General features: G+C 57.1%; 49 protein-coding genes and 2 tRNA genes (2 of these 51 cut by a window edge). 38 read left to right on the forward strand and 13 right to left on the reverse strand.

Annotation, left to right across the window (positions count from 1 at the left end):
• Together aas and lplT are read left to right on the forward strand one after the other, a co-directional pair.
• Window positions 1-1,281 carry the 3' portion of a bifunctional acyl-ACP--phospholipid O-acyltransferase/long-chain-fatty-acid--ACP ligase gene (gene aas, locus ACWPW2_RS18685; RefSeq protein WP_054803759.1) on the forward strand. 879 nt of this gene lie to the left of the window's left edge, so only the last 1,281 of its 2,160 coding nucleotides appear in the window; the start codon falls outside the window, past its left edge; the stop codon is at window positions 1,279-1,281.
• Window positions 1,256-2,467 carry a lysophospholipid transporter LplT gene (gene lplT / locus ACWPW2_RS18690; RefSeq protein ID WP_279794289.1) on the forward strand — a complete coding sequence of 404 codons (1,212 nt, stop codon included), beginning with the start codon at window positions 1,256-1,258 and terminating at the stop codon, window positions 2,465-2,467. Before aas ends, lplT begins: the two co-directional genes overlap by 26 nt.
• A gap of 3 nt (window positions 2,468-2,470) precedes the next feature.
• Here lplT and ACWPW2_RS18695 read toward each other — a convergent pair whose 3' ends face one another.
• From ACWPW2_RS18695 to mutH, 3 genes are all read right to left on the reverse strand, one after another.
• Window positions 2,471-3,511, reverse strand: coding sequence for an NADP(H)-dependent aldo-keto reductase (locus ACWPW2_RS18695; RefSeq protein WP_023481132.1), 1,041 nt, complete (start codon window positions 3,509-3,511; stop codon window positions 2,471-2,473).
• Window positions 3,512-3,644: 133 nt separating this feature from the next.
• Window positions 3,645-3,863 carry a YgdI/YgdR family lipoprotein gene (locus ACWPW2_RS18700; RefSeq protein ID WP_454124652.1) on the reverse strand — a complete coding sequence of 73 codons (219 nt, stop codon included), beginning with the start codon at window positions 3,861-3,863 and terminating at the stop codon, window positions 3,645-3,647.
• Between the two features lie 201 nt (window positions 3,864-4,064).
• The gene (mutH, locus tag ACWPW2_RS18705) at window positions 4,065-4,757 is read right to left on the reverse strand and encodes a DNA mismatch repair endonuclease MutH (RefSeq protein ID WP_023481128.1); all 693 of its coding nucleotides are present in this window, start codon (window positions 4,755-4,757) and stop codon (window positions 4,065-4,067) included.
• 680 nt (window positions 4,758-5,437) lie between these two features.
• On the opposite strand from mutH, the gene rppH reads away from it, so the two are divergent.
• The 12 genes from rppH to recD all read left to right on the forward strand — a co-directional run bounded on the left by rppH (window position 5,438) and on the right by recD (window position 24,249).
• Window positions 5,438-5,968 carry an RNA pyrophosphohydrolase gene (gene rppH, locus ACWPW2_RS18710; protein WP_454124654.1) on the forward strand — a complete coding sequence of 177 codons (531 nt, stop codon included), beginning with the start codon at window positions 5,438-5,440 and terminating at the stop codon, window positions 5,966-5,968.
• 12 nt (window positions 5,969-5,980) lie between these two features.
• Window positions 5,981-8,227: a phosphoenolpyruvate--protein phosphotransferase gene (gene ptsP, locus ACWPW2_RS18715; RefSeq protein ID WP_023481129.1), complete on the forward strand. Its 2,247-nt coding sequence runs from the start codon at window positions 5,981-5,983 to the stop codon at window positions 8,225-8,227.
• A gap of 629 nt (window positions 8,228-8,856) precedes the next feature.
• A complete protein-coding gene (gene lgt, locus ACWPW2_RS18720) occupies window positions 8,857-9,732 on the forward strand; it encodes a prolipoprotein diacylglyceryl transferase (protein ID WP_042713403.1) in 876 nt (291 codons plus the stop codon).
• Window positions 9,733-9,738: 6 nt separating this feature from the next.
• The gene (thyA, locus tag ACWPW2_RS18725; protein WP_454124657.1) at window positions 9,739-10,533 is read left to right on the forward strand and encodes a thymidylate synthase; all 795 of its coding nucleotides are present in this window, start codon (window positions 9,739-9,741) and stop codon (window positions 10,531-10,533) included.
• Between the two features lie 184 nt (window positions 10,534-10,717).
• Window positions 10,718-11,179, forward strand: a complete 462-nt coding sequence (locus ACWPW2_RS18730; RefSeq protein ID WP_454124659.1) for a prepilin peptidase-dependent protein — start codon at window positions 10,718-10,720, stop codon at window positions 11,177-11,179.
• On the forward strand, window positions 11,173-11,736 hold the full coding sequence (locus tag ACWPW2_RS18735) for a prepilin peptidase-dependent protein (protein ID WP_312122397.1): 564 nt from the start codon (window positions 11,173-11,175) through the stop codon (window positions 11,734-11,736). The genes ACWPW2_RS18730 and ACWPW2_RS18735 overlap by 7 nt, the downstream gene beginning before the upstream one ends.
• Complete coding sequence (locus tag ACWPW2_RS18740) at window positions 11,733-12,140, forward strand: DUF2509 family protein (protein WP_312122400.1); 408 nt, start codon at window positions 11,733-11,735, stop codon at window positions 12,138-12,140. The genes ACWPW2_RS18735 and ACWPW2_RS18740 overlap by 4 nt, the downstream gene beginning before the upstream one ends.
• Window positions 12,125-12,448, forward strand: a complete 324-nt coding sequence (locus tag ACWPW2_RS18745; RefSeq protein ID WP_454124662.1) for a prepilin-type N-terminal cleavage/methylation domain-containing protein — start codon at window positions 12,125-12,127, stop codon at window positions 12,446-12,448. Before ACWPW2_RS18740 ends, ACWPW2_RS18745 begins: the two co-directional genes overlap by 16 nt.
• Window positions 12,449-12,460: 12 nt before the next feature.
• The gene (gene recC / locus ACWPW2_RS18750) at window positions 12,461-15,832 is read left to right on the forward strand and encodes an exodeoxyribonuclease V subunit gamma (protein ID WP_454124664.1); all 3,372 of its coding nucleotides are present in this window, start codon (window positions 12,461-12,463) and stop codon (window positions 15,830-15,832) included.
• Window positions 15,833-15,984: 152 nt separating this feature from the next.
• A complete protein-coding gene (ptrA, locus tag ACWPW2_RS18755; protein WP_454124666.1) occupies window positions 15,985-18,873 on the forward strand; it encodes a pitrilysin in 2,889 nt (962 codons plus the stop codon).
• Entirely contained in the window at window positions 18,866-22,414 is a 3,549-nt protein-coding gene (gene recB / locus ACWPW2_RS18760; protein ID WP_454124668.1) for an exodeoxyribonuclease V subunit beta, read from the forward strand. The genes ptrA and recB overlap by 8 nt, the downstream gene beginning before the upstream one ends.
• Entirely contained in the window at window positions 22,411-24,249 is a 1,839-nt protein-coding gene (gene recD, locus ACWPW2_RS18765; protein ID WP_454124670.1) for an exodeoxyribonuclease V subunit alpha, read from the forward strand. Before recB ends, recD begins: the two co-directional genes overlap by 4 nt.
• A gap of 27 nt (window positions 24,250-24,276) precedes the next feature.
• Here recD and argA read toward each other — a convergent pair whose 3' ends face one another.
• Complete coding sequence (gene argA / locus ACWPW2_RS18770; RefSeq protein WP_023481070.1) at window positions 24,277-25,608, reverse strand: amino-acid N-acetyltransferase; 1,332 nt, start codon at window positions 25,606-25,608, stop codon at window positions 24,277-24,279.
• A 224-nt stretch (window positions 25,609-25,832) separates the two neighbouring features.
• Here argA and amiC point away from each other — a divergent pair, with 224 nt between their 5' ends.
• The gene (gene amiC / locus ACWPW2_RS18775) at window positions 25,833-27,086 is read left to right on the forward strand and encodes an N-acetylmuramoyl-L-alanine amidase AmiC (protein WP_454124672.1); all 1,254 of its coding nucleotides are present in this window, start codon (window positions 25,833-25,835) and stop codon (window positions 27,084-27,086) included.
• Window positions 27,087-27,185: 99 nt separating this feature from the next.
• Here amiC and ACWPW2_RS18780 read toward each other — a convergent pair.
• Both ACWPW2_RS18780 and ACWPW2_RS18785 read right to left on the reverse strand, forming a co-directional pair.
• Window positions 27,186-27,262, reverse strand: a tRNA-Met gene (locus ACWPW2_RS18780).
• A 54-nt stretch (window positions 27,263-27,316) separates the two neighbouring features.
• A tRNA-Met gene (locus ACWPW2_RS18785) sits at window positions 27,317-27,393 on the reverse strand.
• 205 nt (window positions 27,394-27,598) lie between these two features.
• Between ACWPW2_RS18785 and mltA the strand changes: the two genes are divergently transcribed.
• Together mltA and tcdA are read left to right on the forward strand one after the other, a co-directional pair.
• Window positions 27,599-28,705, forward strand: coding sequence for a murein transglycosylase A (gene mltA, locus ACWPW2_RS18790; protein ID WP_034813802.1), 1,107 nt, complete (start codon window positions 27,599-27,601; stop codon window positions 28,703-28,705).
• A gap of 69 nt (window positions 28,706-28,774) precedes the next feature.
• Window positions 28,775-29,587 (forward strand): tRNA cyclic N6-threonylcarbamoyladenosine(37) synthase TcdA, encoded by an 813-nt coding sequence (gene tcdA / locus ACWPW2_RS18795; RefSeq protein ID WP_042713386.1) that lies wholly within the window; start codon window positions 28,775-28,777, stop codon window positions 29,585-29,587.
• Here tcdA and csdE read toward each other — a convergent pair.
• Both csdE and csdA read right to left on the reverse strand, forming a co-directional pair.
• Complete coding sequence (gene csdE / locus ACWPW2_RS18800; RefSeq protein ID WP_454124675.1) at window positions 29,572-30,021, reverse strand: cysteine desulfurase sulfur acceptor subunit CsdE; 450 nt, start codon at window positions 30,019-30,021, stop codon at window positions 29,572-29,574. The genes tcdA and csdE overlap by 16 nt on opposite strands.
• The gene (csdA, locus tag ACWPW2_RS18805; RefSeq protein WP_454124677.1) at window positions 30,021-31,226 is read right to left on the reverse strand and encodes a cysteine desulfurase CsdA; all 1,206 of its coding nucleotides are present in this window, start codon (window positions 31,224-31,226) and stop codon (window positions 30,021-30,023) included. The genes csdE and csdA overlap by 1 nt, the downstream gene beginning before the upstream one ends.
• 201 nt (window positions 31,227-31,427) lie before the next feature.
• Between csdA and ACWPW2_RS18810 the strand changes: the two genes are divergently transcribed.
• The 4 genes from ACWPW2_RS18810 to rlmM all read left to right on the forward strand — a co-directional run bounded on the left by ACWPW2_RS18810 (window position 31,428) and on the right by rlmM (window position 34,450).
• Window positions 31,428-31,655, forward strand: coding sequence for a YgdI/YgdR family lipoprotein (locus ACWPW2_RS18810; RefSeq protein ID WP_023481080.1), 228 nt, complete (start codon window positions 31,428-31,430; stop codon window positions 31,653-31,655).
• A gap of 351 nt (window positions 31,656-32,006) precedes the next feature.
• Entirely contained in the window at window positions 32,007-32,921 is a 915-nt protein-coding gene (gene gcvA, locus ACWPW2_RS18815; RefSeq protein ID WP_023481079.1) for a glycine cleavage system transcriptional regulator GcvA, read from the forward strand.
• Between the two features lie 40 nt (window positions 32,922-32,961).
• Entirely contained in the window at window positions 32,962-33,357 is a 396-nt protein-coding gene (locus tag ACWPW2_RS18820; RefSeq protein WP_023481135.1) for a DUF423 domain-containing protein, read from the forward strand.
• A complete protein-coding gene (gene rlmM, locus ACWPW2_RS18825; protein WP_454124680.1) occupies window positions 33,350-34,450 on the forward strand; it encodes a 23S rRNA (cytidine(2498)-2'-O)-methyltransferase RlmM in 1,101 nt (366 codons plus the stop codon). Before ACWPW2_RS18820 ends, rlmM begins: the two co-directional genes overlap by 8 nt.
• A gap of 90 nt (window positions 34,451-34,540) precedes the next feature.
• Here rlmM and ACWPW2_RS18830 read toward each other — a convergent pair whose 3' ends face one another.
• Complete coding sequence (locus ACWPW2_RS18830) at window positions 34,541-35,578, reverse strand: aminopeptidase (RefSeq protein WP_454124682.1); 1,038 nt, start codon at window positions 35,576-35,578, stop codon at window positions 34,541-34,543.
• Between the two features lie 245 nt (window positions 35,579-35,823).
• Here ACWPW2_RS18830 and cysG point away from each other — a divergent pair, with 245 nt between their 5' ends.
• The 13 genes from cysG (at window position 35,824) to rpoS (ending at window position 47,118) form a co-directional block, all read left to right on the forward strand.
• The gene (gene cysG, locus ACWPW2_RS18835; protein ID WP_454125278.1) at window positions 35,824-37,230 is read left to right on the forward strand and encodes a siroheme synthase CysG; all 1,407 of its coding nucleotides are present in this window, start codon (window positions 35,824-35,826) and stop codon (window positions 37,228-37,230) included.
• A gap of 9 nt (window positions 37,231-37,239) precedes the next feature.
• Window positions 37,240-38,148 carry a sulfate adenylyltransferase subunit CysD gene (gene cysD, locus ACWPW2_RS18840; protein WP_023481127.1) on the forward strand — a complete coding sequence of 303 codons (909 nt, stop codon included), beginning with the start codon at window positions 37,240-37,242 and terminating at the stop codon, window positions 38,146-38,148.
• A 9-nt stretch (window positions 38,149-38,157) separates the two neighbouring features.
• Entirely contained in the window at window positions 38,158-39,585 is a 1,428-nt protein-coding gene (gene cysN / locus ACWPW2_RS18845; RefSeq protein WP_454124684.1) for a sulfate adenylyltransferase subunit CysN, read from the forward strand.
• On the forward strand, window positions 39,585-40,190 hold the full coding sequence (gene cysC / locus ACWPW2_RS18850) for an adenylyl-sulfate kinase (RefSeq protein WP_279794304.1): 606 nt from the start codon (window positions 39,585-39,587) through the stop codon (window positions 40,188-40,190). The genes cysN and cysC overlap by 1 nt, the downstream gene beginning before the upstream one ends.
• 109 nt (window positions 40,191-40,299) lie before the next feature.
• Window positions 40,300-40,626 carry a DUF3561 family protein gene (locus ACWPW2_RS18855; RefSeq protein WP_023481103.1) on the forward strand — a complete coding sequence of 109 codons (327 nt, stop codon included), beginning with the start codon at window positions 40,300-40,302 and terminating at the stop codon, window positions 40,624-40,626.
• A 163-nt stretch (window positions 40,627-40,789) separates the two neighbouring features.
• A complete protein-coding gene (ftsB, locus tag ACWPW2_RS18860; protein WP_023481120.1) occupies window positions 40,790-41,128 on the forward strand; it encodes a cell division protein FtsB in 339 nt (112 codons plus the stop codon).
• An 18-nt stretch (window positions 41,129-41,146) separates the two neighbouring features.
• Complete coding sequence (gene ispD, locus ACWPW2_RS18865) at window positions 41,147-41,857, forward strand: 2-C-methyl-D-erythritol 4-phosphate cytidylyltransferase (RefSeq protein WP_454124687.1); 711 nt, start codon at window positions 41,147-41,149, stop codon at window positions 41,855-41,857.
• Window positions 41,857-42,336: a 2-C-methyl-D-erythritol 2,4-cyclodiphosphate synthase gene (ispF, locus tag ACWPW2_RS18870; RefSeq protein ID WP_023481125.1), complete on the forward strand. Its 480-nt coding sequence runs from the start codon at window positions 41,857-41,859 to the stop codon at window positions 42,334-42,336. The genes ispD and ispF overlap by 1 nt, the downstream gene beginning before the upstream one ends.
• Window positions 42,333-43,382 (forward strand): tRNA pseudouridine(13) synthase TruD, encoded by a 1,050-nt coding sequence (truD, locus tag ACWPW2_RS18875; protein WP_454124689.1) that lies wholly within the window; start codon window positions 42,333-42,335, stop codon window positions 43,380-43,382. Before ispF ends, truD begins: the two co-directional genes overlap by 4 nt.
• Window positions 43,363-44,124 (forward strand): 5'/3'-nucleotidase SurE, encoded by a 762-nt coding sequence (surE, locus tag ACWPW2_RS18880; protein ID WP_454124691.1) that lies wholly within the window; start codon window positions 43,363-43,365, stop codon window positions 44,122-44,124. Before truD ends, surE begins: the two co-directional genes overlap by 20 nt.
• Window positions 44,118-44,744, forward strand: coding sequence for a protein-L-isoaspartate(D-aspartate) O-methyltransferase (locus tag ACWPW2_RS18885; RefSeq protein WP_279794306.1), 627 nt, complete (start codon window positions 44,118-44,120; stop codon window positions 44,742-44,744). The genes surE and ACWPW2_RS18885 overlap by 7 nt, the downstream gene beginning before the upstream one ends.
• A 166-nt stretch (window positions 44,745-44,910) precedes the next feature.
• Entirely contained in the window at window positions 44,911-45,999 is a 1,089-nt protein-coding gene (gene nlpD / locus ACWPW2_RS18890) for a murein hydrolase activator NlpD (protein ID WP_454125280.1), read from the forward strand.
• A 126-nt stretch (window positions 46,000-46,125) separates the two neighbouring features.
• On the forward strand, window positions 46,126-47,118 hold the full coding sequence (gene rpoS, locus ACWPW2_RS18895) for an RNA polymerase sigma factor RpoS (RefSeq protein ID WP_023481104.1): 993 nt from the start codon (window positions 46,126-46,128) through the stop codon (window positions 47,116-47,118).
• A gap of 55 nt (window positions 47,119-47,173) precedes the next feature.
• Here the strand turns inward: rpoS and ACWPW2_RS18900 are convergent, their stop codons facing one another.
• Both ACWPW2_RS18900 and ACWPW2_RS18905 read right to left on the reverse strand, forming a co-directional pair.
• Window positions 47,174-47,554: a DUF4440 domain-containing protein gene (locus ACWPW2_RS18900; RefSeq protein ID WP_454124694.1), complete on the reverse strand. Its 381-nt coding sequence runs from the start codon at window positions 47,552-47,554 to the stop codon at window positions 47,174-47,176.
• Window positions 47,551-48,759 (reverse strand): MFS transporter, encoded by a 1,209-nt coding sequence (locus ACWPW2_RS18905; protein WP_454124696.1) that lies wholly within the window; start codon window positions 48,757-48,759, stop codon window positions 47,551-47,553. Before ACWPW2_RS18905 ends, ACWPW2_RS18900 begins: the two co-directional genes overlap by 4 nt.
• A gap of 108 nt (window positions 48,760-48,867) precedes the next feature.
• Here ACWPW2_RS18905 and ACWPW2_RS18910 point away from each other — a divergent pair, with 108 nt between their 5' ends.
• Window positions 48,868-49,773, forward strand: coding sequence for a LysR family transcriptional regulator (locus tag ACWPW2_RS18910; RefSeq protein ID WP_454124698.1), 906 nt, complete (start codon window positions 48,868-48,870; stop codon window positions 49,771-49,773).
• Between the two features lie 25 nt (window positions 49,774-49,798).
• Here the strand turns inward: ACWPW2_RS18910 and mutS are convergent, their stop codons facing one another.
• Both mutS and ACWPW2_RS18920 read right to left on the reverse strand, forming a co-directional pair.
• Entirely contained in the window at window positions 49,799-52,360 is a 2,562-nt protein-coding gene (gene mutS / locus ACWPW2_RS18915; protein WP_454124700.1) for a DNA mismatch repair protein MutS, read from the reverse strand.
• A gap of 439 nt (window positions 52,361-52,799) precedes the next feature.
• Complete coding sequence (locus ACWPW2_RS18920; RefSeq protein WP_454124702.1) at window positions 52,800-53,741, reverse strand: amidohydrolase family protein; 942 nt, start codon at window positions 53,739-53,741, stop codon at window positions 52,800-52,802.
• 135 nt (window positions 53,742-53,876) lie between these two features.
• On the opposite strand from ACWPW2_RS18920, the gene ACWPW2_RS18925 reads away from it, so the two are divergent.
• The 3 genes from ACWPW2_RS18925 to ACWPW2_RS18935 form a co-directional block, all read left to right on the forward strand.
• Entirely contained in the window at window positions 53,877-54,782 is a 906-nt protein-coding gene (locus tag ACWPW2_RS18925; protein ID WP_454124704.1) for a LysR substrate-binding domain-containing protein, read from the forward strand.
• A 635-nt stretch (window positions 54,783-55,417) separates the two neighbouring features.
• Window positions 55,418-56,956 carry a methyl-accepting chemotaxis protein gene (locus ACWPW2_RS18930; protein ID WP_454124706.1) on the forward strand — a complete coding sequence of 513 codons (1,539 nt, stop codon included), beginning with the start codon at window positions 55,418-55,420 and terminating at the stop codon, window positions 56,954-56,956.
• Window positions 56,957-57,399: 443 nt separating this feature from the next.
• Window positions 57,400-57,545: the 5' portion of a DUF7660 family protein gene (locus ACWPW2_RS18935; protein WP_454124708.1), read on the forward strand. 103 nt of this gene lie beyond the right edge of the window; only the first 146 of its 249 coding nucleotides appear in the window; it begins with the start codon at window positions 57,400-57,402; its stop codon lies off the right edge, out of view.

The raw sequence follows: 57,545 nt of genomic DNA on the forward strand, positions 1-57,545 counted from the left end.
ATGAGCAGCGCGATTACCGCGGCGCAAATCAAAACCATCTTCACCTCACGCACCTTTATGGATAAGGGCAAGCTGTGGCATCTGCCGGAGCAACTCACCCAGGTGCGCTGGGTCTATCTCGAAGATCTGAAAGGGGATGTCACCTTTGAAGATAAGCTGTGGATTTTCCGCCATCTGCTGATGCCGCACCGCGCGCAGGTGGAGCAGAAACCGGAAGATCCGGCGCTGGTCCTCTTTACCTCCGGCTCCGAGGGCAACCCGAAAGGGGTGGTGCACAGCCATAAGAGCCTGCTGGCGAACGTCGAGCAGATCCGCACCATTGCCGATTTCACCGCCAATGACCGCTTTATGTCGGCGTTGCCGCTTTTCCACTCCTTCGGCCTGACGGTTGGCCTGCTGACGCCGCTGTTTACCGGCGCGCAGGTCTTCCTCTACCCGAGCCCGCTGCATTACCGTATTGTGCCGGAGCTGGTCTATGACCGTAACTGCACGGTGCTGTTTGGCACATCGACCTTCCTTGGTCACTACGCCCGCTTCGCCAATCCGTATGATTTTTACCGCCTGCGCTACGTGGTCGCCGGGGCGGAGAAATTGCAGGAGAGCACCCGTCAGATCTGGCAGGACAAGTTTGGCCTGCGCATCCTTGAAGGCTACGGCGTGACCGAATGCGCGCCGGTGGTCTCCATTAACGTACCGATGGCGGCGAAACCGGGCACCGTCGGGCGCATCCTGCCTGGCATGGACGCGCGCTTAATGGCGGTGCCGGGCATTGAAGAGGGCGGCCGCCTGCAACTGAAAGGGCCAAACATCATGACCGGCTATCTGCGGGTGGAAAACCCCGGCGTGCTGGAAGCGCCAATGGCGGAAAACATCAATGGCGAGATGGAGCCGGGCTGGTATGACACCGGCGATATCGTGCGCTTCGACGAGCAGGGCTTTGTGCAGATCCAGGGCCGCGCGAAACGCTTCGCCAAGATTGCCGGCGAGATGATCTCACTGGAGATGGTGGAGCAGCTGGCGCAGGCCGTTTCGCCGGAGAAAATGCACGCCACCGTGGTGAAAAGCGACGCCAGCAAAGGCGAGGCGCTGGTGATGTTCACCACCGATAGCGAACTGACGCGCGACAAGCTGCAACAGCAGGCGCGTGCGCAGGGCGTACCGGAGCTGGCTGTCCCGCGTGATATCCGTTTCCTGAAACAGCTGCCGGTGCTGGGCAGCGGCAAGCCCGATTTCGTGACCCTGAAAGGAGTGGTGGATGAGGCAGAAACCGAACACGCATGAGTCAGTGAGCGCTAACTCTCCGCTTTTGTCGCGAGGAATGATGGCGGTGATTGCCGCCCAGTTTCTCTCGGCATTTGGCGACAACGCACTGCTCTTTGCCACGCTGGCGCTGCTGAAAGCGGAGTTTTACCCCGACTGGAGCCAGCCCGTTCTGCAAATGGTGTTTGTGGGCGCTTACATTCTTTTCGCACCGTTTGTCGGCCAGATAGCCGACAGCTTTGCCAAAGGGCGCGTGATGATGGTTGCCAACGCCCTGAAACTGCTGGGCGCGGCGAGTATCTGCGTGGGGGTTAACCCGTTTGTCGGTTACCTGCTGGTGGGCATTGGCGCAGCGGCCTACTCTCCGGCGAAGTATGGCATTCTCGGTGAGATCACCACCGGCGATAAGCTGGTGAAGGCGAATGGCCTGATGGAGTCGTCGACCATTGCCGCGATCCTGATCGGCTCGGTGGCGGGTGGTGTGCTGGCCGACTGGCATGTGCTGGCGGCGGTCGGCGTCTGTGCGCTGGTCTACGCCGGGGCGGTGGTTGCCAATCTGCTGATCCCGAAACTGCCTGCGGCGCGTCCCGGTCGCTCGTGGCGCTTTGGGCCGATGACCGCCAGCTTCTTCAGCGCCTGCAAAAGCCTGTGGCAGAACGGGGAGACCCGCTTCTCGCTGGTGGGTACCAGCCTCTTCTGGGGTGCGGGCGTGACGCTGCGTTTCCTGCTGGTGCTGTGGGTGCCGGTAGCGCTCGGCCTGACGGATAACGCCACGCCGACCTACCTCAACGCGATGGTTGCTGTCGGCATTGTGGTGGGGGCCGGGCTGGCGGCGAAGCTGGTAACACTTGAGAAGGTCTCCCGCTGTATGCCTGCCGGGGTGCTGATTGGTATCGCCGTGGTGATCTTCTCGCTACAACACGCTCTGCTGCCTGCTTATGGCGTGCTGATGCTGATTGGCGTGCTTGGCGGTTTCTTCGTGGTGCCGCTCAACGCGCTGTTGCAGGCGATTGGCAAGGAGTCCGTCGGTGCGGGCAACGCCATTGCCGTGCAGAACCTCGGTGAAAACACCGCCATGCTGCTGATGCTGGGGCTCTACTCACTGGCCATCAAAGTGGGCGTGCCGGTGGTGGGAACCGGTATCGGGTTTGGGGTGCTGTTTGCACTGGCGATTGCGGCGCTGTGGATCTGGCAGCGCCGCCGGTAACATTTACGGAGCGGGGTAGGTGTAGACCTGATGCACCGCCTCGATCTCCGCGATCACCTCATCGCTCAAATCCAGATGCAGGCTCTCAACGTTGGTTTTCAACTGCTCCATCGTCGTCGCGCCCAGCAGGGTGCTGGCGACGAAGGGCTGACGGCGCACGAAGGCCAGCGCCATCTGCGCCGGATCGAGATTGTGCCGTTTCGCAATATCGACATAGGCCGCTACCGCTTTTTGTGACTGCTCGCTGCTGTAACGGGTAAAACGGCTGAACAGCGTGTTGCGCGCGCCTGCCGGTTTCGCTCCGTTCAGGTATTTGCCGGTCAGCGTACCAAACGCCAGGCAGGAGTAGGCCAGCAGTTCAACGCCCTCATACTGGCTCACTTCCGCCAGACCTACTTCAAAGCTGCGGTTCAGCAAGCTGTAGGGGTTCTGGATCGTCACAATGCGCGGCAGTTCGTGCTTCTCCGCCAGTTGCAGGTAGCGCATCACGCCAAACGCTGTTTCGTTGGAGACGCCAATATAGCGAATTTTACCGGCGCGCTGGCACTCGGTTAGGGCTTCCAGCGTTTCCAGCAAGGTGATGACCGGCGCGCTTTCAACCCAGCTGTAGCCCAGCTTGCCAAAGCAGTTGGTCTGGCGCTGCGGCCAGTGAACCTGGTAGAGATCGAGATAATCGGTTTGCAGGCGCTTGAGGCTTTCATCAAGCGCGGCGCGGATATTTTTGCGATCGAGTGCCTGGTTGGGGCGGATGCCGCTATCGCTGTTGCGGCTCGGGCCGCTCACTTTCGAGGCGATAACCAGTTTTTCGCGGTTGTTGCGCTTCGCCAGCCAGTTGCCGACGTAGGTCTCCGTCAGGCCCTGGGTTTCCGGGCGCGGAGGGACGGGGTACATCTCTGCGACATCAATCAGGTTAATGCCCTGGCTGACCGCGTAATCAAGCTGTGCATGGGCGTCGGCTTCGCTGTTTTGTTCACCAAACGTCATTGTGCCCAGCCCGAGGGTGCTTATTTCAAGCGAACTGTGGGGGATACGGTGATAGTGCATAGCCGGCTTCCTTAAACAAACATGCCACGTCAGCTGCGCTGACAAAGGAATATAACCATGGCAGAGGGGAAGCAAAAGGGAAAGGAAAAAATGGATTAAAGGCCAGCAGGTTACTGACCTTTATAGGGAATTTTTAGCGCTCAATAATCTGGGATACGTCATCGCGGTTAATCTGCATTTTGTTGCCCTGCTGATCGTGATAGCTCACCAGACCGGTGTCATCATCAATCTGCGGCTTACCGTCCGTCAGAATCATTCTGCCGTCTTTGGTCGACATCACATAATCGCTGCTGCAACCGCTGACCGCGCATACCAGCCCGACCGCGGAAATAATCACTGCCCACTTCTTCATCGTTCGTATCCTCTCGGCTTTTCCTCACAGAAGTGTAGTAATAACGTGCCCTTATGCGATGAAAAAGCGGGATTATCCGAAAATTATTGCTGAGAGGGCGCAAACCTCCAGTCAAGCCGTTATAAAACGGGCGCGTTGCGTTGGGTCCTGGCCGCGCTCTAATGAGCAGCGAAGCGCGGTGTTTTAGCCGCTAAAAACTGACTAAGTCGATAACGCGAAATGGCGCGCAAGCAGCGCGCGGGTAAAGTTCTTTTTCAGATAAAAACCGCGCGGCAGGGTGAGAATCGGCTCACCGTGCTCGCCGATGGCTTCGGTTAACGCTTTACTGTTGGCCGCTTTCGGGCGCAGCTGGAGTACTTCGCCATGACGGGCGGTAATGCGCGTGACCTGGCCGAGCACGATCAGATCCATTAACTCTTCCCAGTCCTGGCGCAACTGCTGCTCCTCATCGGCGTCCGGGCTCCAGAGCAGCGGCGATCCCACCCGACGTTCAGCAAGCGGAATGGTGCGCGATCCCTCGACAGGTACCCATAAGACGCGTTTGAGCTTATGGCGGACATGGCTGGTTTCCCACACCACACCCGTGTTGCCGGTCAGCGGCGCTACGCAGACAAAGGTGGTTTCCAGCGGACCGCCCAGCGGATCTATCGGGATGGTCTTTAGCTCGACGCCCAGCGCCGCGAAATCCTGCTCCGGCTTACTGCCCGCGCTCGCCCCCAGCCAGCGCTCCAGCAGCACGCCGATCCACCCTTTATCGCGCTTCAGATCGCGCGGCGTCGGCATGCCGGCCAGTTCAGCCAGCTCGCCTAACGTATAGCCTGCCAGCCGCTGCGCCTGCGCCAGCAGCTGCGCTTCGGTTTCGGGTGGAGAGGTGAGAGGGGCGATTACACACATGCTAAAACCTTTTGGTTAAAAAATAGACAGCAGTTTTCCACCGCACGGCAGAAGTTTATCGTGTTCAGGGAAAAAAGAGCAATGCAATGATTTATAAGCTAATTTAGCAGAGCGCTTTGCGTGTTGCGCAACAGGCCGCGAGGTTTTCCAAATCTGGTCACTGACAATGAACAGGATCTTACACCCTGTTATCCACAGAAAAGTGGGATAAGTGGGAATAACCACGACTACTGTTTCCATTTACAGCCTTGACGCGGGAGCAAAATCGAATTTTTGCACAAAATGTGCCTAACTTAGTGGCATAATCTGTGGATAAATTCGGCTCTGCTCGATCTTTCATCAACGCCAGGATCCTAAGCGTGACGATCGTCACAAAACGGCGGATGGGCGGGGTGTTTGATGCACTAAACCAATGAATTACGAAGAGTAATTTTTTGCGCATCTTAAGCCATTATTCAGACTACTCTGGGTTTTCCCTGGGTAATTCCATACTTCTTCACAACTCTATCCACAGAAAAGGTGAATAAAACCCCTCGGCATGATGCGGGTCTGTTTATAAGTGTGATGATAACTGTGAGTTATTCAATTGTTATTCGTTTATCTCCCTGTCATAGAGTGGTTTACCGTTTTCCGGGAGTGTGAAACAATCGCTTTATTCAGGTTTATTTTGAGGTAGTCCGGTGATTGATGACGATGGCTACCGCCCAAATGTGGGAATCGTAATCTGTAATCGACAGGGTCAGGTCATGTGGGCCAAACGCTTCGGACAGCACTCATGGCAGTTTCCCCAGGGGGGAATCAATCCTGGAGAATCCCCGGAGCAGGCCATGTACCGGGAGCTGTTCGAGGAAGTGGGCTTAAGTCGTAAAGATGTTCGTATCCTTGCTTCTACCCGTAACTGGTTGCGTTACAAGTTACCGAAACGTTTGGTGCGTTGGGACACAAAGCCGGTTTGCATCGGCCAGAAACAGAAATGGTTTCTTTTGCAGTTGATGAGCAACGACAGCGATATCAATATGCAAACCAGCAGTACACCCGAGTTTGATGGCTGGCGTTGGGTGAGCTACTGGTATCCTGTTCGCCAGGTTGTGTCGTTTAAACGCGACGTCTACCGGCGGGTGATGAAAGAGTTTGCAGCCGCTGTGCTGGCGCTTCAGGAGACCCCTGCGAAGCCGCAAAGCGCGCCTGCCTGGCGACGGAAACGAGGTTAAGCCACCCACATTATGCTCACCCGACTGCGAGAGATTGTTGAGAAAGTTGCCAGCGCGCCACGTCTTAACGAAGCGCTGGAGATACTGGTTACCGACGTTTGTCTGGCGATGGAAACCGAAGTATGTTCGGTCTATCTCGCAGATCACGACAGGCGCTGTTTCTATCTTATGGCGACGCGCGGTTTGAAAAAGCCGCGCGGCCGCACTGTTACGCTCGCATTCGATCAAGGTATCGTCGGCCTGGTAGGCAGGCTGGCGGAGCCTATCAACCTTGCCGACGCGCAAAAGCACCCCAGCTTTAAATTTATCCCCTCGGTGAAAGAGGAGCGGTTTCGCGCCTTTCTTGGTGTACCGATCATTCAGCGCCGCCAGCTGCTTGGCGTACTGGTGGTGCAGCAGCGCGAAATTCGCCAGTACGATGAGAGCGAAGAGTCCTTCCTTGTTACCCTCGCCACCCAGATGGCGGGTATTCTTTCCCAGTCTCAGCTAACCGCCCTGTTCGGCCAGTATCGTCAGACGCGTATTCGTGCGCTGCCTGCCTCGTCCGGCGTGGCGATTGCTGAAGGGTGGATGGATCAAACGCTGCCGTTGATGGAACAGGTTTACCCGGCTTCAACGCTGGATACCTCCCTTGAGCGGGAGAGGTTAACGACCGCGCTGGAAGAGGCGGCGAATGAGTTTCGTCGCTACAGCAAACGCTTCTCCGCCGGCGCGCAAAAAGAGACGGCAGCGATCTTTGACCTCTATTCGCACCTGCTCTCCGATGCGCGTCTTCGCCGCGAGCTGTTTGAAGAGGTCGATCGCGGAGTGGTCGCCGAATGGGCGGTAAAAACCGTTATTGAGAGCTTTGCCGCGCAGTTTGCCGCTCTCAGTGATGGCTACCTGAAAGAGCGCGCGGGTGATCTGCGCGCCCTCGGCCAGCGCCTGCTGTTCCATCTCGATGACAATATTCAGGGGCCGAATAGCTGGCCTGAACGCTTCGTGCTGGTGGCAGACGAACTCTCTGCAACGACGCTTGCCGAATTGCCTCACGACAGGCTGGCGGGCGTGGTGGTGCGCGATGGTGCTTCCAACTCTCATGCCGCGATTATGGTGCGCGCGCTGGGTATTCCTACGGTTATGGGGGCGGATATTCAGCCTTCGGCGCTGCATCGGCGGACGCTAATCGTTGATGGCTATCGCGGCGAGCTGCTGGTCGATCCTGAACCGGTACTGCTGCAGGAGTACCAGCGTCTTATCACGGAAGAGAATGAGTTAAGCCGTCTTGCCGAAGATGACGTTAACCTCGAAGCCCGCTTAAGCAGCGGCGAGCGGGTTAAAGTGATGCTCAACGCCGGGTTAAGCCCTGCCCACGAAGAGAAGCTGGGCAAGCGAATCGACGGCATTGGGCTCTACCGCACCGAAATTCCTTTTATGTTGCAGAGCGGTTTCCCCTCCGAAGAGGAGCAGGTGGCGCAGTATCAGGGCATGTTGCAGATGTTCAACGATAAGCCTGTGACGCTGCGTACGCTGGATGTCGGCGCCGACAAGCAGCTGCCCTATATGCCCATCAGCGAAGAGAACCCTTGCCTTGGCTGGCGCGGCATTCGTATTACCCTCGATCAGCCGGAGATCTTCCTGATCCAGGTGCGCGCAATGCTGCGGGCAAACGCCGCAACCGGCAACCTCAGCATCCTGCTGCCGATGATCACCAGCATTGATGAGGTCGATGAGGCGCGCAGGCTGATAGAGCGTGCCGGGCGGGAAGTGGAAGAGATGATCGGTTATGCCATCCCGAAACCGCGTATCGGCGTGATGCTGGAAGTGCCCTCGATGGTGTTTATGCTGTCGCACCTGGTTAACCGCGTCGATTTTATCTCTGTCGGCACCAATGACTTAACCCAGTACATTCTTGCTGTCGATCGTAACAATACCCGTGTAGCGAATATGTATGACAGCCTGCACCCGGCGGTGCTGCGCGCGCTGGCGATGATTTCAGGCGAGGCTGAACGGCTGGGGATCGATCTCTGTTTATGTGGCGAAATGGCCGGCGATCCGATGTGCGTCGCGCTGCTGATTGGCATGGGCTACCGGCATCTTTCCATGAATGGTCGCTCGGTGGCGCGTATTAAATATTTGCTGCGCCGCATTGATTGCGAAGAGGTTCAGGCGCTGGCGCAGCGCGCGCTGGAATCCCAGCTGACAACCGAAGTGCGCCACCAGATTGCCGCCTTTATGGAGCGACGTGGCCTCGGCGGGCTGATCCGCGGCGGGATTTAAGCGGCGGTTTAGTATGCCCGCAGAACTGGCCTTTCGGCTCCGCAGGCAATATGCCTGATGGCGGCTTCGCCTTATCAGGCCTACCAGGGCAGACCTTCTTCGTTGGCCGGATAAGCGTTGTTTTGTAGGCCGGATAAGCGCAGTGCCATCCGGCAGAGGTTACGCCCCGTGCTTTGCCGTTCGTAGGCCGGATAAGCGCCAGCGCCATCCGGCAGAGGTTACGCACCGGGCTTAGCCTTTCGTAGGCTGGATAAGCGCCAGCGCCATCCGGCAGAAGTTACGCACCGGGCTTAGCCTTTCGTAGGCCGGATAAGCGCAGCGCCAGCCGGCAGAAATTACGCACGGGGTTTAGCCGTTCGTAGGCCGGATAAGCGCAGCGCCATCCGGCAGAGGTTACGCCCCGGGCTTTGCCGTTCGTAGGCCGGATAAGCGTAGCGCCATCCGGCAAGCGCTCGGCACGGAATCTCCGGCCTGTGCCGTTTCGTTTATACATAACTTTTACAACATAGCGGCAACCTGCCTGGTGTGCCTTATGCTATGATTCGCAGCTTTGGAGCGGCCGCCAGGCGCGACCGCGTCGGTGTACCGCTGTCCACTTTCGGCGGAATAACAACAAGTTGTGGTGACAGATGAACAGTGGCTATCTGCATTTTCCGGATTTTGATCCGGTGATTTTCTCCATCGGACCCGTATCCCTGCACTGGTACGGTCTGATGTATCTGGTCGGTTTTGTTTTCGCTATGTGGCTGGCAACACGCCGGGCTAACCGCCCGAACAGCGGCTGGACCAAAAACGAAGTTGAAAACCTGCTCTACGCAGGCTTCCTCGGGGTGTTCCTCGGTGGTCGTCTCGGCTACGTGCTGTTCTACAATTTCCCGCTCTTCCTCGACGATCCGCTCTATCTCTTCCGTGTATGGGACGGCGGCATGTCCTTCCACGGCGGCTTAATCGGCGTGATCGTGGTGATGATCATCTTCGCTAAACGCACCAAACGCAGCTTCTTCCAGGTCGCAGACTTTATCGCGCCGCTGATCCCGTTTGGCCTCGGCGCGGGTCGCCTGGGTAACTTCATTAACGGCGAGCTCTGGGGCCGTGTCGATCCCTCCTTCAAATACACCATGCTGTTCCCTGGCTCGCGTGCGGAAGATATGGCGCTTCTGCCTTCTCATCCGGAGTGGCAATCGATTTTTGATACCTACGGCGTTTTGCCGCGCCACATGTCCCAGCTCTATGAGCTGGCGCTGGAAGGTGTGGTGCTGTTTATCATTCTTAACCTCTTTATCCGTAAACCTCGCCCGACCGGCGCGGTCTCCGGCCTGTTCCTGATTGGCTACGGCGCGTTCCGTATCATCGTTGAGTTCTTCCGCCAGCCCGACGCCCAGTTTACCGGCGAGTGGGTGCAGTACATCAGCATGGGGCAGATCCTCTCCATTCCGATGATTATTGCAGGCGCCATCATGATGATCTGGGCGTACCGCCATCGTTCGCCGCAACACGTTTCCTGAGGAACCATGAAACAGTATTTAGAGTTGATGCAAAAGGTGCTTGACGAAGGCACCCCGAAAAATGACCGCACCGGGACAGGCACGCTGTCTATTTTTGGCCATCAGATGCGTTTTAATCTGCAGGACGGCTTCCCGCTGGTGACCACCAAGCGCTGCCATTTGCGTTCAATTATTCATGAGCTGCTGTGGTTCCTGCAGGGCGATACCAACATTGCCTATCTGCGTGAGAACAAAGTCTCTATCTGGGACGAATGGGCCGATGAAAATGGCGATCTGGGCCCGGTCTACGGCAAACAGTGGCGCGCCTGGCCGACGCCGGACGGCCGCCATATCGATCAGATTTCAACGGTCATTGAGCAGTTGAAAAACGATCCTGACTCGCGCCGCATTATCGTCTCGGCGTGGAACGTCGGCGAACTGGACAAAATGGCGCTGGCTCCGTGCCACGCTTTTTTCCAGTTCTACGTGGCAGATGGCAAGCTCTCCTGCCAGCTCTACCAGCGTTCGTGCGACGTCTTCCTCGGCCTGCCGTTCAATATCGCCAGCTACGCGTTGCTGGTGCATATGATGGCGCAGCAGTGTGACCTGGAGCCGGGTGACTTTGTCTGGACAGGCGGCGACACGCACCTTTACAGCAACCACCTTGAGCAGACGCGCTTGCAACTGGGCCGTGAACCGCGTGCGTTGCCGAAGCTGGTTATCAAACGTAAACCCGCTTCGCTGTTTGATTACCGTTTCGAAGACTTCGAGATCGAAGGCTACGATCCGCACCCTGCGATCAAAGCGCCGGTTGCTATCTGACTTCGATCAGCCTGACACAACCGGCGCGTTAACGTGCCGGTTTTTTTTGCCTGCAAACCGCTTTTTCGGCACAGCTTCCAGGCTTTATGTAACCCGCTGCAATCCTCTTTTTTCCTTGCGTAACGCCTCGTAAACCTGCCTTTTCTCCCTCGACGAATAACTTCCCCGGCGACAGACTGCCGCCATGAAAAAAGAAGATGGCTTTACCTTGATTGAAACCCTCGTTGCCGTGGCGCTGATTGTCATCCTTAGCGCAGCGGGGATCTCCGGCTGGCAGAGCTGGCAAGCACAGCAGCGGCTGTGGCAAACCGCCCTGCAGGCGCGCCATTTCCTTGAGCGCTTGCGGGAAGAGGCCAACTGGCACAACCAGTCCCAGGTTGTTTACAGCGTGCAGAAAGGGGATCAGTGGTGCTTGCTTAACGCACCGGCGGCGCGTTGCTCAGCGCAGCAGGCTTTGATGATGCGCCCGGCCTGGCCGGACATAGCACTGGCTGATGTCACGCCGTCGCTCGGCTTTTATGGTTTACGCAATACCGCCTGGCCGGGGCATATCCGCCTGCGCAGCAGCGCCGGTGAGTGGCGGGTGGTGGTTTCCGCATGGGGAAGGATCAGAATGTGTCAGCCTGGGGGAGGGAGTGTATGTTAAACGTTCAGCGTGGTTTCTCTTTGTTAGAGACGCTGCTGGCGATGGCCATCGGTAGTGTGCTGCTGCTTGCTTCCGCCCGCTTTCTGCCCGGGCTACAAATTGCCCTTATGCAGCACACCCGGCTGCAGACCATCGAGGATGACCTCTGGCAGCGTCTGCGTGCAGTCGGCAAACACCTCCAGCGTGCGGGTTACTGCAATGGGAGTTGCAATGGTCAGCCGCTTTTTATCAGCGCCAAAGGGGAGTGCGTTATTGCACAGTGGGATGCCAACAGCAACGGTCGCTGGGAGGGCGCACCCAGTAATGACGCTGAACAAACGGCCTTTCGCCTGCAAAACGGCGCGCTCGAAACGCTACGCGGCGCGGCCTCCTGCAGCGGGCGAGGGTGGGAAAAAGTCACCGATCCGGCGCAGATGCACGTCGAGCGCTTTAGCGTGACCCGTCGCCAGACGGCAGGTTTTGCGCCGCAGCTGACTATTCTGCTGGCCGCCAGCCTGCCGGGCGCAACCGAGAAAACGGTGAGCGGTGAATTAACCGTTACCGGGTATAACCTGTGAATCGGCAGCGCGGCGTATCCTCCCTGGCGCTGGTGCTTCTGTTGCTGCTGTTGGGCAGCCTGATGCTCAACGGTCTTAACCAGCAGCTAACCAGCCATATCTGGCGGGTCAATCGTGAAGGGCAGGGGATACGCAGCAGCGCAGCGGTCTCATCGGCGATGGAGGCGGCGCGGCACAGGAGATGGCCGTCAGCGCCCGTGCTGCAATGCCTGCAACCTGATGCAGAGGGGGTGCGAAGCTGCCTGCGTATTTTTGCCGACGGCTCCGCCCTGCTGATCGCCGCCAGCGCAGAGGCCGCATTATGGCGGCTTGGGCGCGTAGAGGGTGAAACGGTTCGCTTCTCGCCCCACGGCTGGAGCGATTTCTGCCCCATTAAGGAGAGCGCATTATGTCAACTTCCCTGAACCGGGAGCGGGGTTTTAGCCTGACGGAAGTCCTGCTGGCGATGATGCTGATGGTGATGGTGGTCACTGCCCTTGGCGGGTATCATCGCGCGCTGTCCGCCGGGTTTTCAGCCACCAGCCAGTGGCGACAGCTCTGGCGCTATGCGTGGCAGCAGGCTCAACCTCACGCGACGCCTCTCACTGCGGGCTGGCAGGTTTCACGGGGGCAGACAACAACAGAAGGATGTGTCAGCATCAACGTCACCGTTATCTCGCCGCTGGGCAGGCAGGGGAAAATGACGCAACTTTTTTGCCCAAATAGTCAGTAGTCAGGAGCACGTATGTTAAGGGTTTATCACTCCAATCGTCTGGATGTGCTTGAAGCACTGATGGAGTTTATCGTTGAGCATGACAGGCTCGACGATCCCTTTGCGCCGGAAGTGATCATGGTGCAAAGCACCGGTATGGCGCAGTGGCTGCAGATGACCCTGGCGCAAAAATTTGGCATCGCCGCCAATATCACCTTTCCGCTGCCCGCGAGCTTTATCTGGGAGATGTTCGTTACCGTCCTGGAGGATATCCCCAAAGAGAGCGCCTTCAACAAACAGAGTATGAGCTGGAAGCTGATGTCGCTGCTGCCTGCACTGCTGGAGCATGAGGACTTTGCCATGCTGCATCACTATCTCCACGATGATGATGACAAGCGCAAACTGTTCCAGCTCTGCTCACGCGTGGCGGATCTTTACGATCAGTACCTGGTTTATCGCCCGGAGTGGCTGACGCGCTGGGAGGCGGGAGAAAGGGTCGACGGGCTGGACGACGCGCAGCGCTGGCAGGCGCCGCTCTGGCGCGCGCTGGTTGAACATACGCGCGAGTTAGGCCAGCCCCACTGGCACCGCGCCAACCTCTATCAGCGCTTTATCTCCCGGCTTGAATCGGCGAAAGAGCCGCCTGCCGGGCTGCCTGCCCGCGTCTTTATCTGCGGCATCTCTGCGCTGCCGCCCGTCTACCTGCAAGCCCTGCAGGCGCTGGGCAAACATATTGATGTTCATCTTCTGTTTACTAATCCCTGCCGCTACTACTGGGGCGATATCAAAGATCCGGCGTTTCTCGCACGGCTGGTCACGCGCCGCCGCCGTCATCACCGGGATGACCGGCAGTTCCCTCTTTTCCGCGATACGCAAAGCGCGGAAGGTCTGTTCAATGGCGAAGGGGAGCAGGATGTGGGTAACCCCCTGCTGGCCTCCTGGGGCAAGCTCGGGCGTGACAACATCTTTCTGCTGGCGGGGATGGAGCGTTATGAAGAGCTGGATGCTTTTGTCGACATCACGCCTGGGTCGCTGCTGCAAAACCTCAAATATGACATCCTTGAGCTGCAAAACAGCGCGGTAGCCGGCGTCACGGCAGAAGAGTTTGCGCGCAGCGATAAAAAGCGCCTGCTCGATCCAGAGGATCGCAGCGTCACGGTGCATATCTGCCACAGCCCGCAGCGGGAAGTGGAAGTGCTGCACGATCGTCTGCTGGCGATGCTGGAGGAGGATCCTGAACTGACGCCGCGCGATATCGTGGTGATGGTGGCAGATATCGACAGCTACAGCCCCTATATTCAGGCGGTGTTTGGCAGCGCCAGCGGTGAGCGCTACATCCCCTATGCGGTATCCGACCGCCGCGCACGTCAGGCTCACCCCGCGCTGCAAGCCTTTATCAGCCTGTTATCCCTGCCGGACAGCCGCTTCGTCTCGGAAGATGTGCTGGCCCTGCTGGATGTCCCTGTGCTGGCAGCCCGCTTCAACATTACCGAAGAGGGGCTGCGCTACCTGCGCCTGTGGGTAAACGAGTCCGGTATTCGTTGGGGTATGGATGATGACAACGTGCGTGAACTCGAACTGCCGCCAACCGGGCAGCACACCTGGCAGTTTGGCCTGACGCGCATGCTGCTCGGCTACGCCATGGAGAGCCGTCAGGGCGAGTGGCAGTCAATTCTTCCTTATGACGAGTCGAGCGGGCTGATTGCGGAGCTGGTCGGTCACCTGGCCTCGCTGCTGATGCAACTCAATATCTGGCGTCGGGGTCTTGCCGAAGAGCGCCCGCTGGAGGAGTGGCTACCGGTCTGCCGGGAGATGCTTAATGACTTCTTCCTGCCGGATCAGGAGACCGAAGCCGCGCTGGCGCTGATTGAGCAGCAGTGGCAGGCGATCATCGCCCAGGGCGTTGGCGCGAGCTATGGCGAAGCAGTTCCGCTCTCTCTGCTGCGTGATGAGTTGGCTCAGCGCCTCGATCAGGAGCGTATCAGTCAGCGCTTCCTCGCCGGCCCGGTCAACATCTGCACACTGATGCCGATGCGCTCGATCCCGTTCAAAGTGGTCTGCCTGCTGGGGATGAACGACGGCGTCTATCCGCGTACGCTTCCTCCGCTCGGCTTTGATTTGATGAGCCAGAAACCGCAGCGCGGCGATCGCAGCCGCCGCGATGATGACCGCTACCTCTTCCTCGAAGCACTTATCTCTGCTCAGCAGCAGCTCTATATCAGCTATATAGGCCGTTCGATCCAGGATAACAAAGAGCGTTTTCCTTCGGTGCTGGTGCAGGAGCTGGTGGACTATATTGGCCAGAGCCACCATCTGCCGGGTGATGAGGTGCTCAACTGCGACGAAAGCGAGCGGCGGGTGAAGGCACATATCACCCATCTGCATACCCGCATGCCGTTTGATCCGGCTAACTATACGGTGGATGAGTGGCAGAGCTATGCCCGCGACTGGCTGCCCGCCGCCAGCCTGCAGGGTGAAGAGCATCTGCCCTTTATCCAGACGCTGGAGACGCCAGTGCTGGAGACGCTGGCCTTTGACCAGCTTCAGCGCTTCTGGGCGCACCCGGTGCGCGCCTTCTTCCAGATGCGTCTGCGGGTGAATTTCCGCCCGGAAGAGAGCGATATTCCGGACGCCGAGCCATTCATTCTTGATGGCCTCGATCGCTACCAGCTTAACGACGAGCTACTGAATGCGCTGGTTGAAGAGCAGGATGCGGAAAAACTGTTCCGCCGCTATCGCGCTGCGGGTGTGCTGCCATACGGGGCGTTTGGTGAGATTGTCTGGGAGACGCAGTGCAAAGAGATGCAGGCGCTGGCCAGCCGCGTTATTGAGCATCGCCAACCGGCAGACAGCCTCGAAATCGACCTGCACTGCGCGGGTGTTCACCTGACCGGATGGCTGGCCCACGTGCAGCCGGACGGGCTGCTGCGCTGGCGTCCATCGCAGCTGAAGGTCTCCCAGGGTCTGCAACTTTGGCTGGAACATCTTGTCTACTGTGCCAGTGGCGGAACGGGAGAGAGCCGTCTCTTTGTGCGCAAAGATGGTCAGTGGCGCTTCCCGCCGTTGCCGCCTGAAGAGGCGCTGCGCTACCTGGCGTTGATGATTGAAGGCTACCGCGAAGGGATGGCGAAACCCTTGCTGTTACTGCCGGAAAGCGGTGGCGCGTGGATAAAAGCCTGTTATGACGCAGCAAATGATGCCATGGTAAAGGACGACGAGACGTTGCAAAAAGCGCAGAGCAAATTTTTGCAGGCCTATGAAGGCAACATGGTGGTCAGCGGAGAAGGTGCCGATGTCTGGTATCAGCGTCTGTGGCGAACCCTCGAGCCGGAGTACTTCGCAGAGATTACCGCGCAGGCGCAACGTTTCCTGTTACCGCTTTATCGACACAATCAGCCCGCCTGACGGTATAAAAATTGCGCAGAGGGGAGCCATCCCTTATTATGCGCGACGGTCACGGACTGATATAACACGCGTGCTGACGCTGTCAGCACACATTTACCTGCTACTCCGGCGGTTATCGGGGGAGCAGGAAAAGTTAATGATGAGGTTCGTGAATGCCCTGCAGCACCTGGTTAACTATCTCCGTTCTGTTTTTTGCCCTGTGGGCACCACTCAGTCAGGCTGACACCGGCTGGCAGCCTGTTAAAGAGACTATCCGTAAGAGCGACAAAGATACGCGGCAGTATCAGGCGATCCGCCTCGATAACGGCATGGTCGTGCTGCTGGTCTCGGATGCGCAGGCGGTCAAATCCCTTTCCGCGCTGGTTGTCCCGGTCGGCTCGCTCGAAGATCCCGATAGCCATCCAGGCCTTGCTCACTATCTTGAGCATATGACGCTGATGGGGTCGAAAAAGTATCCGCAGCCAGACAGCCTCGCTGAATACCTCAAAATGCACGGCGGCAGCCATAACGCCAGCACTGCGCCTTATCGCACCGCTTACTACCTGGAAGTGGAAAACGACGCGCTGGACGGTGCCGTGGATCGCTTAGCCGATGCCATCGCCGAGCCGCTGCTGGCAAAGAAGTACGCCGAGCGGGAGCGTAACGCGGTCAACGCGGAGCTGACCATGGCGCGTACCCGTGACGGCATGCGCATGGCGCAGGTGAGTGCAGAGACCATTAACCCCGCTCACCCCGGCGCGCGCTTCTCCGGCGGCAATCTTGAAACCCTCAGCGATAAACCGGGCAGCCCGGTGCATGACGCGCTGCTGGCGTTTCGCGATAAGTTCTACTCGGCCAACCTGATGAAAGCGGTGATTTACAGCAATCGCCCACTTAACGAGCTGGCGACGCTCGCGGTGCAGACCTATGGCCGGGTTCCCAACAAAGATATCACCCGGCCTGAGATCACCGTGCCGGTGGTAACGGACGCGCAAAAAGGCATCATTATTCATTACGTGCCGGAAGTGCCGAACAAGGTGCTGCGCGTTGAGTTTCGTATTGATAACAACACCGCGGCCTTTCGCAGCAAAACCGACGAGCTGATTACCTATCTGATTGGCAACCGCAGCCCGGGCACGCTCTCGGACTGGCTGCAAAGCCAGGGGCTGGTTGAAGGCATTCGCGGTGATTCCGACCCGGTAGTAAACGGTAACAGCGGCGTGCTGGCCATCTCCGCCACGCTGACGGATAAAGGGCTGGCGAATCGCGATCGGGTTGTCGCCGCTATCTTCAGCTACCTGCAACTGCTGCGCGAAAAGGGGATCGATAAACGCTATTTCGACGAGCTGGCGCACATTCTCGATCTCGATTTCCGCTACCCGTCGATCACCCGCGATATGGATTACGTTGAGTGGCTCGCCGACACGATGATCCGCGTGCCGGTTGCTCACACCCTCGATTCCGTCAACATTGCCGACCAGTTTGATGCTAAAGCGGTACAGGCGCGTCTTGATGAGATGACGCCGCAAAACGCGCGTATCTGGTATATCAGCCCCGATGAGCCGCACAATAAAAAGGCTTACTTCGTCGATGCGCCTTACCAGGTAGAGAAAATTACCTCTGAGCGCTTTGCCGCCTGGCAAAAAGATGAGGCGGGGATCGATCTGAAATTCCCGGAGCTTAACCCCTACATTCCGGATGACTTCTCGCTGATTACCCCGGCGAGAACATACACGCACCCGGAGCTTATTGTTGATGAACCGGCGCTGCGCGTGGTCTACATGCCGAGCCGCTACTTCGCCAATGAGCCACGGGCGGATGTCAGCGTGGTGCTGCGTAATCCGCAGGCGATGGACAGCGCGAAAAATCAGGTGATGTTTGCCTTAAATGATTACCTGGCAGGGCTGGCGCTCGATCAGCTTAGCAACCAGGCCGCGGTCGGCGGCATCGGTTTCTCCACCAATGCCAATAACGGTTTGATGCTGAATGCCAACGGCTACACCCAGCGTCTGCCGCCGCTCTTCAGCGCCTTGCTGGAGGGGTATTTCAGCTATACGCCCACCGAGGAGCAGCTGACGCAGGCGAAATCCTGGTACAGCCGGATGATGGCTTCGGCGGAGAAGGGCAAAGCGTTTGACCAGGCGATTATGCCGGTGCAGATGATATCGCAGGTGCCCTATTTCCCGCGCGAAGCGCGCCGTGCGCTGCTGCCGTCGATCACCGTGCAGGACATTCTCCATTATCGTGATGCGCTGAAGCAGAATGCCCGCCCGGAGTTCCTGGTGGTGGGTAACCTGAGTGAACAGCAGGCGAAAGACCTTGCCCGCAACGTACAAAAACAGCTTGGCACCAGCGGTAACGAATGGTGCCGCAACAAAGACGTGCTGGTGGATAAAAAGCAGAACGCCATGTTTGAGAAAGCGGGCAACAGCACCGATTCCGCGCTGGCTGCCGTCTTTGTGCCGACCGGTTTCGATGAGTACAGCAGCTCGGCGTACAGCGCGATGCTCGGGCAGATTGTGCAGCCGTGGTTCTACAACCAGCTGCGCACCGAAGAGCAGCTCGGTTATGCCGTCTTCGCATTTCCTATCAATGTTGGCCGCCAGTGGGGAATGGGCTTCCTGTTGCAGAGCAATGAGAAGCAGCCCGCCTGGCTCTGGGAGCGCTATAAAGCCTTCTTCCCGACCGCTGAAGCGCGCCTGCGCGCGATGAAGCCGGAGGAGTTTGCGCAGATCCAGCAGGGTGTCATTGCGCAAATGCTGCAAGCGCCGCAGACATTAGGCGAGGAGGCTTCCAAATTGAGCAAAGATTTCGATCGCGGCAATATGCGCTTCGATTCACGTGATAAAGTAGTGGCCCAAATAAAAGCGCTGACGCCGCAAAAACTTGCGGACTTCTTCCATCAGGCGGTGGTTGAGCCGCAAGGTATGGCGATACTGTCACAGATCTCCGGAAGCCAGAGCGGAAAAGCCGACTACGCCCGGCCTGACGGCTGGAAGGTCTGGAAGGACGCCAGCGCTTTGCAGCAATCCTTACCCTTGATGAGCGAGAAAAATGAGTGAAACGACCGCTGAGACCCTTGATCCCCTGCGCCTGCCGCTTACCGGCGAGCGCCTGATTGAAGCCTCGGCGGGCACCGGTAAGACCTTCACCATCGCCGCGCTCTATCTGCGGCTGTTACTCGGGCTTGGCGGCAATGCCGCCTTTCCCCGCCCGCTCAACGTCGAAGAGCTGCTGGTGGTCACCTTCACCGAAGCGGCGACGGAAGAGCTGCGCGGACGTATTCGCAGCAACATCCATGAGCTACGCATCGCCTGCCTGCGCGAAAGCAGCGAAAACCCGCTCTACGCCAGCCTGCTGGCAGAGATTGAAGACAAACAGCAGGCCGCCCACTGGCTGATGCTGGCGGAGCGGCAGATGGATGAAGCCGCGGTCTTTACCATCCACGGTTTTTGCCAGCGCATGCTTAGCCTCAACGCCTTTGAATCCGGCATGCTGTTTGAACTGAAACTGCTGGAAGATGAAACCCTGCTGCGTTATCAGGCCTGCGCCGACTTCTGGCGTCGCCACTGCTACCCGTTGCCGCGCGATATTGCGCAGGTGATCCACGATTTGTGGAAGGGGCCGCAGGATCTGCTCCGGTCTATCGACCGCTATTTGCAGGGCGAAGCCCCGCAGATCAAATCGCCGCCGCCGAAGGAGGAGACCCTCGCGTCGCGCCATGCGCAGATTGTCTCGCAGATCGACGCAGTGAAACGTCAGTGGCTCGACTCCGTGAATGAGCTGGAGCCGCTGCTGGAAAATTCTGGCATCGACCGGCGCAAGTTCAATCGCGGTAACCAGGGAAAGTGGATTGAGAAGATCTCCGCCTGGGCGCAGGAGGAGACCAGCACCTATCTGCTGCCGGACGCGCTGGAGAAGTTCTCGCAGGCGTTTCTCGCCCAGCGCACCAAAGCGGGCGGCGTTGTGCCCGAGCATCCGCTGTTTGTCGCCATCGAAACGCTGCTGGCGCAGCCGTTGACTCTGAGCGATCTGGTGCTGACCCGCGCGATGCGTGAAATCCGCGACGCGGTCGCCAAAGAGAAGCGCCGCCGCGGCGAGCTCGGTTTTGACGATATGCTCAGCCGGCTCGATCACGCGCTGCAAAGCCCGAACGGCGAGGCGCTGGCTGCGGCTATCCGCACCCGTTTTCCGGTGGCGATGATCGATGAATTTCAGGATACCGACCCGCAGCAGTACCGCATCTTTAGCCGTATCTGGCTGAATCAGCCCGAGTGTGGCCTGCTGCTGATTGGCGATCCCAAGCAGGCAATCTACGCTTTTCGCGGCGCTGATATCTTCACTTATATGAAAGCGCGCGACGAAGTGAGCGCCCGCTATACCCTTGACACCAACTGGCGTTCGTCGCCGGGGATGATCGCCAGCGTCAATCGGCTCTTTAGCCAGATGGACGACGCATTTATGTTCCGCCAGATCCCCTTCCTGCCGGTGAAAGCGGCTGCGCGCAACAGCGGCCTGCGCTTTGCGGTGAAGGGGGAAACCCAGCCGTCGATGAAGCTGTGGCTGATGGAGGGCGAAGGCGTGGGAGTTGGTGATTACCAGAGCTTTATGGCCCAGCTCTGTGCGATGCAGATCCGCGACTGGCTCAGCGCCGGGCAGAGAGGCGATGCGCTGCTCTACGAAGGGGATAAAGCGCGGCCGGTAAAAGCCTCGGATATCACCGTGCTGGTGCGCAGCCGCCATGAAGCATCGCTTATCCGCGATGCGCTGACGCTGCTCGGCATTCCCTCTGTCTACCTCTCCAACCGCGACAGCGTGTTTGAGACGCCGGAAGCGCAGGAGCTGCTCTGGCTGCTGCATGCGGTGCTGACGCCGGAGCGTGAAAACACGCTGCGCAGCGCGCTGGCAACCTCGATGCTCGGGCTGACGGCGCGGGATATCGACGCGCTCAATCTTGATGAAGATGCCTGGGATCGGGTGGTTGAGGAGTTCTCTCACTATCGCGAGCTGTGGCAAAAGCGCGGCGTAATGGCGATGCTGCGCACGCTGATGAGCGCGCGTAACGTGGCGGAAAATCTGCTCGCCACGCCCGGCGGAGAGCGTCGTTTAACAGATATTCTGCATGTCAGCGAGCTGTTGCAGGAAGCGGGCACGCAGCTTGAAAGTGAGCACGCACTTACCCGCTGGCTGACGCAGCATATCGCCGAGCCGAACACCAGCGCTGCCAGTGAGCAGATGCGTCTGGAGAGCGACAAGCACCTGGTGCAGATTGTCACCATCCACAAATCGAAAGGCCTGGAGTATCCGCTGGTCTGGCTGCCGTTTATCGCCAACTTCCGCGTTCAGGATCAGGGTTTTTATCACGATCGCGCCTCGTTTAATGCGGTGCTCGATCTCAGCCATGCCGAAGAGAGCATTGAGCTGGCAGAGGCGGAGCGGCTGGCGGAAGATTTACGCCTGCTCTATGTGGCACTGACCCGTTCGGTGTGGCACTGCAGCCTCGGCATTGCGCCGCTGTTTCGCCGTCGTGGCGAGAAGAGCGGGCCAACTGATTTCCACCTCAGCGCGTTGGGTCGTCTGATCCAGAAGGGCGAAGCGCTGGACGCCGCCGGGCTGCGTCAGGCGCTGGCAGAGATCTGTAATGAAGAGATTGTGCTGGCCATACCGCCAACGCCGGACACCGAGCGCTGGGAGTTACCGCAGCCGCAGCCGCCCGCGCTCAGCGTGCGGGAAGTGATGCGTCGGGTCGCCGATGACTGGCGCGTGACCAGTTACTCCGGCTTACAACAGCGCGGTCATGGCCTTGCTCAGGATCTGCTTCCGCGTCTGGATGTCGACGCCGCAGGCGAGCGCGAGGTGCAGACACAGCCAATGCTAACGCCGCACCAGTTTCCGCGCGGCGCGGCACCTGGCACCTTTTTGCACAGTCTGTTTGAAGATATCGACTTTACCCAGCCGGTATCACCGGAGTGGGTGGCGGAAAAGCTGCTGGTGGCAGGATATGAGGAGCACTGGCAGCCAGTGCTGAGCAGCTGGCTGGAGACGGTGCTGCACGCGCCGCTCACATCCGCCGGGGTCTCTCTTAGCCAACTGACGGCTAAAGATAAACAGGTTGAGATGGAGTTTTATCTCCCCATCAGCGCCACGCTGAGCGCAGAGGCGCTCGATGGGCTGATCCGCCGCTACGATCCGCTGTCGGCTGGCTGTGCGCCGCTCGATTTTCGCGACGTGCGCGGGATGCTGAAGGGCTTTATCGACCTGGTGTTTCGCCATCAGGGGCGCTACTACCTGCTCGATTACAAATCCAACTGGCTCGGCGAAAACGCCCAAGCCTATACGCAAGAGGCGATGGCGGCAGCCATGCAGTCCCATCGCTACGACTTGCAGTACCAGCTCTATACCCTGGCGCTGCACCGCTATCTACGCCACCGCATCGCCGATTATGACTATGAGCGCCATTTCGGCGGTGTGATCTACCTCTTTTTACGCGGCGTGGAGGCGCAGCAACCGGAGCAGGGGATTTTTACCACCCGCCCGGAGGCGGCGCTGATCGCCCGCATGGATACCCTGTTTGCAGGTGAAGTACCGGAGATGACACCATGAATGTGCAGGCTTTACTGCAAGAAGCGATGGAGCAGAAGCTGCTGCGTCCGCTGGACGTGCAGTTTGCCCTGACGGTGGCTGGCACGGAAGAACCCGCCCTGCTGCTGGCCGCCGCGCTGCTGAGCCGCGATGCGGGAGAGGGACATGTCTGCTTGCCGCTCTCGCGCCTGACGCCCGAGGTGTTCGGCGCTGATTCGCCGCTCGCACGCCAGCTGTTTGAAATGGCCGGGCCACCCGACGACTGGCAGGCGCTACTGCTTGCCTCACCGGCGGTTGGCGACGGCAGCGGCGCAACGCCGATTATTCTGCACGATGCGCGCCTCTACCTGAACCGTATGTGGTGGAACGAGCGACGTGTCGCGGAGTTCTTTGCCGCCCAGGAAGCCGTTGATGAGGCGGATGAAGCCCGTCTTTCTGAGGCGCTGGCCTCACTCTTTCCGCCAGACAATGAAGCCGATGTGAACTGGCAAAAAGTCGCCGCCGCCGTGGCGCTTACCCGGCGAATTTCGGTGATCTCCGGCGGGCCGGGAACCGGTAAAACCACTACCGTGGCGAAGCTTCTGGCGGCGCTGGTACAAACGCTCAATGGCAGCCGCTGCCGTATCTGCCTGGCTGCGCCCACCGGTAAAGCCGCCGCGCGGTTAACCGAATCCCTCGGCAACGCGCTGCGCCAGCTACCGCTTGATGAGGCGCAAAAAGCGCTGCTGCCGGATGAGGCCAGTACGCTGCACAGGCTGCTCGGTGCGCAGCCGGGAAGCCAGCGCATGCGCCATCACGCGCTCAACCCGCTGCATCTGGACGTGCTGGTGGTGGATGAGGCGTCGATGATTGACCTGCCGATGATGTCGCGGCTGATTGATGCCCTGCCGCCGCGGGCGCGGGTGATCTTCCTCGGCGATCGCGATCAGCTGGCCTCCGTTGAGGCCGGTGCGGTGTTGGGGGATATCTGCGCCTGGGTGAATGCCGGGTACAGCGCGACGCGCGCGGCGCAGCTCTCACGGTTAACCGGCGCGGAAGTGCCCGCAGGTGAAGGTGAGGCAGCCACCGCGCTGCGCGACAGCCTCTGCCTGCTGCAAAAAAGTTACCGCTTCGGCAGCCACTCCGGCATCGGGCAACTGGCCGCCGCGGTTAACCGCGGTGATAAGCGCGCCACCCAGGCGGTCTTCAGCCAGGGCTTTGAGGATATCGAGCGGAAACCGCTTAACAGTGCCGAGGCCTATCAGGAGATGATTGACGACGCGCTGGCGGGCTACAGGCACTATCTCTCGCTGGTGCAGGGCCACGCTGAGCCGGAAGCGATTATCGCCGCCTTCGGCGAGTACCAGCTGCTCTGCGCGTTGCGCGAAGGGCCGTTTGGCGTCAGCGGGCTGAATGAGCGGCTTGAGCTGGCGTTAGTGCGTCAGCGTAAAATCACCCGCCAGCCCTTCTCGCGCTGGTATCACGGCAGGCCGGTAATGATTTCGCGCAACGACTCCGCGCTGGGGCTGTTCAACGGCGATATCGGTATTGCGCTGGATCAGGGGCAGGGGATGCGCGTCTGGTTCCCGCTGCCGGGCGGTAAGATCAAGTCGGTGCAACCGAGCCGTTTGCCGGAGCATGAAACCGCCTGGGCAATGACGGTGCATAAATCACAGGGCTCGGAGTTCGATCACGCCGCGCTGATCCTGCCTGCGCAAAACGTGCCGGTGGTGACGCGCGAGCTGGTTTACACCGCGATTACTCGCGCACGTAAACGACTCTCGCTCTATGCCGATGAGCGCGTACTGAGCCAGGCGATCGCCACCCGCACCGAGCGGCGCAGCGGTCTTGAAGCGCTGTTCAGCGCCCTGAAATAAAACGCCCCGCACAGGGCGGGGCGTGAATCAGGTCAGATCGGCCATCAGCACTTTTGAGCGCCGCTGGTAGTTGTACATCTGCTTTTTGGTTTCAGGCAGCGAGTCGATATCCACCGGCGTAAAGCCGCGCTCCTGGAACCAGTGAATGCTGCGGGTAGTGAGCACAAACAGCTTGCTGAGACCCATCTGCCGCGCCTGCAACGCAATGCGTTCCAGCAGCGCTTCGCCGCGTGACGAGCTGCGGTAATCAGGATGCACGGCCACGCAGGCCATCTCGCCAATCTTCTCTTCCGGGAAGGGGTAGAGCGCCGCGCAGGCGATGGTAAGGTTGTCGCGCTCAATAATCGTGAACTTATCGATCTCCATCTCCAGCTGCTCGCGGGAGCGGCGCACCAGGATGCCCTGCTGTTCGAGCGGGCGGATCAGTTCCAGAATGCCGCCGATATCGTTAATGGTGGCGCGGCGGATCTGCTCGGCGCTCTCCATCACAATCTGCGTGCCGATACCGTCGCGGGAGAAGAGCTCCTGCAACAGCGAGCCATCTTCCTGATAGCTGATTAAGTGGCTGCGACGCACGCCGCTGCGGCACGCTTTTACCGCGCCGCGCAGGAAACGCACGGTGCCGGAGTGGTAGTCGCCGCGCTGCTCCAGCTCTTCGACACGCGCCTGCGCGTCGTTAGGGAATAGCTCGGAGACAATTTCGCCTTCATCGTTCATGACGCCCTGCGACGAGCAAAAGCCAATCATCTTCTCCGCTTTCAGCTTGATCGCCAGCTGGGTGGCAATCTCTTCGGAGGTGAGGTTAAAGCTCTCACCGGTGACGGAGACCGCAACCGGCCCCATCAGCACAATTGCGCCGCTATCGAGCTGGCGATGGATCGCCTCTTCATCAATACGGCGAATGCGGCCGCTGTGGCAGTAGTCAACGCCGTCATCAACGCCCAGCGGCTGCGAAATAATAAAGTTACCGCTAACCACGTTGATGTGCGCGCCCTGCAACGGTGTGTTATTGAGGCTCATCGACAGCCGCGCAGTGATATCCAGTTGCAGCAGACCGGCGGCCTGTTTCACCAGCTCAAGGGTTTTAGCGTCGGTGACGCGGGTGTGTTTGTGGTAGATCGGTTCGTGGTGATGTTCAGCAAGGTTGGCGTCGATTTGCGGGCGCGCGCCATAGACCACCACCAGCCTGATCCCGAGGCTATGCAGCAGGCCGATGTCGTTGACAATGCTGGAGAAGTTTTCATGTTCGATGGCTTCACCCCCGAGCATAATGACGAATGTCTTTCCCCGATGGGCGTTGATATAGGGAACGGAATGGCGGAATCCCTGCACCAGTTCGGTTCTGCGCTCTTTGACCACGGCCTGTCCTCACTGCATGATTATTCGTAAAAAGTGTATTTTTATTCTTTTATTGCCTTCGCTGCAAGCACAAATTTTCTTAACCCAGGATTCTCCCGTCTTTGTGAAGCATAGCGCCAGACATATGTTTACCCTTTAAAAGATGACAGTTTATGCATCATTCGCTAAAGTTTTCCGTCAATTCTGACGTTAAGCATTATTTAAACAAATTGCTCGGGAGAAGCATGTCGGGAAGTCATTCAGCGCTGAGCCGCCGCAAATTATTACAGGGTGCGGGGGCGATGTGGTTATTAAGCGTGAGCCAGGTTGGCCTGGCCGCCGTCAGTCAGGTGGTCGCCGTGCGCGTCTGGCCTGCGTCGAGCTATACCCGTGTGACGGTGGAATCGAACCGCGTGGTGAAGTACAAACAGTTCGCCTTGAGCAACCCCGACCGCCTGGTGGTGGATCTGCAAGGCGTCCACCTCAACTCCGTGCTCAAAGGCATGGGAACGCAGATCCGCAGTGACGATCCCTTTATCAAATCAGCCCGCGTGGGTCAGTTCGATCCGCAGACGGTGCGCATGGTGTTTGAACTTAAGCAGAATGTGAAACCGCAACTCTTTGCGCTGGCGCCGGTCGCAGGCTTCAAAGAGCGTCTGGTGATGGATCTCTATCCGGCGAATGCGCAGGATGTGCAGGATCCGCTGCTGGCGCTGCTTGAAGAGTACAACCAGGGCGATCTTGATAAGCAGGTGCCGCCCGCGCAGAGCGGTCCGCAGCCGGGCAAAGCCGGGCGCGACAGGCCGATTGTGATCATGCTCGATCCCGGCCATGGCGGGGAAGATCCGGGGGCGACGGGGAAATATAAAACCCGTGAGAAGGATGTGGTGCTGCAAATCGCCCGCCGCCTGCATGCGCTGATCGAGAAAGAGGGCAATATGAAGTCCTATATGACCCGCAATGAGGATGTCTTTATTCCGCTGAAGGTGCGGGTGGCGAAAGCGCAGAAGCAGCGCGCCGACCTCTTTGTCTCGATTCATGCCGATGCTTTCAGCAGCCGCCAGCCGCACGGTTCCTCCGTCTTCGCGCTCTCGACCAAAGGGGCGACCAGTACGGCGGCGAAATATCTGGCGGATACGCAGAACGCGGCGGACTTGATTGGTGGCGTGAGCAAAAGTGGTGATCGCTATCTCGATCACACCATGTTCGATATGGTGCAGTCGCTGACCATCAACGACAGCCTGAAGTTTGGCAAAGCGGTGCTTAATAAGCTGGGGCGCGTCAATAACCTGCATAAGAACAGCGTCGAGCAGGCGGGCTTTGCGGTGCTGAAAGCGCCGGATATCCCGTCGATTCTGGTTGAGACGGCATTTATCAGTAATGTGGAAGAGGAGCGTAAGCTCAAGACCGCAAAATTCCAGCAGGAAGTCGCAGAGTCGATTCTGGCAGGGATTAAAGCCTACTTCGCGGATGGCGCGACGCTGGCGAGAAGGGAATAACAGAATGGCGCCGAAGGGCGCCATTTTTTTGTCTTGTTTGCTACGCGGTTTTACAAACGCCAGAAACAAAAAAACACCCGTTAGGTGTGTTTATTGTGTTGGTTGCGGGGGCCGGATTTGAACCGACGACCTTCGGGTTATGAGCCCGACGAGCTACCAGGCTGCTCCACCCCGCGTCCGTCTGTTTACACTTCCATCATGTAAACTTTTTCTTTCTTCCACATTTTAATTGGTTGCGGGAGCCGGATTTGAACCGACGACCTTCGGGTTATGAGCCCGACGAGCTACCAGGCTGCTCCATCCCGCGTCCGTGGAAGCGCACTATACGCCGTAGACGATTTGATGCAACCTTTTTTTGCGACATTTGTCGATTTAAGGACTTTATGTTTAAAAACAACACAATGTGCTTAAGATTTAAACAAAACTGATATCGGAATGTTCGTGTGCATTTCATTAGCCACAGCGGTTTGTTATCTTCATCCGGCTTGGGGTTAACCAAAAGATGAGAAACAATGAAAGCACGTTGGGCTAGGTTCGTACTCACAGGCGCGATGGTGGCACTTCTCGCGTCCTGCTCTTCTAAACCGACCGATCGCGGTCAACAGTATAAAGACGGAAAATTCTCTCAGCCTTTTTCCCTCGTTAATCAGCCTGACGCCGTGGGCGCACCGATTAATGCCGGAGACTTCTCCGAGCAGGTGAGCCAGATCAGAAGCTCTGCGCCGCGCCTGTATGGCAACCAGAGCAGCGTCTATAACGCGATTGAAGCCTGGCTGCGCGCCGGGGGCGATACCCGCTCGCTGCGCCAGTACGGCATTGATGCCTGGCAGATGGAAGGCACAGACAACTATGGCAACGTGCAGTTTACCGGCTACTACACGCCGGTAGTGCAGGCGCGCCATACCCGCCAGGGCGAGTTCCAGTATCCTATCTACCGCATGCCGTCAAAACGCGGCCGCCTGCCTTCGCGTGCGGAGATCTACGCCGGGGCGCTCAGCGAGAACTATGTGCTGGCCTACAGCAACTCGCTGATGGACAACTTCATTATGGATGTGCAGGGCAGCGGCTATATTGATTTCGGTGACGGCAGCCCGCTCAACTTCTTTAGCTACGCCGGTAAAAATGGCCACGCCTATCGCAGCATCGGCAAAGTGCTGATCGATCGCGGTGAAGTAAAGCGTGAAGATATGTCGATGCAGGCGATTCGCGAGTGGGGCGAGAAGCACAGCGAAGCGGAAGTGCGCGCGCTGCTGGAGGAGAACGCCTCCTTTGTCTTCTTTAAACCGCAATCCTGGGCTCCGGTAAAAGGCGCCAGCTCCGTGCCGCTGATTGGCCGCGCGTCGGTTGCTTCTGATAAAACCGTGATCCCACCGGGCACTACGCTGCTGGCAGAAGTGCCGCAACTGGACAGTAAAGGCAAATTCAACGGCCAGTATGAGCTGCGCCTGATGGTGGCGCTGGATGTTGGCGGGGCAATTAAAGGCCAGCACTTCGACATCTACCAGGGTATCGGCGCGGAAGCCGGGCATCGCGCCGGCTGGTATAACCACTATGGCCGTGTCTGGATATTAAAGAACGCGCCGGGCGCGGGTCTGACGGGCAACGTCTTTAGCGGCTAAGGGAATGTGGTAAACTCTTCACCCCTTCCGGTCCCGGAGGGGGTTCTCTGTTTCAGCTTGAGGTTTCATATGTCAGCAGTAATCAGCGACGCCTGGCGCCAGCGCTTTGGCGGGACGGCGCGTTTGTATGGTGAAAAAGCGCTGCAGTGGTTTGCCGATGCGCATATCTGCGTGGTCGGCATTGGTGGCGTTGGCTCGTGGGTCGCCGAAGCGCTGGCGCGCACCGGAATTGGCGCCATCACGCTGATTGATATGGATGATGTCTGCGTCACCAACACCAACCGGCAGATCCACGCCCTGCGCGATACCGTTGGTGAAGCGAAAGCGGAAGTGATGGCCGCGCGCATTCGCGATATCAACCCGGAGTGCCGTGTCACGGTGATCGACGATTTCGTCACCGCTGATAATGTGGCGCAGCTGATGAGCACCTCGTTCAGCTATGTGATTGACGCTATTGATAGCGTGCGGCCAAAAGCGGCGCTGATTGCCTATTGCCGGCGCAATAAGATCCCGCTGGTAACCACCGGCGGCGCGGGCGGGCAGATCGATCCGACGCAGATCCAGGTGAGCGATCTGGCGAAAACCATTCAGGATCCGCTGGCAGCGAAGCTGCGCGAGCGGCTGAAGAGCGATTTCGGCGTGGTGAAAAACAGCAAAGGCAAACTCGGTATCGACTGCGTCTTCTCAACCGAAGCGCTGGTCTACCCGCAGGCGGATGGTTCGGTGTGTGCGATGAAAAGCAGCGCAGAAGGGCCAAAAAGGATGGATTGCGCCGCCGGGTTTGGTGCGGCAACGATGGTGACCGCCACCTTTGGCTTTGTCGCGGTCTCCCATGCGTTAAAAAAACTGATGGCGAAAGCAGAGCGTCAGGCCAGCGCCTGACGAGCCTGCTCCTGCACGGCGGCCGCCAGCGCCGCCAGCCCCTGGCTGCGCGAAGCGCTCAGCTGATTGCGCAGCCCTAACTCATCAAACAGCACCAGCGGATCGTTCTCTGTGAGCGTCTGAGGGCGTTTGCCCTCCACCGCCGTCAGCAAGACCGCTAACAAACCGCGCACGATGCGCCCTTCGCTGTCGCCAAAGAAGTGCAGCGTGCCGTCGGGCAGACGCGTTGAGCCGAGCCAGACGCGGTTTTCGCAGCCGGGGATCTCCTGCGCCTGCGCTTTTATCTCGTCCGTTGCGGCAGGCAACTGCTTGCCGAGCATAATCAGCTGGCGGTACTTCTCTTCCCACGCGTTGAGCGCGCCAAAGGTCTGGCGCAGTGTCTCTTCAGTGACCACGGTGCCGAACGGATGTCCGGCGAATGCAGGGCTTGTCATCAATCCACCAATAGTTCCAGAGCACGGTCGACGGCGCTGACCAGCGCATCGACATCCTGTTGAGTATTATAGGGCGCAAATGAGGCGCGTAGCGTGCCATTGACGCCAAGCGCGGCGAGCAGCGGCTGGGCGCAGTGCTGGCCCGCGCGCAGAGCGATGCCGTAACCCGCCAGCAGCGTCACCATATCGCTGTGATGCACGCCGTCAAACGTGAAGGCCAGCAGGCTGGAGTCCTGGCAGCGGAATGAGCGGAAACCGGGGCGCTGTGCCAGCTGCTCCTCCGCCAGCGTTGCCAGCCCGCGGCTGTAGCGTTCAGCCTGCGCAATATCAATTCCGTTCAGCCACTCCAGCGCGGCGCTTAAGCCAATCACCCCCGCCACGTTAGGCGTACCCGCTTCCAGCTTATAAGGCACCGGCTGCGTGGTGAAACCCGCAAAGGTCACTTCGCTGATCATCTTGCCGCCGCCGAGCCATGGCGTCATCGCCTCCAGCAGCTCCGCTTTGCCATACAGCGCGCCAATGCCGTTCGGACCATAGAGTTTATGGCCGGAGAAGGCGTAAAAATCGATATCCAGCTGCTGCACGTCGGCAGGAAAATGGACCACGCCCTGTGCGCCATCGACCATCACCACCATGCCGGCCTGATGGGCAAGCGTAATGGCGCGGGCGAGATCCGGGCAGCCACCAGTGACGTTGGACATCTGTCCCAGCGCCAGAATCCGGCTGCGGGAGGTGATAAGGGCAGGGAGATGGTTAAGATCCGGCAGGCGATCGTCCGCCAGCGGCAGTTTCACCACTTTTGCGCCGGTCTGCTCCGCGACCATCAGCCACGGCACCAGGTTGGCGTGGTGCTCCGCCTCGCTGACAATGATCTCATCGCCAGGTTGTAAGCGCGGGCGGGCATAGCACTGGGCAACCATATTGATCGCCTCGGTGGTGCCGCGCGTCCAGACAATATTTTTGCCGGAAGGGGCGTTGAGCAGCGTGGCGACCTGGTCGCGTGCGGCTTCGTAACGGGCGGTGAGCTGCTGTGCTTCGGCAAACTGGCTGCGGTGGACATTGCCAGCGCTCAGGCTGTAGAACTGCTGCGTAGCGTCAATTACCGTCTGCGGTTTCAGCGCGGTCGCGGCGCTGTCGAGGTAGACACCCGCGTCGGCCAGCGCCGGAAACTGGGCGCGAAACTGCGAAGGATTAAATGCGTTCATACTTATCCTCATCTGTAGGCCGACGATGGTCGCGCACTTTTTTTCCGTGGGCAAGGGGATTGATAACCATCGGAATTATCTGTTTGTACTGGCGGAACTGCGTAAGCAGGTTATGCTGATAAGTGTAAGTAACGTGTTTGAGACTCTTCCAGTAAGAGTATTTCACAGCATTAATTGCCAGAATAAATCAAGGAGAAGAAGATGAAGAAGACTGCCGCAATTATTTCTGCTTGTACTTTAGCTTTCGCCCTGAGCGCCTGTTCCAGCCCGAACTACGCGTTGCACACCAACGATGGCCGTACAATCATTTCCGAAGGCAAGCCGAAAACTGACGACCAGACAGGAATGATTTCCTACAAAGACGCGAACGGTAATGAGCAGCAGATTAACCGTTCTGACGTGAAAGAGATGGTTGCTCTGGAGAAATAATCCCGGGCGCCAGGCAAAAAAAAGCACCGCAATTTGCGGTGCTACATTAATCACTATGGACAGACAGGGTAAATGTACAGGAAGTGAAAAAGGGGTAGCGTCGCTACCGGGGTCTGAAATGCAGACCAAATTGCAAACACAACAACACAACATCACAACCGTAAGCCAAAAGCCCTTCAGAATCTCAATTCCAAAACACTTTTCGTTCCGGCTTCAGGAAGTGGCGCCACTATAGGTATTTGCTGGTGCAACCTCAACGGACAATTTATAATGGCTCAGATAAAAAAAACTAATAGGTTAACTACTGTTTCCTGTTTGTTAAATTCAGTTTACTTCTAAGCCTGATAAACCATGTCCAAGCGATTACCACCTCTTAATGCATTACGTGTTTTTGATGCCGCTGCCCGCCATTTAAGTTTCACCCGCGCGGCCGATGAGCTATTTGTGACGCAGGCCGCAGTAAGCCACCAAATCAAGTCTCTCGAGGATTTTCTCGGCCTGAAACTCTTTCGCCGCCGCAACCGTTCGCTGCTGTTAACGGAGGAGGGGCAGAGTTATTTTCAGGATATCAAAGAGATATTTTCCCAGCTCAATGAAGCCACCCGCAAATTGCAGGCGCGCAGCGCCAAGGGCGCGCTCACCGTCAGCTTGCTGCCCAGTTTCGCTATTCAGTGGCTGGTGCCAAGACTCTCCAGCTTTAACTCAGCTTATCCGGGAATCGACGTGCGTATCCAGGCGGTCGACCGCGAAGAGGACAAGCTCGCCGACGATGTCGACGTAGCGATCTTCTACGGTCGCGGCAACTGGCCGGGGCTGCGCGTGGAAAAACTCTATGCCGAATATCTGCTCCCGGTCTGCTCGCCGCTGCTGCTGACCGGCGAGAAAGCGCTAAAGACGCCGGACGATCTGGCTCGCCATACCCTTTTACATGATGCTTCGCGCCGCGACTGGCAAACCTATACCCGTCAGTTAGGCGTTAACCTCAATGTTCAGCAGGGGCCGATCTTCAGCCACAGCTCAATGGTGTTACAGGCGGCGATCCACGGTCAGGGCGTGGCGCTGGCAAACAATGTGATGGCGCAATCGGAGATCGAAGCGGGTCGTCTGGTCTGCCCGTTTAATGATGTGCTGGTGAGTAAAAATGCTTTTTATCTGGTTTGTCATGACAGCCAGGCAGAACTGGGTAAAATAGCGGCCTTTCGTCAGTGGATCCTGGCCAAAGCGGCAAGCGAGCAGGAAAAATTCCGTTTCCGCTACGAACAATAATTCGCGCGCGCAGGGCGCGTATGACTCTTGGGGAAGTAACATGACCAGCCGTTTTATGCTGATTTTTGCCGCAATAAGCGGTTTTATCTTTGTCGCGTTGGGCGCATTCGGCGCGCACGTGTTAAGCAAGTCACTCGGCGTCACCGAGATGAGCTGGATCCAGACCGGCCTTGAGTATCAGGCGTTCCACACCTTAGCGGTGTTCGGTCTTGCGGTGGCGATGCAGCGCCGCATCAGCATCTGGTTTTACTGGAGCAGCGTGTTCCTGGCACTCGGCACCGTGCTGTTCAGCGGTAGCCTCTATTGCCTCGCGCTCTCCCATTTACGCCTGTGGGCGTTTGTTACCCCGGTCGGCGGCGTCTGCTTCTTAATCGGCTGGGCATTAATGTTAATTGGCGCAATTCGTCTGAAACGTAGGGGCGTTGTTCATGAATAAAGTGGTATTGCTGTGCCGCCCGGGTTTTGATAAAGAGTGCGCAGCCGAAATTACCGATAAAGCCGGACGCCAGAACGTGTTCGGTTTCGCCCGCGTCAAAGAGAACGCGGGCTATGTCATTTTTGAGTGCTATCAGCAAGAGGATGCCGACAAACTGGCGCGCGAGCTGCCGTTCAGCTCGCTGATTTTTGCCCGCCAGATGTTTGTCGTCGGGGAACTGCTGCGCGACCTGCCGCCGGACGATCGCATTACGCCGATCGTTGGCATGTTGCAGGGCGTGGTGGAGAAGGGCGGCGATCTGCGCGTTGAAGTGGCCGACACCAACGAAAGCAAAGAGCTGATGAAGTTCTGCCGCAAGTTCACCGTGCCGCTGCGCGGTGCGCTGCGTGAAGCGGGCATTCTTGCGCGCAGCGACTCGGCGAGCCGCCCGGTGGTGCATATCTTCTTTATTGCACCAGGCTGCTGCTACACCGGCTACTCCTACTCATACAACAACTCACCTTTCTATATGGGCATTCCGCGCCTGAAGTTCCCGTCCGATGCGCCGAGCCGCTCGACGCTGAAGCTGGAAGAGGCGTTTCACGTCTTTATTCCTGCCGATGAGTGGGACGAACGCCTGGCGAACGGCATGTATGCCGTTGATCTTGGGGCCTGCCCCGGCGGCTGGACCTACCAACTGGTGAAGCGCAACATGTGGGTCTCGTCCGTGGATAACGGTCCGATGGCGCAGAGCCTGATGGACACCGGCCAGGTGACCTGGCTGCGCGAAGATGGTTTCCGCTATCGTCCGACGCGCAGCAACATCTCCTGGATGGTGTGCGATATGGTCGAGAAACCGGCAAAAGTGGCGGCGCTGATGGCGCAGTGGCTGACGGAAGGGTGGTGTCGTGAAACCATCTTTAACCTCAAGTTGCCGATGAAAAAGCGCTATGAAGAGGTTTCCAACAATCTCGCCTATATTCAGCAGCAGCTGGATGAGCACGGCATCGCCGCGCAGATCCAGGCGCGTCAGCTCTATCACGATCGTGAAGAGGTGACGGTTCATATTCGCAGAATGTGGGCGGCAGTGGGTGGGCGCAGGGACGAGCGTTAATCCTTCTAAACGGAGCGGTGCTCAAAACTTCGCGTACTGTATGTTGCGCACTGCCCCTGTTCAGATAGCCTGCAACTAAAACCTGCAGGCTTATTTTTTATTTCCCGCCCTGGCTAACTCTTTGACCAGCGGCAGCATAATCCGCATTACATCGCGGCTGCGGTGTTCAATTCGCCCCGGTAGCGCCTTATCGATATAGAGCTGGTTATCAAGCCGCGCGCGGTGATAGCTCACGCCATCCGGAAACGCCTTCGACTTTGCCCTTTGCTGAGTGCCATCTTTATTGCCCAGAGACCAGTTGGCGGCTTCCACCGACAGCACCGGAATCATCGCGTTATCAAACACCTGCGCATCATGGCAGCAGGCGCTGCGCTTCTCCGCACTCGCCGGGGCGCTTAACGCCTGAATGCCGTGCGAGCGGGCAATCGCCAGCGCACGGTCGCGCGTCAGTTTGCGCACCGAGGCCGGGGTATTTTTGCCGCTGGTAAAATAGAGTTTGTCGCCAACGATCAGGTTATTGAGGTTAATCACCAGCAGGGTGTTTTTGCGCTCTTTCTCGCTCATGCGATCGAGAAAGCTCTCTGCGCCAAGCTGACCCTCCTCTTCGCCGCTGGTGGCGACAAAGCGCACGGTGTACTCCGTCGGCGTCGTTTTTAGCGCCTGCGCCAGTTCAAGCATTACGCCAAGTGCCGCGGCATTGTCATCAATGCCCTGCAACGTTAAGCCACCCAGATTATTGTCGACGTCGGCATCGCTTTGCGGCGCGTAGGTATCAAGATGCGCCATCACGATAATCTGCTGCGGCACGCGCCCTTCATGGGCGGCGATCACCGAACTGCCGGTCACATTCTGCCAGCTCTGCTGATTATCTTTAGTGCTGTAGCGGTAGCGGGTTTTGAACTTACGGATATCGCTCTGATAACCCATCTGGGAAAATTGCTGCTGGAGATAGTCCGCGCTGAGCATTTCGGCCGGCGTGCCGGTCATGCGGCCGGGAAAGAGGCTGGCGATATGTCGCGCCTGTTCATTTGCCATGTCACCGGGTTGGGAAGAGCGGGCAGCAACCGGAAGGATAAAGCATACGCCGAGCGCCAGGGCAGCGGTACGGAGGCGCAATGCGGAAAACATAGTGAGTCCTTTATGCAGCAAGATTTTAAACGGGCTTAGTATGAAACTGTGACGGAGTTTGCACAATTTCATTTGTTGTTAACCATGCGAAAAATCTCACCTTAAGCACTTTTTGGTATGAGCTTTCCCATCTCTTTATTCTTTTGCGGAACTACTCATTCCAATTCGTAATTTCATTCGTTCTAACGCGCCCCCTATAGTCCCCCTATTGCTGGCTGTGAGTGAGTTACAACGTTGTGGATTACCTGCCTCTGTTTGCTGCTGTAAAAGACCGCCCTGTTTTAGTGATTGGCGGCGGTGAAATTGCCGCGCGCAAAATCACCTTTTTGCGCCGTGCGGGCGCGCACGTACAGATAGTGGCCAGACGACTCGATCCGCAACTGCAACAGCTTGCCGATGAGCAGGCCGTTCACTGGATAGCTACGGAGTTTGATGAGTCGCAGCTTGATGCAGTGTTTCTGGTGATCGCTGCAACTAACGATTCCGCGCTTAATCGCCGGGTCTTCGACGCTGCCAATGCGCGCCATCGGCTGGTTAACGTGGTGGACGATCAGCCGCTCTGCTCCTTTATTTTCCCCTCTATTGTTGACCGTTCGCCGCTGATCGTCGCCATCTCCTCCGGCGGCAATGCACCGGTGCTGGCGCGTCTGCTGCGTGAAAAGATTGAGGCGCTGCTGCCGGGGAATCTCGGGCGGATGGCGGCGGTGGCCGGGCGCTGGCGCACGCGCATCAAAGCGTTTCGCCGCACCACGGACGATCGCCGTCGCTTCTGGGAGAGCGCCTTTCGCGGGCGTTTCGCCAGCCTGATGGCAGCGGGCGATGAGCCTGCGGCAGAGCGGGCGCTGGAAGCGGAGTTACAACATCCGGGATCGGCTAGCGGCGAGATTATCCTCGTCGGAGCCGGGCCGGGCGATGCGGGCTTGCTAACCCTGCGCGGTTTGCAGGTGATCCAGCAGGCCGATGTGGTCTTTTACGACCATCTGGTGAGCGATGCGGTGCTGGAGTTAACCCGCCGCGACGCGGAGAAGATCTGCGTTGGTAAACGGGCGGGCGTGCATGCCGTGCCGCAGCACGAAACCAATCGCATGCTTGTAGAAGCGGCGCAGGAGGGGAAAACCGTCGTGCGCCTGAAAGGTGGCGATCCCTTTATCTTTGGTCGCGGCGGTGAAGAGCTACAGGCGGCGGCTGAAGCGGGTATCCCGTTCCAGGTGGTGCCGGGCGTTACTGCGGCATCGGGCGCGACGGCGTATGCCGGTATTCCGCTGACGCACCGGGATTTCGCCCAGAGCGTCACCTTCGTTACCGGCCACTACAAAGCCGACAGCGCGCCGTTCGACTGGTTGCAGCTGGCGCAAAGCCGCCAGACGCTGGCGATCTATATGGGCACCATGAAAGCGGCCGAGATCAGCGCACAGCTGATTGCCCACGGCCGCGAGCGCACCACGCCGGTGGCGGTGATCTCCCGCGGCACGCGCGCCGATCAACAGATTACTACCGGCACATTAGAACAACTTGAGGAACTGGCTACAGGCGCGCCGATGCCCGCCCTGTTAGTGGTGGGTGAAGTGGTTGCGCTTCATCGCGAACTGGCCTGGTTCCAGCAAACGACAGCTACGGCGGCGTTTGACGCTTCCGTGATTAATCTGGCTTAAGGAAGGGATATGGACGAAAAACGACTCACTCACCTGCGACAACTGGAGGCGGAAAGCATCCATATCATTCGCGAAGTGGCCGCCGAGTTTGCCAATCCGGTGATGATGTACTCCATCGGCAAAGACTCCAGCGTGATGCTGCACCTGGCGCGTAAAGCCTTCTATCCGGGCACGCTGCCGTTTCCACTGCTGCATGTCGATACCGGCTGGAAATTCCGCGAGATGTATGAATTCCGCGACCGTACCGCCAAAGCCTACGGCTGTGAACTGCTGGTGCATAAAAACCCGGAAGGGGTGGCGATGGGTATCAACCCGTTCGTGCACGGCAGTGCGAAACATACTGACATTATGAAAACCGAAGGGCTGAAGCAGGCGCTGAACAAGTATGGTTTTGACGCCGCATTTGGCGGCGCGCGCCGTGATGAAGAGAAGTCGCGCGCTAAAGAGCGAATCTACTCCTTCCGCGACCGTTTTCACCGCTGGGATCCGAAAAACCAGCGTCCGGAGCTGTGGCATAACTACAACGGCCAGATCAACAAAGGCGAAAGCATCCGCGTTTTCCCGCTCTCCAACTGGACCGAGCTGGATATCTGGCAGTACATCTTCCTGGAAAATATTGAGATCGTGCCGCTCTATCTGGCCGCCGAGCGACCGGTACTGGAGCGCGACGGCATGCTGATGATGATCGACGATGACCGCATCGATCTGCAGCCGGGTGAAGTGATTGAAAAACGCATGGTGCGCTTCCGTACCCTCGGCTGCTGGCCGCTGACCGGCGCGGTGGAGTCCCACGCCCAGACGCTGCCGGAGATCATCGAAGAGATGCTGATCTCGACCACCAGCGAGCGCCAGGGGCGCGTGATCGACCGCGATCAGGCCGGCTCGATGGAGCTGAAAAAACGCCAGGGTTATTTCTAAGGAGCCGCCATGAACACCACTATTGCACAACAAATTGCGGATGAAGGCGGCGTTGAAGCGTACCTGCATGCCCAGCAACACAAAAGCCTGCTGCGTTTTCTTACCTGCGGCAGCGTCGATGACGGCAAGAGCACGCTGATCGGCCGCCTGCTGCACGACACTCGCCAGATCTACGAAGATCAGCTCTCAACGCTGCACAATGACAGCAAACGCCACGGCACCCAGGGCGAGAAACTCGATCTTGCGCTGCTGGTGGATGGCCTGCAGGCCGAGCGCGAGCAGGGCATTACCATTGACGTGGCGTATCGTTACTTCTCCACCGAGAAGCGCAAATTTATTATTGCCGACACGCCGGGGCATGAGCAGTACACCCGCAATATGGCGACCGGTGCCTCCACCTGCGATCTGGCGATCCTGCTGATCGATGCGCGCAAAGGCGTGCTGGATCAGACCCGCCGCCACAGCTTTATCTCTACGCTGCTTGGCATCAAACACCTGGTGGTGGCGGTGAACAAGATGGATCTGGTGGAGTTCAGCGAAGCGACCTTCGATTCTATTCGCCAGGATTACCTCACCTTTGCCGAACAGTTGCCGGGCGATCTCGATATTCGCTTTGTGCCGCTCTCGGCGCTGGAGGGCGACAACGTTGCCAGCCAGAGCGACAAAATGGCGTGGTACAGCGGCCCGACGCTGCTGGAGATGCTCGAAACCGTTGAAATCAAACGCGTGGTAGAGAGCCAGCCGATGCGCTTCCCGGTGCAGTATGTTAACCGCCCGAACCTCGATTTTCGCGGTTTCTCCGGTACGCTGGCCTCCGGCGTGGTCAAGGTCGGGCAGCGCATCAAAGTGCTGCCGTCGGGCGTGGAGTCAACCATCGCGCGTATCGTCACCTTTGATGGCGATCTGCAGGAAGCGGGCGCGGGCGAAGCGATTACCCTCGTGCTGAAAGATGAGATTGATATCAGCCGCGGCGATCTGATCCTCGACGCGCAGGAAACACTGCCGTCGGTGCAGCGCGCCTCGCTCGATGTGGTGTGGATGGCGGAGCAGCCGTTGCAGGCGGGCCAAAGTTTTGAGGTCAAAGTGGCGGGCAAGAAAACCCGCGTGCGCATCGACGCTGTGCAGTACCAGGTGGATATCAACAACCTGACCCAGCGCGAAGTGGAAAATCTGCCGCTGAACGGTATCGGGCTGGTCGACGTCACCTTTGATGAGCCGCTGACCCTCGACCCTTATCAGCAGAACCCGGTGACCGGCGGGATGATCTTTATCGATCGCCTGAGCAACGTCACCGTTGGCGCGGGCATGGTGCGTGAAGTGCACACCGATGCGCAGGTTGTACCATCGGAATTCAGCGCTTTTGAACTGGAGCTGAACCAGCTGGTGCGTAAGCACTTCCCGCACTGGGGCGCGCGCGATCTGCTGGGAGGCAAATAATGGCGCAGCATGACGAAAACGTCGTCTGGCATGCCCATCCAGTGACGCCGCAGCAGCGTGAGCAGCTCCACGGCCATCGTGGGGTTGTGCTCTGGTTTACCGGGCTTTCCGGCTCCGGTAAATCGACCGTGGCGGGGGCGCTGGAAGAGGCGCTGCACCAGGCGGGCGTCAGCACCTATCTGCTTGATGGCGATAACGTGCGCCACGGTCTGTGCAGCGATTTAGGCTTTAGCGATGCGGATCGTAAAGAGAATATTCGCCGGGTCGGAGAAGTGGCGAAGCTGATGGTCGAATCGGGGCTGGTGGTGTTGACCGCCTTTATCTCGCCCCATCGCGCCGAGCGGCAGATGGTGCGTGAACGCCTCGGCGAGGGGCGTTTCATTGAGGTGTTTGTCGATACGCCACTGGCGATTTGCGAAGCGCGCGATCCGAAGGGGTTGTACAAGAAAGCGCGCGCCGGTGAGCTGCGTAATTTCACCGGCATTGATTCGGTGTATGAAGCGCCGGAAGCGCCGGAAGTGCACCTCGATGGCGAACAATTGGTAACAAATTTGGTCAGCCAATTATTAGACCTGCTGCGGCAGGGAGATATTATCAGATCCTGAGACGGTACTGGCGATACACCCACTCTTCAGGCTTTAGCGAGTTTGCTTTTCGCGCCGTCTGAACAGGTGTGTATCGCGTTTACCGGTCGTGCAGGCAACAGGATCAGATATGCGTAACAGTCACAACATTACCCTCCCGCGGTCATCGTCTCTTCCCCCGACCGCCGACGAACCCACATGGTCGCTTCCGGGTGCCATTGTGGGCTTTGTCGCATGGCTGCTGGCGCTGGCAATCCCTTTTCTTTTATACGGCTCCAATACGCTCTTTTTTCTCCTCTATACCTGGCCCTTTTTTCTCGCCCTGATGCCGGTCTCGGTGGTGGTGGGAATTGCCCTGCATTCGCTGCTCGACGGTAGGCTGCGCTACAGCTGTGTGGCGACGCTGCTCAGCGTGGCGGCGATGTTCGGCCTCCTTTTCCTCTGGCTGGTGGGCTAAGGCGCGCCATACTTCAAGGTGTAACGCCTGTTAAGGCAATGTGTCCGGGTTCGGATTGCTCAACATTTATGATAAAGTCTGGCGCTTGCGCGGTATCACCCGGCCCCGAAGTGGAGTCTGACGAAAAGTTATGGGATGATGATGCCGTTTTTCAGGGGGCAGGATGGGTAAATTAACGCTGCTTTTGCTGGCTTTGCTGGTCTGGCTGCAATACTCGCTGTGGTTCGGCAAAAATGGTCTGCACGACTACGGCCGCGTCAGCGAAGATGTGGCGGCTCAGCAGGCGACAAACGCAAAACTAAAAGCGCGCAACGATCAGCTGTTTGCCGAAATTGACGATCTCAATGGCGGCCAGGAAGCGATCGAGGAGCGTGCTCGCAATGAGCTGACCATGACGAAACCGGGCGAAACCTTCTATCGTCTGGTGCCGGACGCGTCAAAGCGCGCGGCAGGCTCAGCGCAGAACACACAAAACACGCAGAATACGCAAACTAGACCATAAACAGTCCCGGGTTAACGAATGGCAACACTCATTCCGGACGTCTGTGCCGTGGTGCCGGCCGCCGGATTCGGCCGCCGCATGCAAACGGAATGTCCAAAGCAGTATCTCTCCATCGGCGATAAAACCATCCTTGAGCACGCGGTCGCCGCGCTGCTCGCCCACCCGTGCGTCAGCCGGGTGATTATTGCCGTCAGCGCGGGCGATGAACGCTTCGCGCAGCTTCCTCTGGCCAACCATCCACAGATTACTGTGGTCAACGGCGGCGCGGAACGTGCCGACTCGGTGCTGGCGGGGCTGAAAGCCGCTGCCGGTGCGCCGTGGGTGCTGGTGCATGACGCCGCGCGCCCCTGCCTGCACCAGGACGATCTCAACCGGCTGCTCGCCCTGCGTGAGACCAGTCGGGTAGGGGGGATCCTCGCCGCGCCGGTGCGCGACACCATGAAACGCGCCGAGCCGGGAAAAAGTGCTATCGCTCACACCGTCGAGCGCAATGATCTCTGGCACGCCCTGACGCCGCAGTTTTTCCCGCTGGCGTTACTCCACGACTGCTTAACCCGCGCGTTAGATGAAGGCGCTACCATCACCGATGAAGCCTCGGCGCTGGAGTATTGCGGCTATCATCCCGAGCTGGTCGCCGGGCGTGCGGATAATATTAAAGTGACCCGACCCGAAGATTTACGACTCGCAGAATTTTATCTGACCCATGCAGACCTTCAGGAGAAAGCATAATGCGCATTGGACACGGTTTTGACGTACACGCCTTTGGCGGCGCTGGCCCGATTATTATTGGCGGCGTGCGCATTCCCTACGAAAAGGGGCTGCTGGCACACTCCGACGGCGATGTCGCCCTGCATGCGTTAACCGATGCGCTGCTCGGTGCGGCGGCGCTGGGGGATATTGGTAAACTCTTTCCGGACACCGATCCCGCTTTCAAAGGCGCGGACAGTCGCGAACTGCTGCGCGAAGCCTGGCGACGCATTCAGGCCAAAGGCTACACGCTTGGCAACGTGGATGTGACCATCATCGCCCAGGCACCGAAGATGTTGCCGCATATTCCGCAGATGCGCGTCTTTATCGCCGAAGATCTCGGTTGCCATATGGATGACGTCAACGTTAAAGCCACCACCACCGAGAAGCTCGGTTTCACCGGGCGCGGCGAAGGCATTGCTTGTGAAGCGGTGGCGCTGTTAGTGAAGGCGGCGAAATGACGGAATTTGATAATCTCACCTTCCTGCACGGCAAGCCTGGCGGCAATGGCATCCTGAAGGCCAGCCCGGAAGATTTCGTCGTGGTGGAGGATCTGGGCTTCGAGCCAGACGGCGAAGGTGAGCATATTCTGGTACGAATTCTGAAAAATGGCTGCAATACGCGTTTTGTTGCTGACGCTTTAGCGAAATTCCTTAAAATTCATGTGCGTGAAGTGAGCTTTGCCGGTCAGAAAGATAAGCATGCCGTTACGGAACAGTGGCTTTGTGCCCGCGTACCGGGTAATGGTATGCCGGATCTCAGCCAGTTCACGCTCGAAGGCTGCAAAGTGCTGGAGTATGCCCGCCATAAACGCAAACTGCGTCTCGGCGCGCTGAAAGGCAACGCCTTTACGCTGGTGCTGCGGGAAATAAGCAGCCGTGCAGAGGTTGAATCGCGCTTAAAGGCCATCGCGGAACAGGGCGTGCCCAACTATTTTGGCGCACAGCGTTTTGGCATCGGCGGCAGTAATCTGCAGGGCGCGCTGCGCTGGGCGCAAAGCGACGCGCCGGTTCGCGATCGTAACAAACGCAGTTTTTGGTTGTCCGCCGCGCGCAGCGCGTTGTTTAATCAGGTGGTCAGCGAGCGGCTGAAGAAACCAGACTTCAATCAAGTTGTTGTCGGCGATGCGCTACAATTAGCGGGTCGCGGCAGCTGGTTCGTGGCGACCAATGAGGAGCGCGACGAGTTACAGGCGCGCGTCGATGCGAAAGCACTGATGATCACCGCGCCGCTGCCGGGCCGCGGCGAGTGGGGAACACAAGACGCGGCGCTGGAGTTTGAGCAGCAAGCGATTGCTGATGCGCCAGAGTTACAGACGCTGCTGGTGAGAGAAAAAGTGGACGCTGCGCGCCGTGCGATGTTGCTCTATCCGCAGGCGCTCAGCTGGAACTGGTGGGATGACGCCACCGTCGAGGTACGTTTCTGGCTACCGGCGGGGAGTTTTGCCACCAGTGTGGTCAGGGAACTTATCAACACATCGGGTGATTATGCGAATATTGCTGAGTAACGATGACGGGATCCACGCGCCGGGTATCCAGACGCTGGCCCGTGCTCTTAGGGAGTTTGCCGACGTTCAGGTCGTGGCTCCCGATCGTAACCGCAGCGGTGCGTCTAATTCGCTGACGCTCGAATCTTCGCTTCGTACTTTTAACTTCGATAACGGCGACATCGCCGTGCAGATGGGCACGCCGACGGACTGCGTCTTTCTCGGCGTGAACGCATTAATGCGCCCGCGCCCGGATGTGGTGGTTTCAGGCATCAACGCCGGGCCGAACCTCGGCGATGATGTTATTTACTCCGGCACCGTTGCCGCCGCGATGGAGGGCCGCCACCTCGGCTTTCCGGCGTTAGCCGTCTCTCTTAATGGTCACACCCACTATGAAACCGCCGCTGCGGTCACCTGCGCGATCCTGCGTGGGCTGAGCCGCGAGCCGCTGCGCACCGGGCGCATTTTGAATATCAACGTGCCGGATCTGCCGCTAAGTGAGATCAAAGGCATTCGCGTGACGCGCTGCGGCAGCCGCCATCCTGCTGACCAGGTGATCCCGCAGCAGGATCCACGCGGCAACACCCTTTACTGGATTGGCCCGCCGGGGGAGAAGTGCGATGCCGGTCCCGATACCGACTTCGCCGCCGTTGATGAGGGTTATGTTTCCGTTACGCCGCTGCACGTGGATTTGACCGCCTACAGCGCGCAGGAGGTGGTATCAGGTTGGTTGGATCGCGCCGGGGTGAATACGCAATGGTAAGCAAACGCATCCAGGATCTTCTCAATCAGTTACGCGCGCAGGGCATCAAAGATGAACAGGTGCTTGAGGCGCTGTCGCGGGTGCCGCGCGAGAAATTTATCGACGAGGCGTTTGAACACAAAGCGTGGGAAAACGTCGCCCTGCCGATTGGTCAGGGGCAAACCATCTCCCAACCCTATATGGTCGCGCGCATGACCGAGCTGCTCGAGCTGACGCCCGATTCGCGCGTGCTGGAGATTGGCACCGGTTCCGGTTACCAGACGGCGATCCTCGCCCATCTGGTGCACCATGTCTGCTCCGTTGAACGGATTAAAGGGCTGCAATGGCAGGCGCGCCGCCGCCTCAAACAGCTCGATCTGCACAATGTCTCCACGCGTCACGGTGATGGCTGGCAAGGATGGCAAGCACGCTCGCCATTTGACGCTATTATTGTGACAGCCGCTCCGCCTGAAATTCCCGCCGCGCTAATGTCGCAGCTGGATGACGGCGGCATTCTCGTTTTGCCCGTGGGCGACGAACTCCAGCAGTTGAAGCGGGTTCGTCGGCGGGGAAGCGAATTCATTATTGATACCGTTGAAGCCGTGCGCTTTGTTCCGCTTGTACGCGGTGAACTGGCCTGAGTTACAGATTTATCCTGGGTATTTCGGGCCATAACAGCGTATTGTGGGCAAATTTGCCGTCGACCTTCGCGGTTATCTTTAAGTCATTGGTAATTTACATAATATTGGGGGAAAAATGAGCGCGGGAAGCCCGAAATTCACCGTACGCCGTGTCGCGGCATTGTCACTGGTTTCGCTTTGGCTGGCAGGGTGTTCAAATTCCAACAATACTCCGGCACCGGTCAGCTCCGTAGGCGGAAGCGCCAGCGGCAGCGACAACTCAGGTATGCTCATTACGCCGCCGCCTGCCATGAGCACTAACGCACAGCCGCCGCAAATGCAGCAAGTTCAACCGGTACAGCCTGTTCAACCCGTGCAACCGGTGCAGCCAGTGCAGTCTCAACCTGTCCATGCGCAGCCGGTACAGACGGTAGATGGCCATATTGTCTATAACCGCAAGTACGGCAATATCCCGAAAGGGAGCTACACCGGCGGCAGCACCTATACCGTAAAACGCGGCGATACCCTCTTCTATATTGCCTGGATCACCGGCAACGATTTCCGTGACCTGGCACAGCGCAACAACGTGGCTGCGCCGTATGGTTTGAACGTCGGGCAGACGTTGCAGGTAGGAAATGCATCTGGTACACCTATCACAGGCGGAAATGCAATAACGCAGGCTGATGCATCGGAACAAGGAATAGTCTCAAAAACTGCGCAAAATTCAACCGCGGTGGTTGCTTCGAAACCGACAATTACGTATTCTGAGACTTCAGGTGAACAAAGTGCTAATAAAATGTTGCCGAACAACAAGCCTGCGACACCTGTCACAGCGCCTGTTACGGCACCTTCCGTTAGTACAACAACCGAACCGACTGTCAGCAGTACAACAACCAGCTCGCCGATTTCAACCTGGCGCTGGCCGACTGAAGGCAACGTTATCGATAACTTCTCTGCCACCGAGGGTGGTAACAAGGGTGTCGATATCGCAGGCAGTAAAGGACAGGCTATCATCGCGACCGCAGATGGACGCGTAGTATATGCCGGTAACGCACTGCGCGGTTACGGTAATCTTATCATCATAAAACACAACGATGATTACCTGAGTGCCTACGCCCATAACGACACAATGCTGGTCCGGGAACAACAAGAAGTGAAGGCGGGGCAAAAAATAGCGACTATGGGTAGCACCGGAACCAGCTCTACACGCTTGCATTTTGAAATTCGTTACAAGGGGAAATCCGTAAACCCGCTGCGTTATTTGCCGCAGCGATAAATCGGTGCAAAGCAGGTGAGGTCATTCTCACTTATTCCGTTGCAGTGAGCGCTAATGCCGCTGCAGCGGAGGTAAATGAGAATGCGTCAGGTGTTTTGCCCAGGGATCACGGGTAGGAGCCACTTTATGAGTCAGAATACGCTGAAAGTTCATGATCTAAATGAAGACGCGGAATTTGATGAGAACGGAACAGAGGCTTTTGACGAAAAAGTCTTGGTAGAAGAGGAACCCAGTGATAATGACCTGGCTGAAGAAGAGCTGTTATCGCAGGGTGCAACACAGCGTGTTTTAGACGCGACTCAGCTTTATCTTGGGGAAATTGGGTACTCCCCGCTTTTGACGGCCGAAGAAGAAGTTTATTTTGCACGCCGTGCATTACGAGGTGATGTTGCCTCCCGCCGTCGCATGATCGAGAGTAACCTGCGTCTGGTGGTGAAGATTGCCCGTCGATACAGCAATCGTGGTCTGGCTCTGCTGGATCTGATTGAAGAGGGCAACCTGGGGCTGATCCGCGCCGTTGAAAAATTTGACCCAGAACGTGGGTTCCGTTTCTCAACTTACGCGACCTGGTGGATTCGTCAGACCATCGAGCGGGCTATCATGAACCAAACCCGCACCATTCGTCTGCCGATTCACATCGTCAAAGAGCTGAACGTCTATCTGCGTACCGCGCGTGAGTTGTCCCATAAACTGGACCACGAACCGAGCGCAGAAGAGATTGCTGAACAGTTAGATAAACCTGTTGATGATGTCAGCCGTATGCTGCGTCTCAATGAGCGCATTACCTCAGTTGATACGCCGCTGGGCGGTGATTCTGAAAAAGCGCTGCTGGACATCCTGGCCGATGAAAAAGACAACGGCCCGGAAGACACCACGCAAGACGATGATATGAAACAGAGCATCGTCAAATGGCTGTTCGAACTGAACGCCAAACAGCGTGAAGTGCTGGCACGTCGTTTCGGTCTGCTGGGTTATGAGGCTGCGACACTCGAAGATGTAGGCCGTGAAATTGGTCTCACTCGTGAACGTGTTCGCCAGATTCAGGTTGAAGGTCTGCGTCGTTTGCGCGAAATCCTGCAAACGCAAGGGCTGAATATCGAAGCGCTGTTCCGCGAATAAACACCCTTTCTCGTCAAAAAGGCCGGTCGTAAAGACTGGCCTTTTTTCTTTTCTGCTACTCAGCAAGCGCCGTTTCATGCAGATGCCGCCACATAAGCTTCCCACCATCGTTCTCAAACACCACCGTTGACCAGCGCTGATGCGCCGCCTGATCCGGCAATTGCTGCGTTTCACGGTAGCGCAGCACTGCGCCGCTTTCCCACTCTGCCAGTAATTCCATATCCTCAACGCGGATACTCAGCCCCGCGCGCGCCGCGCGCTGCGCCTGGAAAAAGTTGACCAGCGCAGGCTTATCCAGCGTCGCTCCGCCGGGGGTAATCATGGTGAACGCGTCACTAAAGCGCGCCATCAGCGCCGCGCAGTCGCCTTCGCCGCGCCCCAGCCACGCTTCAATGGCGATGTGGGCATCAATAATTTCCGTCGTATAAACCTTCATGGTTGCTCCTGTTTCAGCTGTTGCAGGGTGTATTGGTTATCAAGGTGCAGCGCGCCTAAAAGGGGGAAAAGCGTAATTATGGCAGCGAGGATAAATGTCCCGCGATAGGCGGCGAGGCTCGGCAGCACCTGTTGCAGCAGACCGAGAACAAACGCCAGCAGCGTGGCGCCAATAAAAAAGCTCAACTGGCGGTTAAGATTCCACAGCGCGCTGGCATCCGGCATCGCCTGATGGCTGATGGTAAGAAAAGCGCAGCTCTGCGCGGTGCTGCTGCACAGGCTTCCTCCCGCGCCCATCAGCGCGAAGCTGACGATAAGCACCGCCAGCGGCGTCGACGGAGTAACAAGCAGCAGCATCACAATGCCCACTGCCTGCAACAGAGCACCCATTATCACCAGCGGGCGCGGGCCGAGACGATTGAAATAGCGGCCGGTCACGGAAATCGCCAGCGCGGAGGCGAGCGACCACGGCACCATTAACGCGCCGGTCACCGCAGGCGTGAGCCCAACCATGCGCTGTAAATAGAACATCCCCACCACGCTGACGCCAATAAACATCCCCGGCACGCAGAGATAAATAAGCATGGCGAAGCGCAGCAGTGAGTTCTTCAGCAGGGAGAGATCGAGCAGCCGGCGCGAAACGGCGGGCTTTGCCTCCTCCTTCAGCCAGCACCCGGCCAGCAGCAGCGTCAGCAGTGCCAGCGGTAGCGTGACGAAGAAGATCCAGCGCCAGCCGAGCAGTTCCACCAGCAGACCACCGACCGCCGGAGAACAGGCGGGGGCGAGCAAGGCCACCAGCATCACCGCAGAGGAGATTTTCGCCCGTTCATGAGGTTTAAACTGCTGCCAGGCGAGGGCCTGGCCGACCGGGATCAGCAACCCGCCGCCTAACCCCTGCACTACGCGCCAGGCAATCAGGCTGCCCAGTGAGCCAGCAAAACCCGCCGCCAGCCCCGCCGCGCTGAAGAGTAACAGCGACAGCATAAAGAGCCGCCGCGCACCGATAAAGCGCGTCAGCAGTGCGCTGAAGAGGATCGCCACCGTCAACCCGGCGATATAACCATTGCTGACCCACGCCAGCGCGGAGACCGACGCGTGCAGGCTCGCTGACATCGCCGGGAACGCGACGCTGGCGATAAACATATTGATCAAGTCGAGAAAAAAGCCGAGCAGATAGACCACCGCGACTTTGTTGCGATACCTCATTTTTCCTCCTTCTGTGCGGAGCGCTACTGTAGCCGCTGGCAGAAAGGGGATAAACGGCGCGGGTGGCGATATACTGTCAAACCTGTTTTGACAATCACGAGAGAAGTGATGCTCAATTTGCAACGCGTCGCCATGTTTATCGCCGTCGTTGACACCGGCAGCTTTACCGCCGCGGCCGCAACGCTCGGGCAGACCAAGGCGGTGATCAGTTTTAATATCCGTCAGCTGGAGGATTCGCTGGGCGTGGCGCTGCTGTTACGCTCCACCCGCCGCTTAACGCTGACCGAGGCGGGGAGCCTCTTTTACCAGCGCGGCGTTGCGCTGCTACGGGATGCCGAAAATTTGCAGGATGAGGTGCAGGCAAACCATATCGGACTCAGCGGTGAGTTACGTATTACCACCACGCCGGAGTATGGCGCGCAGGTGGTGATCCCGGCGCTGGCGGCTTTCAGCGAGCGTCACCCGGCGCTGCGCATTCGCCACGTCTCTTCGTCCCATCATGCGGATCTGATTAGCGAGCGTTTCGATGTCGCTATTCGCCTCGGCACACTGGCCGACTCCCGCTATCACGCGGCGCTGATTTCACGCTTCGATATTCTTCCTGTTGCCGCGCCGCAGTGGCTCAGCCAGCACCCGATAACGACGCTGCACGCCCTGGCGCACGCGCCGTGGATTATTCATGAGCGGCTCGCTTCCCCGCTGCGCTGGCAGGTCACTGATGCGGCGGGCAGCAGTGAAACGCTGGAGATAAAGCAGCCCGCGCGTATCTTCGCCGACAGCGCGCAGGCGCTGATGTCGTTTGCCCTTGCCGGCTGTGGCGTGGCGCTGCTGCCAGCATGGCTGGTGCAAAACGCGCTGGCTGAAGGGCGGCTGGTGCATCTGTTGCCGGAGTGGAGGTTTGCGCCGCAGGGCGTTTACGCGGTGTATGCCGATACGCAGCATCTCTCTGCCAAAGTGCGCGCACTGGTCGATTTTTTGCGCCAGTGGGTGGCGCAGGAGGAGGTTGCCGGATGACATTAACGCCATCCGGCAGCGTTTGTTAGACGAGGTTTTTTAAGCGGTAGATCCACTCCAGCGCCTGGCGTGGTGTCAGGCTGTCCGGATCGAGATTCTCAAGCGCTTCCACCGCCGGGTTGGTCTCTTCCGCCGGAGCAAGCAGCGACATCTGCGTGCCGTCAATCTGTGTGCCCGCGGCACTCGGGGAGAGGCTCTCCAGCTCGCGCAGCTTGCCGCGCGCGCGCTTGATCACCTCTTTCGGCACGCCCGCCAGCGCCGCGACCGCAAGGCCGTAGCTCTTGCTCGCCGCGCCATCCTGCACGCTGTGCATAAAGGCGATGGTATCGCCATGCTCAATCGCGTCGAGGTGCACGTTCGCCACGCCCTCCATCTTCTCTGGCAGCTGCGTCAGCTCAAAGTAGTGGGTGGCAAATAGCGTCAGCGCTTTGATCTTATTCGCCAGATTCTCCGCACAGGCCCACGCCAGCGACAGGCCGTCATAGGTCGACGTCCCGCGGCCAATCTCATCCATCAGCACCAGGCTGTTCTCGGTGGCGTTATGCAGGATGTTGGCGGTTTCGGTCATCTCAACCATAAAGGTCGACCGCCCGCTCGCCAGATCGTCCGCCGCGCCAACGCGGGTGAAGATGCGGTCAATCGGGCCAATCTCCACCTTCTGCGCCGGAACATAGCTGCCGATATAGGCCAGCAGGGTAATCAGCGCGGTCTGGCGCATATAGGTACTTTTACCGCCCATATTCGGGCCGGTGATAATCAGCATCCGGCGCTGCGGCGACAGGTTCAGCGGGTTGGCGATAAACGGCTCTTTCAGCACCTGCTCTACCACCGGGTGACGCCCTTCGCTAATGCGGATGCCCGGCTTATCACTGAAGGTCGGGCAGCAGTAGTTCAGGGTGTCGGCGCGTTCAGCGAGGTTGATCAGCACATCCAGCTCCGCCAGCGCGGCGGCGCTCTGTTGCAGGTCGCCGAGGTGCGGCATCAGCAGGTCGAACAGCTCCTCATAGAGTTGCTTTTCCAGCGCCAGCGCTTTGCCTTTCGAGGTGAGTACCTTGTCTTCATACTCTTTCAGTTCAGGAATGATGTAGCGCTCGGCGTTTTTCAGCGTCTGGCGGCGCACATAGTGGATCGGTGCCAGGTGGCTCTGCCCACGGCTGATCTGGATAAAGTAGCCGTGCACCGCGTTATAGCCCACTTTCAGGGTGTCGAGCCCCAGGCGCTCGCGCTCGCGGATCTCCAGCCGGTCGAGATAATCCGTCGCGCCATCGGCGAGGCTGCGCCACTCATCCAGTTCAGCATGGTAGCCGGGGGCAATGACGCCGCCGTCGCGTACCAGCACTGGCGGGGCTTCAATAATGGCGCGCTCAAGCAGTTCGCGCAGTTCGCTGAACTCGCCCATTTTCTCACGCAGCGCCTGCACCGGTGCGCAGTCGACGTCAGCCAGCTGCGTGCGTAGCTCCGGCAGTTGCTGGAAGGCGTAGCGCATACGCGCCAGGTCACGCGGGCGGGCGGTACGCAGCGCCAGACGTGCCAGAATACGCTCCAGATCGCCCACCTGACGCAACACTGGTTGCAGCTCGGCGGCGCGATCTTGCAGCGCGCTGATGGTTTGTTGACGCTCGGTAAGCACTTTCGTGTCGCGCACCGGCATGTGCAGCCAGCGTTTCAGCATGCGGCTGCCCATCGGCGTGACGGTGCGGTCGAGCACCGAGGCCAGTGTGCTTTCAATCCCGCCTGCGAGGTTCTGGGTGATCTCCAGATTACGGCGCGTCGCGGCATCCATAATAATGGTGTCCTGCTGACGCTCCATAGTAATAGAGCGGATGTGGGGCAGGGCAGTACGTTGCGTATCTTTGACGTACTGCAACAGGCAGCCGGCGGCGCACAGGCCGCGCGCGGCGTTCTCAACGCCGAAACCAACCAAATCGCGGGTGCCAAACTGCATATTGAGCTGCTGGCGGGCGGTGTCAATTTCGAACTCCCACAGCGGGCGGCGGCGCAAACCGCGGCGGCCTTCAATCAGCGCGGTTTCCGCAAAATCTTCCGCATAGAGCAGTTCGGCAGGGTTGGTGCGTTGCAATTCAGCGGCCATGGTTTCGCGGTCGGCGGGTTCGCTGAGGCGAAAACGCCCGGAGCTAATATCCAGCGTGGCGTAGCCAAAGCCTTTGCTATCCTGCCAGATGGCAGCCAGCAGGTTATCCTGGCGCTCCTGCAGCAGCGCTTCATCGCTGATGGTGCCCGGCGTGACGATGCGTACGACCTTGCGCTCCACCGGCCCTTTGCTGGTGGCCGGATCGCCAATCTGCTCGCAAATCGCTACCGATTCGCCGAGGCTCACCAGTTTTGCCAGGTAGTTCTCCACCGCATGATGCGGCACGCCCGCCATCGGGATTGGCTCCCCGGCGGAGGCACCGCGTTTGGTCAGGGAGATATCCATCAGCTGCGACGCGCGTTTCGCATCGTCATAAAAGAGCTCATAGAAGTCGCCCATACGATAGAAAAGCAGAATGTCCGGATGCTGCGCTTTCAGCTTCAGGTATTGCTGCATCATTGGGGTGTGCGCGTCGAGATTGTCTGTCGTACTCATCAGTTAGTGATGTCCATCTTCTTGAAAAATAATGAGTCAGTGATGTTTGTTGTTCTCATCGCTTATCACTTTCCTCACCGAAACTCATGAATTTGCATCGCGGTTCATGAAGGCGTAGGGAGCATGATAACGGACTCTGTGGGGCAGGAAAACAAGCGTGCGAGAAGGTGTTATTGAAAGCGACAGGAATGATGAAGCCAGATGATCAGGATAAAGCTGATAACGGCGAAAATCGTGGTTTACATCCCTCCTGTAGCGCTGCCGGGGTAAACTCTTTTTTCTACCGTTACATAGCCCTCTGAGGGAGAGGCTCCCTCAGGTCAAAATCGGCCGCCTGGATTAGTCCATTGGTAGGCAGCAAGCGAAGCGTTGCGATTATTAAAAAGCCGTAACCACGCCATTGTCTCCCCCGCCGCTGGCTTTTGCGGCAGTGAGCCATTTATTTCATTAAACGGGGGAAGAGTTTCAGCCCGTTGAGATTATTAATTTCTCTTAACTGGTTCCCCGTATAGTTTTCATAATTATCCAGCTGATGGGCGAATGAAGTACTGACGGACGCAGGCGCATAAGGAAAATCGCTACCGTAAAGAATATGTCCCGGCTCAGCAAAGGCCAGCAGACTTTTCAAAGCGACGTGACTACTGGACAACGCAGTGTCGAAGTAAAACTTTTTCATCTCCCCAAGCATCTCATCTTTGCTGAGCGTCGGGTGCAGGCCGGGTAATAACTCAGCAAATCGATATGAAGCGTAAGGCAAAAATCCTCCCGCATGAGAAAGGATCACTTTGATATTTTGACAACGCTTCATTACACCTTCTACAACCATATGTATCGCAGTCCGGGTGGTGTCCATCGGATAATCAATGACGGGGCCGGGAATACCAGGTATTGATGCCATCGGTGGTTTGGCCGGGTGGATAAACACAACAGCAGAACGACGATTTAATTCATCCCATACAGAGTTGAATCGCTCGTCTCCTAAATATATTCCCTGATAGTTAGTCATCAGCACCACACCATCAGCATCTAAATGATCATAGGCATAATTAATTTCAGTCAGCGAGGTATTAATATCAGGCAATGGTAAGGTTATAAAATTACCAAAACGTCCAGGCATTTTCTGCACCAGAGCAGCAGTATATTCATTAACCTTTCTCGCCATATCAATCATGCTCTTACCATGCCATCCAGTAATACTGGGGGCAGTAAGAGAGAGAATTCCCGTGGCGATCTGATTATCGTCCATGAAATTAATAGCATCCTCTGGTGACCAGGCTGGACTTTTCCATCCGGATGGATCTCCGCCATGTTTGGCCAGTTCACCGGCCCAGAAAGGAGGGACCACGTGCTGATGAACATCAATACGATTTGAATAGGTCATAATATTTACCTTTTATGTCAGGAGGAAAATGGACTGCGTATTGAAATATATTAAGAGTGACATTTTAATCACTCAAATAGATTGATATTATCAAACAATAACTTTAAGTAATCGTTTGGTATTTGGAGAAAAGGCATGGAGCTCCGTCGTTTACGCTATTACGTTGCGCTCGTCGAAGAGAAACACTTTGGTAAAGCGGCTGAGAGATTGCATATTGTACAACCGGCATTAACCAAACAAATACATGCGCTTGAAGAACTTATTGGTACCACTTTATTAATCAGGAACAGTCGGCGGCTCTCTTTAACGAAAGCAGGTGAATTGTTTTACCATGAAGCCATAAAAACGCTAAGGCAGGCTGACTCTGCTGTGGAACTGGCTCAGAGGGCAGGGAAAGGATTAATCGGCGTGATCCGCATCGGCTACGTTGGTAATGCAGCACTTAGCGGCATGTTGTCGCATTATCTATTTCAATACCGCTTACATTATCCTGATGTGGAAGTTTATTTAGAAGAAATGTCCCCATGGGAAATTTGTGAAGCTATTCTGAATGAAGAACTTGATATATCATTCGCGACAGATTTTAATAATAATTTGTCTGAGCATTTAGTTGCACAAAACCTCATGTCATGGCACTGGGTAGTAGGGATGAGAAAAGACCATCCTCTGGCGGTGAATAAATATATTTCACGTGAGCAGCTAAAAGAACAGGCATTTGTCGTATATAGCGACGAAAGAAACGATAGTGTACAAATTAGTATTTTGCAACGATTGCTGGGTGCGACTCCTGTAATATCACGCCAGGCTAAAAATACAATAGCCACTCTGACGTTAACTGCTGCGGGATATGGTCTGGCATTATTGCCATGCACATTAGTCAACATCAAAATGGCCGGGATGACATGTCGGGAAATAATTGATTTTCCGGACCGAATGACAATGGAATTGTTTTATAGAAAAAATGAATCCAACCCCGTGGTAAATTCATTTTTACGGGTCGCGTCAGATATGGATATTTCTTTTCTTAATGAAAATTCATAGGTTATGTAAAAGGTATTAAAGTTTCTGTTTTACCATCCTGATTTTTAAGAAGTAAGGGGACTCGGGAATAAGACCGCGTTATTCTGTGCCCTCTCATTTTTAGTTGTGCCATTCTGCGTGATGCAGTTCAATATTAATGATCGTTATGAAATAATTTATTGATTAACGTCTGAGTAAGGACGTTTTTTTATTGTGACAATGTATAAAAAATTTAGTTATAAAACATGAAATGCGTAATAAATTATTTACGCTACTATCCTTTCGGGTTGGCAAAAAATAAGTTAACGCTTTACATTGAGTTTATTATGTGATTTTGGCTGTTTATTTTCAGTGACTTACGAATTTTTTGCAAACGAAAGTCTTCTCTCTGTCATCAATTTTAACTAACGCCGACTATTAACGTTAAAAAAAATGAAGAAGCACACTTATAGTTAGAAATAGTGTTTCAATATGAAATTATCCATAGCTCATGCCTATTGAATGTCAGATTTGAACAGTTTTTAACGATCAATTTATAAACTCTCTTCCCTCTTCGCCGATATAACCTGTGCCGTTCTTTCATTCGAATGGTATATCCGCACACTTACTAAGGGAAGAATATGAGAAATGATTCGTACGCAGTCAAAACAACGGGCATGAGTATCAGAAATAAAATCATGATCTCTTTTGGCGTATTGTTGTTATTACTTGCTTTAATTTCCGGTAATGCGCTTTATCGTCTCAGCGAAGCGAAAGGGAATATTTCAGAAATTGTTACTGAGGTTTATCCGACAACCGCGCTGGCAAACGATCTGATTCGTCAGGTTAATAACACCAGTGCTTTACTGCTTAACGCGCTGCTTGAAAAAGATCCAACAAATAAAAGAAACATGGTTAGTGAGCTTACGGAGCAGTCCCGTAAAATAAGCGCGTTATATACCGAGTTGAGCAAAGCAGCGGATGATGACCAATCACAAGCGATGCTTGAGCAAATTAAACAAGCGCGTGCCACGTATATTCAATCGCGTAGCAAAGTCATTGAAATCATTGAATCCAATCCCGATGCGGCCATTGATGAGTACAATGCCAGAACGCGTGATTACACGACGCAGTACATCAGCAAAATTAGCGAATTTATTAAGCTGCAACGCAATGAGATGCAGGATTCCTATGACGATTTTCTGACTGACTACAGCCAGAGTAAACTCACCATGTTAATCACCTCGCTTATCAGCCTTGCCTTTGGCATAACCACCGCCATGGTGATGGCAAAGAATATCGTTAACCCGATTCGGCAGGTCGTGGATGCCGCTCAGCGCATTGCCAGGGGCGATCTTGGTCATGAGATCAATGTCATTTCTAAAGATGAGACCGGGCTGCTAACCAGCGCCATTATCAATATGCAGGAGGAACTGAAAAAGATCGTCGCCGAGATCCGTTCAGGTGCGGAAAACATCGCCACCGGCGCTTCGCAGATCATGGCCGGGACGCGTGATCTCTCGGCGCGTACTGAAGAGCAGGCCAGTTCGGTTGAGCAGACGGCGGCCTCGATGGAGCAAATTTCATCGACGGTTAAAAACACGGGCGACAATACCGCTAACGCCTCGCAGCTCTCTGAAAGGGCAAGCCATGCCGCTAAAGATAATGGCAGGCTGATGACCTCGCTCACCGAGGAGATCCATAACATCAGCAGTTCAGCCGAAAAGATGTCAGACATCATTAACCTGATTGACTCGATTGCCTTCCAGACCAATATCCTCGCGCTTAATGCCGCTGTCGAAGCGGCCCGCGCTGGCGAACATGGCAAGGGATTCGCCGTCGTGGCGCAGGAAGTGCGTAACCTCGCGCAAAAAACGGCGAACTCATCAAAAGATATCCGCACGCTGATAGAGAACTCGACGCAGCAGAGCAACCGCGGGCTGGAGATGGTGCGTCAGGTAAACAGTAAGATGGATGAAATGGTGTTGAACGTTGATAACGTTTCGGAAATTTTAAAAGAGATTGAGCGCGCAAGCCTCGAGCAGAGCGACGGCGTTCAGCAAATCAACATTGCTATCGGGCAGATCGATACCACCACTCAGCAAAACGCCTCGCTGGTTGAAGAGTCCGTTGCTGCCTCAGAAATGCTCAATGAACAGGCGCGAGTAATGAAAGATCTGGTCAGCGTCTTCAAACTGGATCGCACGGCCAGTTGAGTCAGCGGCGATCGTGACGCCCGCGAGTTTCACTCTCTTACACTTAAAAACATTTAATAGTTACTCTGCAAAACTTATAGAAACTGAATGATGTATGGTTTCACTTTGACCGTGATGTGTATTTGCCGTTCCCTCCCCAAGGAACGGCTTTTTTTTGCCTGCTCTTTTTGAGCTGCACCCTCCTGGTTTGCCTTCATTAAGGCAACAGACATTGGCAGTTTCTCATGACCAGAAGTGATATCATTCGCTTACTCATTACTAAGGCGTTATGTTCCAAAAGTGATCTTTTCCCCGCTAATGAAAGCACGTTTTAGGGGACGTTATGGATCTTCATAAAAAGAGTTTGTTCTCTCCGTCATTAATAATGATTCACTACGGGAAGGGAAGATCATGGAATGTGTATCAGACACCGCTACCGCTTATATAGAAATCAGGAGAGCAAAATGATTCCTTACGATAAAGAAATAAAATCAAAAACAGATTTCCTGGCTTTTCTTACGTTATACAACCAGGATCTCAAATCATGTCCAGAAGAGTGGACTAATCGGGATCTCCCCTCTTTTTTGGATGCGCTAAAGGAGTGGATCGA

Source organism: Kosakonia sp. Marseille-Q7440, from assembly GCF_965119485.1.

Bases quoted from the DNA above. Each gene is read 5' to 3' on its own strand.
- lplT (WP_279794289.1), top strand. From the start codon at position 1,256: ATGAGGCAGAAACCGAACACGCATGAGTCAGTGAGCGCTAACTCTCCG.
- ACWPW2_RS18695 (WP_023481132.1), bottom strand. From the start codon at position 3,511: ATGCACTATCACCGTATCCCCCACAGTTCGCTTGAAATAAGCACCCTC.
- ACWPW2_RS18700 (WP_454124652.1), bottom strand. From the start codon at position 3,863: ATGAAGAAGTGGGCAGTGATTATTTCCGCGGTCGGGCTGGTATGCGCG.
- mutH (WP_023481128.1), bottom strand. From the start codon at position 4,757: ATGTGTGTAATCGCCCCTCTCACCTCTCCACCCGAAACCGAAGCGCAG.
- ptsP (WP_023481129.1), top strand. From the start codon at position 5,981: ATGCTCACCCGACTGCGAGAGATTGTTGAGAAAGTTGCCAGCGCGCCA.
- lgt (WP_042713403.1), top strand. From the start codon at position 8,857: ATGAACAGTGGCTATCTGCATTTTCCGGATTTTGATCCGGTGATTTTC.
- thyA (WP_454124657.1), top strand. From the start codon at position 9,739: ATGAAACAGTATTTAGAGTTGATGCAAAAGGTGCTTGACGAAGGCACC.
- ACWPW2_RS18730 (WP_454124659.1), top strand. From the start codon at position 10,718: ATGAAAAAAGAAGATGGCTTTACCTTGATTGAAACCCTCGTTGCCGTG.
- ACWPW2_RS18735 (WP_312122397.1), top strand. From the start codon at position 11,173: ATGTTAAACGTTCAGCGTGGTTTCTCTTTGTTAGAGACGCTGCTGGCG.
- ACWPW2_RS18745 (WP_454124662.1), top strand. From the start codon at position 12,125: ATGTCAACTTCCCTGAACCGGGAGCGGGGTTTTAGCCTGACGGAAGTC.
- recC (WP_454124664.1), top strand. From the start codon at position 12,461: ATGTTAAGGGTTTATCACTCCAATCGTCTGGATGTGCTTGAAGCACTG.
- ptrA (WP_454124666.1), top strand. From the start codon at position 15,985: ATGCCCTGCAGCACCTGGTTAACTATCTCCGTTCTGTTTTTTGCCCTG.
- recB (WP_454124668.1), top strand. From the start codon at position 18,866: ATGAGTGAAACGACCGCTGAGACCCTTGATCCCCTGCGCCTGCCGCTT.
- recD (WP_454124670.1), top strand. From the start codon at position 22,411: ATGAATGTGCAGGCTTTACTGCAAGAAGCGATGGAGCAGAAGCTGCTG.
- amiC (WP_454124672.1), top strand. From the start codon at position 25,833: ATGTCGGGAAGTCATTCAGCGCTGAGCCGCCGCAAATTATTACAGGGT.
- mltA (WP_034813802.1), top strand. From the start codon at position 27,599: ATGAAAGCACGTTGGGCTAGGTTCGTACTCACAGGCGCGATGGTGGCA.
- tcdA (WP_042713386.1), top strand. From the start codon at position 28,775: ATGTCAGCAGTAATCAGCGACGCCTGGCGCCAGCGCTTTGGCGGGACG.
- csdE (WP_454124675.1), bottom strand. From the start codon at position 30,021: ATGACAAGCCCTGCATTCGCCGGACATCCGTTCGGCACCGTGGTCACT.
- csdA (WP_454124677.1), bottom strand. From the start codon at position 31,226: ATGAACGCATTTAATCCTTCGCAGTTTCGCGCCCAGTTTCCGGCGCTG.
- ACWPW2_RS18810 (WP_023481080.1), top strand. From the start codon at position 31,428: ATGAAGAAGACTGCCGCAATTATTTCTGCTTGTACTTTAGCTTTCGCC.
- gcvA (WP_023481079.1), top strand. From the start codon at position 32,007: ATGTCCAAGCGATTACCACCTCTTAATGCATTACGTGTTTTTGATGCC.
- ACWPW2_RS18820 (WP_023481135.1), top strand. From the start codon at position 32,962: ATGACCAGCCGTTTTATGCTGATTTTTGCCGCAATAAGCGGTTTTATC.
- rlmM (WP_454124680.1), top strand. From the start codon at position 33,350: ATGAATAAAGTGGTATTGCTGTGCCGCCCGGGTTTTGATAAAGAGTGC.
- ACWPW2_RS18830 (WP_454124682.1), bottom strand. From the start codon at position 35,578: ATGTTTTCCGCATTGCGCCTCCGTACCGCTGCCCTGGCGCTCGGCGTA.
- cysD (WP_023481127.1), top strand. From the start codon at position 37,240: ATGGACGAAAAACGACTCACTCACCTGCGACAACTGGAGGCGGAAAGC.
- cysN (WP_454124684.1), top strand. From the start codon at position 38,158: ATGAACACCACTATTGCACAACAAATTGCGGATGAAGGCGGCGTTGAA.
- cysC (WP_279794304.1), top strand. From the start codon at position 39,585: ATGGCGCAGCATGACGAAAACGTCGTCTGGCATGCCCATCCAGTGACG.
- ACWPW2_RS18855 (WP_023481103.1), top strand. From the start codon at position 40,300: ATGCGTAACAGTCACAACATTACCCTCCCGCGGTCATCGTCTCTTCCC.
- ftsB (WP_023481120.1), top strand. From the start codon at position 40,790: ATGGGTAAATTAACGCTGCTTTTGCTGGCTTTGCTGGTCTGGCTGCAA.
- ispD (WP_454124687.1), top strand. From the start codon at position 41,147: ATGGCAACACTCATTCCGGACGTCTGTGCCGTGGTGCCGGCCGCCGGA.
- ispF (WP_023481125.1), top strand. From the start codon at position 41,857: ATGCGCATTGGACACGGTTTTGACGTACACGCCTTTGGCGGCGCTGGC.
- truD (WP_454124689.1), top strand. From the start codon at position 42,333: ATGACGGAATTTGATAATCTCACCTTCCTGCACGGCAAGCCTGGCGGC.
- surE (WP_454124691.1), top strand. From the start codon at position 43,363: ATGCGAATATTGCTGAGTAACGATGACGGGATCCACGCGCCGGGTATC.
- ACWPW2_RS18885 (WP_279794306.1), top strand. From the start codon at position 44,118: ATGGTAAGCAAACGCATCCAGGATCTTCTCAATCAGTTACGCGCGCAG.
- rpoS (WP_023481104.1), top strand. From the start codon at position 46,126: ATGAGTCAGAATACGCTGAAAGTTCATGATCTAAATGAAGACGCGGAA.
- ACWPW2_RS18900 (WP_454124694.1), bottom strand. From the start codon at position 47,554: ATGAAGGTTTATACGACGGAAATTATTGATGCCCACATCGCCATTGAA.
- ACWPW2_RS18905 (WP_454124696.1), bottom strand. From the start codon at position 48,759: ATGAGGTATCGCAACAAAGTCGCGGTGGTCTATCTGCTCGGCTTTTTT.
- ACWPW2_RS18910 (WP_454124698.1), top strand. From the start codon at position 48,868: ATGCTCAATTTGCAACGCGTCGCCATGTTTATCGCCGTCGTTGACACC.
- mutS (WP_454124700.1), bottom strand. From the start codon at position 52,360: ATGAGTACGACAGACAATCTCGACGCGCACACCCCAATGATGCAGCAA.
- ACWPW2_RS18920 (WP_454124702.1), bottom strand. From the start codon at position 53,741: ATGACCTATTCAAATCGTATTGATGTTCATCAGCACGTGGTCCCTCCT.
- ACWPW2_RS18925 (WP_454124704.1), top strand. From the start codon at position 53,877: ATGGAGCTCCGTCGTTTACGCTATTACGTTGCGCTCGTCGAAGAGAAA.
- ACWPW2_RS18930 (WP_454124706.1), top strand. From the start codon at position 55,418: ATGAGTATCAGAAATAAAATCATGATCTCTTTTGGCGTATTGTTGTTA.